The sequence below is a fragment of the Mycobacterium sp. NGS62 genome (assembly GCF_059812285.1).
This window is the reverse complement of record NZ_JCALCK010000005.1, coordinates 221611-277768: the sequence shown is the minus strand read 5'-3', so window position 1 is coordinate 277768 and position 56158 is coordinate 221611. Positions and strand designations below refer to the sequence as shown.

Annotated in this window: 59 protein-coding genes and 3 tRNA genes (2 of these 62 running past the window's edge); 37 read left to right on the top strand and 25 right to left on the bottom strand. The window is 66.2% G+C overall.

Annotated features, from left to right (window positions below; genetic code table 11):
• The 8 genes in view from AC5Y49_RS15755 to AC5Y49_RS15720 are tightly spaced (at most 19 nt apart) and all read right to left on the bottom strand, a layout consistent with a single transcriptional unit that may run on beyond the window.
• Positions 1–518 carry the 5' portion of a DUF1028 domain-containing protein gene (locus AC5Y49_RS15755; RefSeq protein ID WP_499888534.1) on the bottom strand. 412 nt of this gene lie to the left of the window's left edge, so the window shows 518 of its 930 coding nt (coding positions 1–518); its start codon is at positions 516–518; its stop codon lies beyond the left edge, outside the window.
• Positions 519–905, bottom strand: a complete 387-nt coding sequence (locus AC5Y49_RS15750) for an SCP2 sterol-binding domain-containing protein (RefSeq protein ID WP_499888532.1) — start codon at positions 903–905, stop codon at positions 519–521.
• Complete coding sequence (locus AC5Y49_RS15745; protein ID WP_499888530.1) at positions 902–3253, bottom strand: xanthine dehydrogenase family protein molybdopterin-binding subunit; 2352 nt, start codon at positions 3251–3253, stop codon at positions 902–904. Before AC5Y49_RS15745 ends, AC5Y49_RS15750 begins: the two co-directional genes overlap by 4 nt.
• Positions 3250–3735, bottom strand: a complete 486-nt coding sequence (locus AC5Y49_RS15740) for a (2Fe-2S)-binding protein (protein ID WP_499888528.1) — start codon at positions 3733–3735, stop codon at positions 3250–3252. Before AC5Y49_RS15740 ends, AC5Y49_RS15745 begins: the two co-directional genes overlap by 4 nt.
• Positions 3732–4532, bottom strand: coding sequence for an FAD binding domain-containing protein (locus AC5Y49_RS15735; protein ID WP_499888527.1), 801 nt, complete (start codon positions 4530–4532; stop codon positions 3732–3734). The genes AC5Y49_RS15740 and AC5Y49_RS15735 overlap by 4 nt, the downstream gene beginning before the upstream one ends.
• A gap of 8 nt (positions 4533–4540) precedes the next feature.
• Positions 4541–5332, bottom strand: coding sequence for an alpha/beta fold hydrolase (locus AC5Y49_RS15730; RefSeq protein WP_499888526.1), 792 nt, complete (start codon positions 5330–5332; stop codon positions 4541–4543).
• A 5-nt stretch (positions 5333–5337) separates the two neighbouring features.
• A complete protein-coding gene (locus AC5Y49_RS15725; RefSeq protein WP_499888524.1) occupies positions 5338–5766 on the bottom strand; it encodes a YybH family protein in 429 nt (142 codons plus the stop codon).
• Positions 5767–5785: 19 nt separating this feature from the next.
• Entirely contained in the window at positions 5786–6820 is a 1035-nt protein-coding gene (locus AC5Y49_RS15720; RefSeq protein ID WP_499888522.1) for an LLM class flavin-dependent oxidoreductase, read from the bottom strand.
• Between the two features lie 73 nt (positions 6821–6893).
• Between AC5Y49_RS15720 and AC5Y49_RS15715 the strand changes: the two genes are divergently transcribed.
• From AC5Y49_RS15715 to AC5Y49_RS15705, 3 genes are all read left to right on the top strand, one after another.
• The gene (locus tag AC5Y49_RS15715) at positions 6894–7523 is read left to right on the top strand and encodes a TetR/AcrR family transcriptional regulator (protein WP_499888520.1); all 630 of its coding nucleotides are present in this window, start codon (positions 6894–6896) and stop codon (positions 7521–7523) included.
• Entirely contained in the window at positions 7520–8797 is a 1278-nt protein-coding gene (locus tag AC5Y49_RS15710; RefSeq protein ID WP_499888518.1) for a metal-dependent hydrolase family protein, read from the top strand. The genes AC5Y49_RS15715 and AC5Y49_RS15710 overlap by 4 nt, the downstream gene beginning before the upstream one ends.
• A gap of 66 nt (positions 8798–8863) precedes the next feature.
• Positions 8864–9928, top strand: coding sequence for a Glu/Leu/Phe/Val dehydrogenase family protein (locus AC5Y49_RS15705; protein ID WP_499888516.1), 1065 nt, complete (start codon positions 8864–8866; stop codon positions 9926–9928).
• On the opposite strand, the gene AC5Y49_RS15700 is transcribed toward AC5Y49_RS15705, so the two are convergent.
• Positions 9908–10357, bottom strand: coding sequence for an Lrp/AsnC family transcriptional regulator (locus AC5Y49_RS15700; protein WP_499888514.1), 450 nt, complete (start codon positions 10355–10357; stop codon positions 9908–9910). The genes AC5Y49_RS15705 and AC5Y49_RS15700 overlap by 21 nt on opposite strands.
• A 157-nt stretch (positions 10358–10514) precedes the next feature.
• Between AC5Y49_RS15700 and pdhA the strand changes: the two genes are divergently transcribed.
• Genes pdhA through lpdA form a run of 5 tightly spaced genes read left to right on the top strand, consistent with a single transcriptional unit; the run spans position 10515 to position 15308 of the window.
• Positions 10515–11630, top strand: a complete 1116-nt coding sequence (gene pdhA / locus AC5Y49_RS15695) for a pyruvate dehydrogenase (acetyl-transferring) E1 component subunit alpha (RefSeq protein ID WP_499888838.1) — start codon at positions 10515–10517, stop codon at positions 11628–11630.
• A 5-nt stretch (positions 11631–11635) separates the two neighbouring features.
• A complete protein-coding gene (locus tag AC5Y49_RS15690) occupies positions 11636–12628 on the top strand; it encodes an alpha-ketoacid dehydrogenase subunit beta (RefSeq protein WP_499888512.1) in 993 nt (330 codons plus the stop codon).
• A gap of 18 nt (positions 12629–12646) precedes the next feature.
• Positions 12647–12799 carry a hypothetical protein gene (locus AC5Y49_RS15685; protein ID WP_499888509.1) on the top strand — a complete coding sequence of 51 codons (153 nt, stop codon included), beginning with the start codon at positions 12647–12649 and terminating at the stop codon, positions 12797–12799.
• A complete protein-coding gene (locus AC5Y49_RS15680; protein ID WP_499888505.1) occupies positions 12796–13956 on the top strand; it encodes a dihydrolipoamide acetyltransferase family protein in 1161 nt (386 codons plus the stop codon). Before AC5Y49_RS15685 ends, AC5Y49_RS15680 begins: the two co-directional genes overlap by 4 nt.
• Positions 13956–15308: a dihydrolipoyl dehydrogenase gene (gene lpdA, locus AC5Y49_RS15675; protein ID WP_499888503.1), complete on the top strand. Its 1353-nt coding sequence runs from the start codon at positions 13956–13958 to the stop codon at positions 15306–15308. Before AC5Y49_RS15680 ends, lpdA begins: the two co-directional genes overlap by 1 nt.
• A 10-nt stretch (positions 15309–15318) precedes the next feature.
• Here lpdA and AC5Y49_RS15670 read toward each other — a convergent pair whose 3' ends face one another.
• Entirely contained in the window at positions 15319–16470 is a 1152-nt protein-coding gene (locus tag AC5Y49_RS15670; RefSeq protein ID WP_499888500.1) for an FIST signal transduction protein, read from the bottom strand.
• Between the two features lie 58 nt (positions 16471–16528).
• Between AC5Y49_RS15670 and AC5Y49_RS15665 the strand changes: the two genes are divergently transcribed.
• The 3 genes from AC5Y49_RS15665 (at position 16529) to AC5Y49_RS15655 (ending at position 18068) form a co-directional block, all read left to right on the top strand.
• Positions 16529–17224, top strand: coding sequence for a YwaF family protein (locus tag AC5Y49_RS15665; protein WP_499888835.1), 696 nt, complete (start codon positions 16529–16531; stop codon positions 17222–17224).
• Between the two features lie 159 nt (positions 17225–17383).
• Complete coding sequence (locus AC5Y49_RS15660; protein WP_499888498.1) at positions 17384–17716, top strand: type II toxin-antitoxin system RelE/ParE family toxin; 333 nt, start codon at positions 17384–17386, stop codon at positions 17714–17716.
• Positions 17709–18068, top strand: coding sequence for a helix-turn-helix domain-containing protein (locus AC5Y49_RS15655; RefSeq protein ID WP_499888496.1), 360 nt, complete (start codon positions 17709–17711; stop codon positions 18066–18068). Before AC5Y49_RS15660 ends, AC5Y49_RS15655 begins: the two co-directional genes overlap by 8 nt.
• Before the next feature lie 107 nt (positions 18069–18175).
• On the opposite strand, the gene AC5Y49_RS15650 is transcribed toward AC5Y49_RS15655, so the two are convergent.
• On the bottom strand, positions 18176–20179 hold the full coding sequence (locus AC5Y49_RS15650) for a glycoside hydrolase family 172 protein (protein ID WP_499888832.1): 2004 nt from the start codon (positions 20177–20179) through the stop codon (positions 18176–18178).
• A gap of 109 nt (positions 20180–20288) precedes the next feature.
• Between AC5Y49_RS15650 and AC5Y49_RS15645 the strand changes: the two genes are divergently transcribed.
• Complete coding sequence (locus AC5Y49_RS15645) at positions 20289–21968, top strand: patatin-like phospholipase family protein (protein WP_499888830.1); 1680 nt, start codon at positions 20289–20291, stop codon at positions 21966–21968.
• A gap of 15 nt (positions 21969–21983) precedes the next feature.
• On the opposite strand, the gene AC5Y49_RS15640 is transcribed toward AC5Y49_RS15645, so the two are convergent.
• Positions 21984–24545 carry an SEC-C metal-binding domain-containing protein gene (locus AC5Y49_RS15640; RefSeq protein ID WP_499888494.1) on the bottom strand — a complete coding sequence of 854 codons (2562 nt, stop codon included), beginning with the start codon at positions 24543–24545 and terminating at the stop codon, positions 21984–21986.
• A gap of 187 nt (positions 24546–24732) precedes the next feature.
• Here AC5Y49_RS15640 and AC5Y49_RS15635 point away from each other — a divergent pair, with 187 nt between their 5' ends.
• Positions 24733–24960 carry an antitoxin gene (locus tag AC5Y49_RS15635; protein ID WP_499888491.1) on the top strand — a complete coding sequence of 76 codons (228 nt, stop codon included), beginning with the start codon at positions 24733–24735 and terminating at the stop codon, positions 24958–24960.
• Positions 24957–25352, top strand: a complete 396-nt coding sequence (locus AC5Y49_RS15630; protein WP_499888489.1) for a TA system VapC family ribonuclease toxin — start codon at positions 24957–24959, stop codon at positions 25350–25352. The genes AC5Y49_RS15635 and AC5Y49_RS15630 overlap by 4 nt, the downstream gene beginning before the upstream one ends.
• Before the next feature lie 27 nt (positions 25353–25379).
• Here the strand turns inward: AC5Y49_RS15630 and AC5Y49_RS15625 are convergent, their stop codons facing one another.
• Positions 25380–26063: a TVP38/TMEM64 family protein gene (locus tag AC5Y49_RS15625; protein WP_499888487.1), complete on the bottom strand. Its 684-nt coding sequence runs from the start codon at positions 26061–26063 to the stop codon at positions 25380–25382.
• Between AC5Y49_RS15625 and AC5Y49_RS15620 the strand changes: the two genes are divergently transcribed.
• Genes AC5Y49_RS15620 through AC5Y49_RS15610 form a run of 3 tightly spaced genes read left to right on the top strand, consistent with a single transcriptional unit; the run spans position 26062 to position 28919 of the window.
• On the top strand, positions 26062–27381 hold the full coding sequence (locus AC5Y49_RS15620) for a serine hydrolase domain-containing protein (RefSeq protein WP_499888485.1): 1320 nt from the start codon (positions 26062–26064) through the stop codon (positions 27379–27381). The two genes, AC5Y49_RS15625 and AC5Y49_RS15620, sit on opposite strands and share 2 nt — an antisense overlap.
• A 9-nt stretch (positions 27382–27390) precedes the next feature.
• The gene (locus AC5Y49_RS15615; protein ID WP_499888483.1) at positions 27391–28335 is read left to right on the top strand and encodes a class I SAM-dependent methyltransferase; all 945 of its coding nucleotides are present in this window, start codon (positions 27391–27393) and stop codon (positions 28333–28335) included.
• Entirely contained in the window at positions 28332–28919 is a 588-nt protein-coding gene (locus AC5Y49_RS15610; protein WP_499888481.1) for a TIGR03086 family metal-binding protein, read from the top strand. The genes AC5Y49_RS15615 and AC5Y49_RS15610 overlap by 4 nt, the downstream gene beginning before the upstream one ends.
• 210 nt (positions 28920–29129) lie before the next feature.
• On the opposite strand, the gene AC5Y49_RS15605 is transcribed toward AC5Y49_RS15610, so the two are convergent.
• From AC5Y49_RS15605 to recC, 4 genes are all read right to left on the bottom strand, one after another.
• Positions 29130–29711 carry a hypothetical protein gene (locus tag AC5Y49_RS15605; RefSeq protein WP_499888480.1) on the bottom strand — a complete coding sequence of 194 codons (582 nt, stop codon included), beginning with the start codon at positions 29709–29711 and terminating at the stop codon, positions 29130–29132.
• A gap of 307 nt (positions 29712–30018) precedes the next feature.
• The gene (gene recD / locus AC5Y49_RS15600; RefSeq protein WP_499888478.1) at positions 30019–31725 is read right to left on the bottom strand and encodes an exodeoxyribonuclease V subunit alpha; all 1707 of its coding nucleotides are present in this window, start codon (positions 31723–31725) and stop codon (positions 30019–30021) included.
• On the bottom strand, positions 31722–34979 hold the full coding sequence (gene recB, locus AC5Y49_RS15595) for an exodeoxyribonuclease V subunit beta (RefSeq protein ID WP_499888828.1): 3258 nt from the start codon (positions 34977–34979) through the stop codon (positions 31722–31724). Before recB ends, recD begins: the two co-directional genes overlap by 4 nt.
• Positions 34979–38266, bottom strand: a complete 3288-nt coding sequence (gene recC, locus AC5Y49_RS15590) for an exodeoxyribonuclease V subunit gamma (RefSeq protein ID WP_499888476.1) — start codon at positions 38264–38266, stop codon at positions 34979–34981. Before recC ends, recB begins: the two co-directional genes overlap by 1 nt.
• A gap of 86 nt (positions 38267–38352) precedes the next feature.
• Here recC and AC5Y49_RS15585 point away from each other — a divergent pair, with 86 nt between their 5' ends.
• The 5 genes from AC5Y49_RS15585 to AC5Y49_RS15565 all read left to right on the top strand — a co-directional run bounded on the left by AC5Y49_RS15585 (position 38353) and on the right by AC5Y49_RS15565 (position 41595).
• The gene (locus AC5Y49_RS15585; RefSeq protein ID WP_499888474.1) at positions 38353–38868 is read left to right on the top strand and encodes a nitroreductase family protein; all 516 of its coding nucleotides are present in this window, start codon (positions 38353–38355) and stop codon (positions 38866–38868) included.
• 70 nt (positions 38869–38938) lie between these two features.
• Positions 38939–39508 (top strand): hypothetical protein, encoded by a 570-nt coding sequence (locus AC5Y49_RS15580; RefSeq protein WP_499888472.1) that lies wholly within the window; start codon positions 38939–38941, stop codon positions 39506–39508.
• Positions 39509–39530: 22 nt separating this feature from the next.
• On the top strand, positions 39531–40289 hold the full coding sequence (locus tag AC5Y49_RS15575; protein ID WP_499888471.1) for a class I SAM-dependent methyltransferase: 759 nt from the start codon (positions 39531–39533) through the stop codon (positions 40287–40289).
• A gap of 5 nt (positions 40290–40294) precedes the next feature.
• The gene (locus AC5Y49_RS15570; protein WP_499888469.1) at positions 40295–40669 is read left to right on the top strand and encodes a BlaI/MecI/CopY family transcriptional regulator; all 375 of its coding nucleotides are present in this window, start codon (positions 40295–40297) and stop codon (positions 40667–40669) included.
• A complete protein-coding gene (locus AC5Y49_RS15565) occupies positions 40666–41595 on the top strand; it encodes a M56 family metallopeptidase (protein ID WP_499888467.1) in 930 nt (309 codons plus the stop codon). Before AC5Y49_RS15570 ends, AC5Y49_RS15565 begins: the two co-directional genes overlap by 4 nt.
• Here the strand turns inward: AC5Y49_RS15565 and AC5Y49_RS15560 are convergent.
• Positions 41579–42448: a cytochrome c biogenesis CcdA family protein gene (locus AC5Y49_RS15560; protein ID WP_499888465.1), complete on the bottom strand. Its 870-nt coding sequence runs from the start codon at positions 42446–42448 to the stop codon at positions 41579–41581. The two genes, AC5Y49_RS15565 and AC5Y49_RS15560, sit on opposite strands and share 17 nt — an antisense overlap.
• The gene (locus AC5Y49_RS15555) at positions 42445–42942 is read right to left on the bottom strand and encodes a protein disulfide oxidoreductase (protein ID WP_499888463.1); all 498 of its coding nucleotides are present in this window, start codon (positions 42940–42942) and stop codon (positions 42445–42447) included. The genes AC5Y49_RS15560 and AC5Y49_RS15555 overlap by 4 nt, the downstream gene beginning before the upstream one ends.
• Before the next feature lie 104 nt (positions 42943–43046).
• On the opposite strand from AC5Y49_RS15555, the gene cynS reads away from it, so the two are divergent.
• The 3 genes from cynS to AC5Y49_RS15540 are packed head-to-tail and all read left to right on the top strand — an operon-like array spanning position 43047 to position 45529.
• Positions 43047–43505, top strand: a complete 459-nt coding sequence (cynS, locus tag AC5Y49_RS15550) for a cyanase (protein WP_499888462.1) — start codon at positions 43047–43049, stop codon at positions 43503–43505.
• A complete protein-coding gene (locus tag AC5Y49_RS15545; protein ID WP_499888461.1) occupies positions 43502–44506 on the top strand; it encodes a patatin-like phospholipase family protein in 1005 nt (334 codons plus the stop codon). The genes cynS and AC5Y49_RS15545 overlap by 4 nt, the downstream gene beginning before the upstream one ends.
• Before the next feature lie 9 nt (positions 44507–44515).
• Positions 44516–45529 (top strand): patatin-like phospholipase family protein, encoded by a 1014-nt coding sequence (locus AC5Y49_RS15540; protein WP_499888459.1) that lies wholly within the window; start codon positions 44516–44518, stop codon positions 45527–45529.
• Positions 45530–45580: 51 nt separating this feature from the next.
• Here AC5Y49_RS15540 and AC5Y49_RS15535 read toward each other — a convergent pair whose 3' ends face one another.
• The 5 genes from AC5Y49_RS15535 to AC5Y49_RS15515 all read right to left on the bottom strand — a co-directional run bounded on the left by AC5Y49_RS15535 (position 45581) and on the right by AC5Y49_RS15515 (position 50875).
• A complete protein-coding gene (locus AC5Y49_RS15535; RefSeq protein WP_499888457.1) occupies positions 45581–46060 on the bottom strand; it encodes a hypothetical protein in 480 nt (159 codons plus the stop codon).
• Positions 46057–48504: a molybdopterin oxidoreductase family protein gene (locus AC5Y49_RS15530; RefSeq protein WP_499888826.1), complete on the bottom strand. Its 2448-nt coding sequence runs from the start codon at positions 48502–48504 to the stop codon at positions 46057–46059. Before AC5Y49_RS15530 ends, AC5Y49_RS15535 begins: the two co-directional genes overlap by 4 nt.
• 105 nt (positions 48505–48609) lie before the next feature.
• On the bottom strand, positions 48610–49305 hold the full coding sequence (locus tag AC5Y49_RS15525; protein WP_499888454.1) for a crotonase/enoyl-CoA hydratase family protein: 696 nt from the start codon (positions 49303–49305) through the stop codon (positions 48610–48612).
• Positions 49306–49331: 26 nt separating this feature from the next.
• On the bottom strand, positions 49332–50156 hold the full coding sequence (locus tag AC5Y49_RS15520) for a DUF8453 domain-containing protein (protein ID WP_499888452.1): 825 nt from the start codon (positions 50154–50156) through the stop codon (positions 49332–49334).
• 68 nt (positions 50157–50224) lie between these two features.
• Positions 50225–50875 (bottom strand): MBL fold metallo-hydrolase, encoded by a 651-nt coding sequence (locus AC5Y49_RS15515; RefSeq protein WP_499888823.1) that lies wholly within the window; start codon positions 50873–50875, stop codon positions 50225–50227.
• A 168-nt stretch (positions 50876–51043) separates the two neighbouring features.
• Between AC5Y49_RS15515 and AC5Y49_RS15510 the strand changes: the two genes are divergently transcribed.
• The 12 genes from AC5Y49_RS15510 to rplA all read left to right on the top strand — a co-directional run bounded on the left by AC5Y49_RS15510 (position 51044) and on the right by rplA (position 55890).
• Complete coding sequence (locus AC5Y49_RS15510) at positions 51044–51262, top strand: type II toxin-antitoxin system VapB family antitoxin (RefSeq protein WP_499888450.1); 219 nt, start codon at positions 51044–51046, stop codon at positions 51260–51262.
• A gap of 140 nt (positions 51263–51402) precedes the next feature.
• Positions 51403–51475: transfer RNA gene (locus AC5Y49_RS15505), tRNA-Thr, on the top strand.
• A 35-nt stretch (positions 51476–51510) separates the two neighbouring features.
• Positions 51511–51584, top strand: a tRNA-Met gene (locus tag AC5Y49_RS15500).
• Between the two features lie 36 nt (positions 51585–51620).
• Positions 51621–51788, top strand: a complete 168-nt coding sequence (gene rpmG, locus AC5Y49_RS15495) for a 50S ribosomal protein L33 (protein ID WP_003898538.1) — start codon at positions 51621–51623, stop codon at positions 51786–51788.
• Positions 51789–51798: 10 nt separating this feature from the next.
• Positions 51799–52278, top strand: coding sequence for a (3R)-hydroxyacyl-ACP dehydratase subunit HadA (hadA, locus tag AC5Y49_RS15490; protein WP_499888446.1), 480 nt, complete (start codon positions 51799–51801; stop codon positions 52276–52278).
• The gene (gene hadB / locus AC5Y49_RS15485) at positions 52265–52693 is read left to right on the top strand and encodes a (3R)-hydroxyacyl-ACP dehydratase subunit HadB (protein WP_499888444.1); all 429 of its coding nucleotides are present in this window, start codon (positions 52265–52267) and stop codon (positions 52691–52693) included. The genes hadA and hadB overlap by 14 nt, the downstream gene beginning before the upstream one ends.
• 2 nt (positions 52694–52695) lie before the next feature.
• A complete protein-coding gene (hadC, locus tag AC5Y49_RS15480; RefSeq protein ID WP_499888442.1) occupies positions 52696–53196 on the top strand; it encodes a (3R)-hydroxyacyl-ACP dehydratase subunit HadC in 501 nt (166 codons plus the stop codon).
• A gap of 140 nt (positions 53197–53336) precedes the next feature.
• Positions 53337–53409: transfer RNA gene (locus AC5Y49_RS15475), tRNA-Trp, on the top strand.
• 71 nt (positions 53410–53480) lie between these two features.
• On the top strand, positions 53481–53861 hold the full coding sequence (gene secE, locus AC5Y49_RS15470) for a preprotein translocase subunit SecE (protein ID WP_499888440.1): 381 nt from the start codon (positions 53481–53483) through the stop codon (positions 53859–53861).
• 39 nt (positions 53862–53900) lie between these two features.
• Complete coding sequence (nusG, locus tag AC5Y49_RS15465) at positions 53901–54656, top strand: transcription termination/antitermination protein NusG (protein ID WP_499888438.1); 756 nt, start codon at positions 53901–53903, stop codon at positions 54654–54656.
• Between the two features lie 31 nt (positions 54657–54687).
• A complete protein-coding gene (gene rplK / locus AC5Y49_RS15460) occupies positions 54688–55116 on the top strand; it encodes a 50S ribosomal protein L11 (RefSeq protein WP_499888436.1) in 429 nt (142 codons plus the stop codon).
• A 66-nt stretch (positions 55117–55182) separates the two neighbouring features.
• Positions 55183–55890, top strand: coding sequence for a 50S ribosomal protein L1 (rplA, locus tag AC5Y49_RS15455; protein ID WP_499888434.1), 708 nt, complete (start codon positions 55183–55185; stop codon positions 55888–55890).
• Between the two features lie 73 nt (positions 55891–55963).
• Here rplA and AC5Y49_RS15450 read toward each other — a convergent pair whose 3' ends face one another.
• Positions 55964–56158: the 3' portion of an RNA polymerase sigma factor gene (locus tag AC5Y49_RS15450; protein WP_499888432.1), read on the bottom strand. It continues 1017 nt past the right edge of the window; only the last 195 of its 1212 coding nucleotides appear in the window; its start codon lies off the right edge, out of view; it ends in the stop codon at positions 55964–55966.

Here is a 56158-nt window from a genome sequence, read left to right as displayed (position 1 = left end):
GTGTGTCGACCATCGACAACCAGCAGCGCCGCCGACTGCCTGCCCCGGATATCGCCGCCGGCCTCGTCGCCACTGCGCAGACCCGCTACCAGACGATGCGCGAGATCTCCCTCCGCCTGCTCGAAGCCGCGCAGCATCGCGCCGAGCACCTCGTCATTGTCGAGCATGTTGCCCAGCGCGGCGGCATGATCGGAAGTCGCCGCGCCAGCCGACGCGACACACCGCTGTCCGCTGTGGATTGCCAAGCCGCCGCCAGAATCCAGATAGCCGACTTGCCGCAGTTCCCGATCAGGGTCGGCGTCGAGCAGCAGCGACAGTGCCTCGGACGCAGATCGGTCATCCCGCATCAACGCCAACCCCTGAGGCCCGTAGGAACGTTGCGGAAACGCCTGCGTCGCCACCACTCCCACGCCCGCTTCCGCCCACGTCACCACCGCACCGACACCGAGATAGTGCGACTGTGATGCGACGCCCAGCGCTCCGGTGGCCGGGTCGCGAGCCAGCAGCGAGAAGGTCATTCAGAAGTCGGTTTCCTCGACCAGCTGTGCGTAATGATTGCGGTATTCGGTGGTCTGCGTAATCGGCATCAGCGCGGCCAGCTTCGCCACATTGCCGGTCAACTTGACCCGGCCTTGCATGAACGCGGCGTTCGGCGCCAGTTCGCCGCGCAGCATCGCGACGGAATCGGCATACGACGCCGACATGGTGCCGTCCGCAGCCGGGTCGTCACCGAGCTGCTGGTCGACGATGCGGCCATCCTGCACATCGGCGAAATAGCGGATGTCGTCACCGTCGGGCGCCTGGGTGAGCCGGTATTGCACCCGCGCCGACGCGCCGGGCCGGCGGCCGAAGGCTTGCTGCAGCTCGCGCTGCCGGTCCAGCCATTCCTGCGATGCGTACTTCATACCGTCTCCTTGGGTTGAGTTGTGCTGGCCTGTCGATCGATCACGGCCAGCAGGCGTTCGGCCGTGATCGGAATGGTGTCGACGACGGCGCTACTGTTGCCATCCAACGCGTCGCGGATCGCGTTGGCCAGCACCGCCGGCAGCGGGATGGCGCCACTCTCGCCGGTGCCCTTGGCGCCGTTGAGCGAGAACGGCGTTGGGGTTTCCAGGTGCACCAGCTCCACGGCGGGCATGTTGGCCGGCAACGGCGGAAAGTAGTCCCACAGCGACTCGACCACCGGCTGGCCGTCCGCGGTATACGGCAGCTGTTCGTAGAGCGCAGCGCCCAGCCCCTGCGCCGCCCCGCCGATGATCTGCCCGGCGACGTTGGCCGGATTCAGCTGCACACCGCAGTCATGCCCGAACACCAGCCGCTGCACCGACACCGTCCCGGTGTCGCGATCGATCTCCACCACCGCGGCGACCGCGCCATACGAGAAGGCGAACGCCTGCGGATCGTAGGTATACGACGACTCCAGCCCGGGTTCGGAGTCGGGTGGAAGATCCCGGGCCTGGTAGGCCGCTTCGGCGACCGCGGAAACCGTTAGCGTGCGTCCGGATTCGTCAGCAAAACCGCAATCGACATCACGCACCGCCTCGGCCTCCAGCAGGTGGGCCGCGATGTTGCGCATCCGATCCCGCAGCCGGCGCGACGCCATCATCACCGCCGACCCGGCCACCCCGGCGCCGCGGCTGCCGCCGCTGCCGTAGCCGGTGTACGGACAGGACAAGGTGTCGCCGCAGATCACCGACACCGACTCCAGCGGCACCCCGAGCTCGTCGGCGGCGACCTGCGCCAGCACCGTCTCGAGTCCCTGGCCCATCGGCATCTGACCGGTCAACACCGTGACCAAGCCCGACGCGTCCATCCGAACGACCGCGCGGTCATGGCCGGGACTGTTGATTCCCATCATCGCCGCGGTCAACGACGGCCCAAAATTCGTGGCTTCCAGATAGCATGCGACACCGACACCGACCAGCCGGCCGGCGGCGCGGGCCTCGGCAGCCTCCCGTCGCGTCCGGCCCCAGTCGATCTGGGTCGCAACGAGATCCAGCATCTCGCTGTAGCGTCCGCTGTCCAAACACATCATCGCCGCCGTCCAATACGGCAATTCGTCGGGCCGCAGCAGGTTGCGGTGCCGAATCTCGATCGGATCGATACCGAGCCGCCGCGCACCCTCGTCCATCGCACGCTCGATCGCGAACGTGGCCTCGGGCATCCCGAATCCGCGGTAAGCGCCAATCGGCGTCTTGTTCGTCACCACCGCCACCAGCTCGCTGAGCGCATCGGGAATCCGGTACGGGCCGAGCACCGTGGCGGCGGTGACCATCCCGGTCCCACAGCCCACCATGTACGGCGTCGCACCGCAGTCGAGAAACACGGTGGCCCGTAACCCCGATATCGCCCCGTCGGCGGTGAATCCCACTTCCAGGTCGACGACCGTGCCGCGACCGTGAACCGTGGCGACAAACGCCTCCGACCGGCTCTCGATCCAGCGGACCGGCCGGCGCACCACGCGGGCCGCGAAGGCCACCAACGTCTCCTCGATGTAGGCGCACGCCTTGTTGCCGAACGCGCCGCCCATATCCGGGCACAGCACCCGCACGCGGCTCTCCGGAACTCGCAGCGTCGCACTCAGCGAGCCGCGCACCTGATGCGGTGATTGCGTCGACGTCCAGACCGTGACCGACTCGCCGGTGATATCCCAGACGGCGCGCACCCCGCGGGCCTCCAACGACAACCCCGCCACCCGGCTACTGGTATAGCGGCCACTGACCACCACCGCCGCATCGCCGAGCGCCGCGGCGGCGTCGCCCGCCTCGAAACGATTGCGGCCGAACACGTTATCCGGCCACCCGTCGTAGAGCAGCGGCAGGCTGTCCGGGCACGCGTCGACGACGGCGGGCAGCTTCTGATAGCTGACGTCGACGAGCTCGGCGGCGTCCTCCGCTAGATACGCGTCGTCGGCGATGACGGCGGCGATCGGCTCACCGACGTAGCGGACCTTGTCGGTGGCTAGGCACCAGGTGGGCGCCTCGGCTTGGATCTGGGCATTCCACATCATCCCCATCGGCTCGGTGCAGTCGCGAATGTCCGCGCCGACCAGCACCGCGTGCACGCCGGGTGCGGCGCGGGCCTCCCGCGGATCCACCGTGATGCGGGCGTGCGGTTCGCGGGAGCGCACGATCACCACATGCAGCTCGCCGGCGGCGTATTCGTCAGCCAGATAGCGCCCGCCGCCGGCCGCCAGCCGCGCCAGGTGCAGCCCCGGTGGGCCCGCACCGACCTGACGTGCCCCGGCAGTCATCGGCTCTGCTCGACAATCTTGGCGGCGACAAGTTCCTCGGCGGCCGCGACGATCGGCGCGTAACCGGTACAGCGGCACAACGACGCGGCCAACCGATCCCGCAACTCGGCCGGGGTGGGCCGCGCGCCCGCGTCGACCTCGGCGAGCAGCTCTTCGATCAGCACCACGAATCCGGGTGTGCAGAAGCCGCACTGCAGCGCGCGGTGCCGGATCAGGCAGTCCTGCACCGGGGAAGGCTCAGCCGGCCGGCTGAGGCCTTCGATCGTGACGACATCCGATCCGTCGGCTTGCACGGCCAGTGTCAAACATGCTCGCACCGAACGGGAATCGAGTAGCACGTTGCAGCTGCCGCACAATCCTTGGCCGCAGCCGATGTGGGTGCCGGTCAGGCCGAGCCGCTCACGCAGGAAGTCGGCCAGCGACATCCGGGCGGGTACGTCTGCGCGGGTCGGGCGGCCGTTGACCCGTAGTTCGATGGTCACGGCAGGTCCTTCCGTAGCCGACGCAGCAGGCGGGCGACCATGCGCACCGCCAGCCGACGGCGATGCTCTCCGGATCCCTGCGCATCGCCGGTGAAGGTGAGACCCGCCGCAAACGCGTCGGTGAGCACCGGTACTTGTCCAGCACCCCCGACCACGATGCGCACATCGGTGACGTCACCGTCGACCACGTTCCCGGTGACCGCGGCACTGATCAGCGGTGTGTCGCCGGCGCCGCGTAGCGTGACTTCGTCGAAATACCCGATGGATTCGTTTGACGGCCGATGGAACGTGACACTGTGTACGAACTCGCCGGGCCGCAGGGCGGTCTGACACGGTGCCCGGAAAAAGTCGTCGGCTGCAATAGACCGGAACCCGTTCGACGAGACGGCGGTGATCTTTCCGCCGAGCGCGAGCAGGCAGACCCCGAGTTCGGCGGCCGGGTTGGCGTGCGCGATGCTGCCGCAAACGGTGCCGCGATTGCGCGTGGTCACCTTACCCACCCGCGGAAGCGCTTGCGCGAGAACGTGAAAGCCGGCGAGGGCGGGGGAGAACTCGGTGGCGCGCTGGGTGACGGCGGCGCCGACGCGCAATCCATCGGCGGCGGCGCGCAGGTCGTGCAGTTCGGCGATCCGGGTGATGTCGACCAGGCGGCGCGGCCGCTCCAGCCTGCGGACCAATAGTGGCATCAGGCTCTGTCCACCGGCGAGAACCCGTGTGCCGCTGGGATCGTCACTCAGCACAGTGCAGGCCTCGGTGACCGAGTCAGCTGCCAGGTAGTCGAACGGTGCCGGATGCATCGCAAACCTCAGCCGGTCGGCACGCTGCCGATGTGCTGCAGCCGTTCGTCGATCAGCTGCGCCACCAGCGTCGGATCTTCGATGTGGGCCAGGTGCCCGCGCCCGGCCAGCACCCGGCACTCAGCCCCCAGTGCCGCCGCGAGCTCGGCGCCCAGCGCCGGCGGGCACGTTTGATCGTGCTCACCGGTCAGCACCAGCGCTGGCGCTGCGACTCGTGGTGCGGCAGAAGAAATGTCGGCGGAGAATGCCGCACGGATGATCTGCTCGATCGTGTTGCTGTCGTTGCGCGCCGCCCGACGTACCGAGTCGGCAAGCAGCGCGTCGTCGGTATCGGGCGCAAAGCTCGCCACCGCAAATTTCTGGAAGAACTGTGTCGGCCCGAGCCGGTGCAACTCGTCGACCACAGCGGCGGTGTCCACTCCGCTGGCCCGCAGCGCGCTACCGATCACCGTGATCGACTGGACCCGCGCCGGCTGGCTAGCGGCCAGCACGATACTTGCGCTACCACCGAAGGAGGCGCCCACCAGATGGGCCCGTGAAATGCCGAGATTGTCCATGACCGCCGCGATATCGGCGGCGTAGTCCGCGGCACCATAGCTTTCACCGCGATCGGACAAGCCGTGTCCCCGTAGGTCGACGGCAACCGAGCTGCGGTCGGCGAGCTGCTCCATCACCGGCAGCCACTGTTCGGCGGCGCCGTTGATGTGATGGACGAACACGACCGGGGCGTCTGGCCCGTCGCAGATTCGTCGCACTCCCCGGATCACACCGGCCGGTCCCGACACCGCGTATCGCTCCATGGGCGCTACTCCGCCTCGTTGGGCGCATGGGCGGAGAAGTGCGCGTGCACCAGCTCCCACGTGCCCTCGCGGCGCCGCCAGATCTCGGTGCTGCGCATGCCGGCGTTATAGCTACCCAGATCGCCGAAGTCGGCCTGGTAGTGGTTGAGGTAGGTCACCCATGCGACATCACCGACCACGTCGATGCGCTCGTCGCGAAGCTCGGCGCTGATCGCCTCGCCGCTCATGGCCGACGACAACAGGTCCCACAGCTGAGCGATCTGATCCTGCCCGACGTAGACCGCGCCGTTGAGGTTGTACCAGACCAGTTCGTCTGGTATCGCGGTCACTCGTCGCCGCAAATAGCTCGAGTCGAGCGGGCCGTTGGCATCGACGAATTCGCGGTGCAGGCGCATGATCTCGCGCGTGTCGGCGTCGAGCAGGGTGTCGGTCATGGCGTGTTCCGTTCTTCGGTCAGGGTTGGGCGGCCAGCAGGGGACGGCACTCGGCTATCGAGGCGATCAGTTCGGGCAACTGGTCGAGCGGCGCGAACGGCACGATCGCGATCTCGTCGATCCCGGTCTCGGCGTAGGCCGCCAACGAATCACCAATGGCCTCCGGCGGGCCCACCATCGCCACCGCGTCGATGACATCGGGAGTAAGCACCTTGGCGGCCTCGCCCCTGGCGATTGCGTCTACCAGCGCGCCGTCCGGTATCGCCCCGGCGGCAAGGTATTCGGTGGTCGCTGGGTCGAACGCCGACAACAACTCCGCCACCTGGAGACGGGCCGCCTGTAAGTCGTCGGTGATGAACGCGGTGACCACAGCCGAAATCCGGAAGCTGTCGCGCTGGCGACCGGCCTCGGCGAGCGTTGCCTCCACCCGCTGCACGGTGTCGGCCAGGTACGTGCGCGACGCGCCGGCGCTGAGGCAGACCCCGTCGGCGTAGCGGGCGGCGGTTTCCACCATCTTCGGTCGCACGGCCATGATGTCCAGCGCGGGCGGCGCGGACAACGGATTCAACTTGTATTGCTCGAACCGGAAACCGGGGTAGTCGGCGGTCACCTCGTCGCCGGCCAGCGCGGCCGTGAGGGCACGGTGCAGCGCGATCGTCGACCCGATCGGCTTGTCGACCGACCGGCCGAGTTTGGCGATCATGTCCGGCACCCCGGTCCCGATCGCCGCCCGGACCCGCCCCGGTGCGATTTCGGCCAGCGAGGCCAGTTCCATCGCGGCCACGCCGGGGTGACGCCCGGCCGCGCTGATGCCCATCAGCACCACTTCGAGCCGCTCGGTCTCCCGCAGATACACGGTCGCGGGCACCACCGCGTCGTGCGCGCAGATGTGCTCGGCGTACCACAGGCCGTCGAACCCACACTCGTCGGCGGCGCGGACGGCCGGCAGGTCGGCAAGGATCGAGCCGAATCCGCTAAACGACAGGCTGACTCGCACCGTCCGACCCCATCTCTGTTTGCCAGATTCGCCGGCGAAAGCCAGCGGTCCGGCCAACGTAACTCCATCTGTGACACGATGTCAACGTTTATGTTGTACATAGCGTCCGAGACGTGCGAGACTGAGCAATGTGACGACGCGACAAAGCGATCTGCAGGCGCGGCGGCGCGAGCATCGGCGCAATGCCCGACGGCGGCTGCTGGACGCTGCCCATCGCCTGCTGGAGAACCAGCCCTGGGCCGAGATCTCGCTTGACGACATCACTTCCGCGGCCGAGGTCGCCCGGACCGCGTTCTACCGTCATTTCGAGGATCGTCAGCATCTGCTGATGGCGATGCTCGACGACGTCGGTCTGGAGCTGGGTCATGTCGCCGACGAGTGGATGGCCGACAGCGACGATCCGGCCGCCGAGCTTCGGCACAGCCTGGCCGACCTGACCGCGATTTTCGTCGAACATGGTCGGCTCATCCAGGCGATCTCGGATACCGCGCGCTACGACCCGGAGATCAGCGAGCTGTATGCCGCGCTGGCCGAGGGGCTGGTCACGGCCACCGCGCGCCGCATACAGGCCGACATCGCCGGCGGCCGCAGCCAGATCCAGCAGCCACGCGAGGTGGCGCGGGCGCTGACGTGGATGAACGAGCGCTACCTGTTGGCGTCGTTCGGGCAGCGGCCGTTCGCCGATCCGGCCGCCGCCACTGAGGCGCTGACGACCATCTGGATCAACACGCTCTACCGGCCATCGGCGGAGGCGCCGTGAGCCCACGGCTGCTGGTGCACGGCGGCTGTGTCTTTGATCCGGTCTCCGGTACGGCGGCCCCGGCCGATGTGGTCATCGACGGCGAGCATGTCGTCGAGGTGGGGCCGGGCCTGGACGGCGACACTACTCTGGACGCCACCGGGCACCTGGTGGTGCCGGGCTTCATCGACTGCCACGTTCATGTCACGCTCGACGACGTCGACGTGCTGCGGCTGATCCAAACTCCGTTCTCGCTCAGGTTCTTTCACGCGGTCCGCAACTTGCGGCTGACATTGCATGCCGGGGTGACCACGATCCGCGACGCGGCCGGGGCGGACCTCGGCGTCAAACAAGCGGTGGCCACCGGCGTGATCGACGGCCCCGACATGCAGGTCGCGATCGGAATGCTCAGCCAGACCGGCGGTCACGCCGACGAATGGATGCCCTCGGGGGAGTGCGTGCACGCCCTGTGGCCGCCCTATCCCGGCAGCCCGTCGACGATCGTCGATGGCGCCGACGAGATGCGCCGCAAGGTCCGCGAATTGATCCGGGCCGGCGCCGATGTCATCAAAGTGGCCACCACCGGCGGGGTGATCAGTGCGCGCAGCGATCCACGCCGCGCGCACCTGGCCGTCGACGAACTGGCGGTGATGATGGCCGAGGCCCGAGCCGCGAGGGTTCATGTGATGGCGCACGCGCAGGGCACCGACGGCATCAAGAATGCGGTGCGCTGCGGTGTCCGCTCCATTGAGCACGGGGTGTATCTCGACGAGGAAGCCGTTGCGATGATGGTGGAGCGCGGAACCTGGTTGGTGCCAACACTATCGGCGCCGCGTGCGCTGCTGCGGATGGTGCAGACCGGAGCCGGCGTCACCGAAGCCACCCGGGCCAAGGTGGCCGATGTGGTCGAGGCACACGATGCGTCGTTGCGGCTTGCCCACGCGGCCGGGGTGCGCATTGCGATGGGAACCGACGCCGGGATCGCACGCCATGGCGACAATCTCGCCGAGCTTGAATTGATGCAGGATCAGGGCCTCTCGGCGGTGGAGGCGCTGCGTGCGGCGACGACGTCGGCCGCCGAATTACTGGACGCCGGTGATGATATCGGTGAGCTGGCGCCCGGTAAGCGGGCAGACCTGGTGCTCTTGGACGGCACCGACATCGGCGTGCATGGCCTGTCCGAGCGGGTACGGGCGGTAATCCACCGCGGCGCTATCTGTCGCAAAGTGCCCGCGGAGACGCGGTCGTGTCGCAGTCCGGATGGACAGGATGCGTCGTTAGTCGGCGTGGATTAGGCAGTATGTAGCGGCTCTCGCGCTTGCCAGGTGCATAGACAGCTTCAACGCCTAGCATCTGTGGACATGAGTGTGGACGATGTGTTGCGGTGGGACGGCGAATTGACAGTCACCCGGCACGACCCGGATACCGGGGCGTCGTTTGTCATCCGGGTGGACTCCACGCGGTTAGGTCAGGCCGCCGGCGGCACCCGCGCTGCGCAGTATCCGTCGCTGGCCGGCGCTCTCGAGGATGCCGGGAAGCTCGCCGGGGCAATGACGTTGAAGATGGCGGTGAGCGACCTTCCGATGGGCGGCGGCAAATCCGTGATCGCACTTCCGGCGCCGCGCAAAGACATCGCCCCGGAGACCTGGCAGCGGATCCTGCAGCTGCATGCCGAGAACATCGACCGGCTCAACGGCACCTACTGGACGGGGCCCGACGTCAACACCGACTCCGCTGACATGGACATCCTGAACGAGACAACCGAATTCGTCTTCGGCCGCTCGGCAGATCGCGGCGGCGCCGGGTCCAGCGCCGTCAACACCGCGCTCGGGGTGTTTGAAGCCATGACGGCCACCGCCAGTCATGCCGGCCTCGGAGCCCTCGGCGGACTCACCATTCTGATCCAGGGACTCGGGGCAGTCGGCGGACACCTGGCCACGCTGGCCGCGGAAGCCGGTGCCCGGCTGTTGGTCTCCGACACCGAATCCCAGCGGCTGGCCTGGGCGCGTCAACTCGGTTGCGCGGTCATCACGCCCGAAGCGGTGTCGACGACGCCGTGCGATATCTTCGCGCCCTGTGCGATGGGCGGCGTCATCGACAGCGCAACCGCTGCGCGGTTGACCACCTCGGCGATCGTCGGTGCGGCGAATAACATCCTCGCCGATGAACGGGCCGGCGCCATCCTGCGTGAGCGCGGCATTCTGTATGCGCCCGACTTCGTCGCCAATGCCGGCGGCGCTTTCCATCTCGTCGGGCGCGAAGTGCTCGGGTGGGACGACGACACTGTTGCCCAGCACACCAGTCGAATCGGCGACACCCTGATCGAGGTCTACGCGATCAGCGAGGCCGAGGACATCACCACCGATGCCGCGGCCCAGATCCTGGCCCGCCGCCGGGCTGCACGTTCACAGCCAGTCGGACGGTAGGCCGGTCCACTCCTCGAACACCAGCCAGGTGCGGGTAGACCGGATACCGGCCATGCCGTGCAACCGTTCCAGCACGACGGTACGTAGCGTCGCATTATCCGGGGCGCGGACCACGACGAGGACGTCGAAGTCGCCGCCGACCAAGGTGAACCGTTCGACGAACTGCAACGTCTTCAGTTGCTCCGACAGGCCACGCCAGGCGTCCTGCTGAATGGACAATGCGATCAGCGCCGATGTCGCAAAGCCCGTTCGTTCCAGGTTGATTCGTGCGGTGAACCCCTCGATGATCCCGCGCTGCTCGAGCCGCTCGATCCGCGAGTACACGTGGGTGCGAGAGATGTGGGCACGTTTGGCCAACTCCAGCATCGACACCCGACCGTCCTTGACCAATTCCCGGATCAGCCGCCGGTCGACCTCGTCCAGTTCCATGTGTTCGCCGCCTCGTCCGCTTCGGTGGGTTATGTGAACAGTATGCGCACGCAGACCGCTTATACAACCCAATACATCTGCAAAACACGGCCTGATAGTGCATCGATGGCCATAGATACCGATCATTGAAAGCCAAGTAGACAACGTGGAGGCAGCGGTGACGGTGGTCGAGCAGATCGGCGCGACGTACACGAATTTTCTTCCCGCCGACACGCCCGTCCAGTACCTCGACCCGACCGGACAGCTGACCGACAGCCCCGCGAGATACCCCCGACCGTCCGGTCAACGCCTAATCGACATGTACCGAAACATGGTTCTCGGACGACGTTTTGACGAACAAGCCACCGCGCTGACCAAGCAGGGCCGACTGGCGGTCTATCCGTCCGCACGCGGGCAGGAAGCCTGCCAAATCGCCGCGGCGATGTCGCTGCGGACCGAGGATTGGCTGTTCCCGACGTACCGCGATTCGATGGCATTGGTCACGCGCGGGGTAGATCCGCTCGAGATCCTCAGCATGTTGGCCGGTGACTGGCACTGCGGCTACGACCCGGCACACCACCGCAGTGCCCCGCAGTGCACCCCGTTGGCCACCCAACTCCTGCACGCGGCCGGGCTTGCGCATGCCCAGACCCGCAAGGGCGCCGACGCGGTGGTACTGGCGCTGTGCGGCGACGGGGCGACCAGCGAAGGCGACTTCCACGAAGCGCTGAACTTCGCCGCGGTATTCGACGCACCGGTGATCTTCCTGGTGCAAAACAACGGGTTTGCGATCAGCGTGCCCTTGGCCCGGCAGACCGCGGCGCCGTCGCTGGCGCACAAGGGAGTCGGATACGGCATCGGCAGTGAGCAGGTCGACGGCAACGATCCGGTGGCCATGCTGGCCGTGATGGACGAAGCCCGCAACTACGTACTGCGGGGCAATGGGCCCGTCATCGTCGAAGCGCACACCTACCGGGTCGAGGGGCATACCAACGCCGATGACCCCACTCGGTACCGCACCAACGACGAAGTGGCGCACTGGCGCACCAAGGACCCGATCGCCCGGCTGGAAAACTACCTGCGCGCCGAGGGAATGATCGATGACGCGCATGTCAGCACGATCGCAGCCGAGGCCGAAGATCGCGCCGCGGCGCTACGAGCCGGGATGAACGCCGAACGGCGACCCGACGCCGACGACCTGTTCCGGTACGTCTTCGCCGAACCGAACAGTCAACTGCGCGAACAACAACGCCAGTTGCAGGCGGAATTGGCCGTCGAGGCGCGGGAGGCCTGACGGACATGACCATGATGACGATGGCGCAGGCCCTCAACACCGCCTTGCGTGACGCGCTCGACGAGGACGAGTCGGTCTTGGTATTCGGCGAGGACGTCGGCGAGCTCGGCGGAGTGTTTCGGGTCACCGACGGTCTGGCCAAGACGTTTGGCCGAGACCGGTGCTTCGACACCCCGTTGGCCGAATCGGGCATCGTCGGGTTTGCCATCGGCATGGCGATGGCCGGTTTTCGACCGGTAGTGGAGATGCAGTTCGACGCGTTTGCCTATCCGGCGTTCGAGCAGATCGTGTCCCATGTCGCCAAGCTCAGAAACCGCACCAGAGGAAAACTGTCGGCTCCGATGGTGATCCGCATCCCTTTCGCCGGCGGTATCGGCGGGGTCGAGCACCACTGTGACTCCAGCGAGGCGTACTACGCGCACACCCCCGGGCTCAAAGTCGTTGCGCCGGCGTCGGTGGCGGATGCTTACAGTCTGTTGCGGCAGGCCATCGACGATCCCGACCCGGTGGTGTTCCTCGAGCCCAAACGGCTGTACTTTTCCCGCGCCGAGGTCGAGCTGCAGCGCGGTGACCCGATCGGACGAGCGCGAATCCTCCGGCCGGGACGCGACGCCACACTGATCGCGTACGGGCCGGCGGTCGATCGGGCGCTGCAGGCCGCAGAAGCGGCCGCCGACGACGGCCGCGACATCGAAGTAGTCGACTTGCGATCGATCGTTCCGTTCGACGACGAGACCGTCGCGGCATCGGTACGCAAGACCGGGCGATGCATCGTGGTGCACGAGTCCCAAGGATTCGCCGGCGTGGGAGCCGAGATTGTGGCCCGCGTGCAGGAACGCTGCTTCCATCACCTGGAGGCACCGGTGCTGCGTATCTGCGGATTCGACATCCCCTACCCACCACCGAAACTCGAGCGATTCCACCTGCCCGGATGCGATCGGATTCTCGATGCGCTCGACCGGCTGCAGTGGGATGACCGCATCGAGATCGTCGCCTGAAGGAAAGGGAGTGAACCCATGCTCACTGCAATCGGATCGTTAGCGTTGATGCTCGTGCTGGTGCTGTTGCCACTACTCATCCCAACGCTCGTCACCATCGGACACGCCTTCGGCTCCGTGCGGTTCCGCGAACCTCAAGTCCGCCCCGCGGCAGAGCTGGCGCCCGAGTGAGCGACCAGACGTTCCTGCTTCCCGACCTCGGTGAGGGTCTGGCGGACGCCGTCATCGCGGAGTGGCGAGTACAGGTAGGCGACACCGTGACCGTCGACCAGGTGATCGTCGAGGTCGAAACCGCCAAGGCTGCCGTCGAGGTCCCGGTCCCGTTCGCGGGCACAGTGATTGAACTGCACGGCGAGGTCGGTTCGACTCTGGCCGTGGGCACGCCGTTGATCACGGTGCGCGCGGAGGAGCGGGCTGGCTCGGGCAATGTACTGATCGGCTACGGGACCCAGGAACCCGATCGACCTCGTCGACGCCGCACGCCGGTGGGCTCAACGAAGGTGATCTCACCAGTGGTCCGTAAATTGGCTCGCGACAACGGTGTTGACGTCACAAGCTTGTCGGGCACCGGCTTCGGCGGCGTCATCACCCGAGCAGACGTCGAAAGCTCGCTGTCCCAGCCCGAAACCAGCAGCCGAGACGCAGATCGCACCCCAATCACCGGAGTGCGCAAAACAATTGCGGACAAACTCTCGACCAGTCGCCGCGAAATTCCCGATGCCACCACGTGGGTCGACGTCGACGCCACCGGGCTGCTGGACGCCAGACGGTGCATTCAGGACGCGGTAGCGCGCAAAGTCAGCCTGCTGGCGCTGCTGGCCCGGTTCGCGGTCGCGGCGCTGCGGCAGTTTCCTGAGCTGAACTCGTCGGTCGACACCGCGGCCTCGGAAGTTGTTCGCTACCGGCACGTCAACCTCGGAATCGCGGCGCAAACTCCGCGTGGACTGATGGTGCCCGTTATCGAAAGCGCCGATCAGCTTGACCTGCTGAGGCTCTCGGATGCGCTGACGGAAACAACGGCGTTGGCCCGCGACGGCAAACTGCCGCCCGCCCGGCTGACCGGGGGGACCTTCACCCTGAACAATTATGGCGTCTTCGGCGTCGACGGGTCCACCCCGATCATCAACCATCCGGAAGCAGCAATCTTGGGTGTCGGGCGCATCATCGACCGGCCGTGGGTGGTCGAAGGTGCAGTGACCGTTCGCAAGGTGGCGCAAGTGTCGCTGAGTTTCGATCACCGGGTGTGTGACGGCGGCACCGCCGGCGGGTTCCTGCGGCTGTTTGCCGATTTCATCGAGAACCCGATCGCGGGGCTGGCCCGGTTGTGATGGCTGATTCCGATGTGCTGATCCTCGGGGGCGGCTCGGCCGGCTACGCCTGCGCGTTGCGGGCCAGCCAACTGGGGCTTTCCGTGACGCTGATCGAGGCCGCCCAGGTTGGTGGTACCTGTTTGCACCGCGGCTGCATTCCCACCAAAGCCCTGCTGCATGCCGCTGAAATCGCCGACGTGACCCGTGCGGCCGAAAGTTTCGGTGTGCACGCAACTTTGGCCGGCATCGACATGGCGGCGGTGCACGCCTACAAACAATCGGTGGTCGACCGGTTACACACCGGACTGATCGGGTTGATCGATCGCCGCGGTATCACCGTCGTGCGTGGTATCGGCCGCTACGTCGGAAACCACACCGTCGTCGTCGACGGCATTTCCTACACCGGCGGCGCGGTGGTACTTGCCACCGGCTCGGCTCCCCGAGGCATCGCGAACATCCCGATCGGTGATCGGATCATCGACAGCGATCAGGCCCTGCAGTTATCCGAGATCCCACGGACTGCGATCGTGCTCGGCGGCGGTGTAATTGGCGTCGAGTTCGCCAGCATGTGGGCGTCGTTCGGCACCGCAGTGACCGTCCTCGAAACCATGCCGAGGCTGCTGCCGGGGGAGGATGAGTGGACCTCGAAGTCGCTCGGACGGGCCCTGCACCGGCGGGGTATCACCGCCAAGACCAGCGCCGCCGTCACCGGGGCAAAGCAGAACCGTGCCGGGGTGGCAGTGGAATTGGCCGATGGCGAGGTCATCGAGGCCGAAGTGCTGTTGGTCGCTGTCGGCCGTGAGCCCAGATCGGCCGAGTTCGCCGAGGCCGGCATCGAATTGGATCGCGGATGTGTGACGGTCGATCACCGGCTGACGACCAACCATGCCGACGTCTACGCGGTCGGCGACCTGGTGGCCGGTTTCCAGTTGGCCCACCGCGGATTCGCCCACGGCATTTACGTGGCCGAGCAGATCGCCGGCCAAAACCCGGTGCTGACACCGGATCATCTGCTTCCGCGGGTGACCTACTCACACCCGCAGGTCGCGTCGGTGGGGCTCACCGAGGCCGCGACGCGCGAGCAATACGGTGACGTCACCACGCTTGTCTATGATCTCGGCGGCAACGGCAAAAGCCAGATTCTGCGAACGTCGGGCGGAGTCAAGGTAATTCGATGCGGCGGCGGACCCGTGGTCGGGGTGCACATGGTGGGTGACCGGGTCGGCGAGCTGATCGGAGAGGCGCAGCTGATGGTCGGTTGGGAAGCATTGCCGACAGACGTCGCACCGCTTGTGCACGCGCACCCCACGCAGAACGAGGCGCTGGGCGAGGCGATGCTGGCATTGGCCGGCTCGCCGCTGCATGCCTAGCGCGTGCGGCTCATTCGGCGAACAGCGCCATCGACGCGGTGAAGGTGTGCAACGCATTGCGACCCGCGATCGGGCCGATCTCCCCGCCGGCGAAGAACCCGGCCAGCGGAATCCCGCCCAGGAGGTCGGCGATCGTCGACGCGTCGTGATCGGGGACCCCGAACATTCGCCGCCCGCGTCCGGTGCAGGTGAACAGCAATCCGCCCACTGGACGCCCGGGCAGCTGCGCCAGAGCCCGCTCGACGCTCTGGTGCAGGTCTGTGGTGGCGCCGACGGCGTCGCGGACTTGGAACTGCACCGTTGCGCCGACCTCGACCAGCTCGCCGACCTCGATCGCGCCGCTGGCGGGGTCCGCGCCGAGCAGACCGCGGATCAGGAAGTCGCCCTGACCGGGTGCGGCCAGGTGCTCGTCGCCGACGATCCCGATCTGCAGGCCGGTACTGACCAGTTCTTGCTCGTCGCGCGGCATTCCCTCGACGATTTCGCGCAGCCGCTGCATCGGCGTTTGGCCACCCAGCTCGGTGATCACGTCGTCTTGGGCGGCGGTGACAATGTAGGGCTGCCCGATCGGCCGGCAGCCCTGCGACACGACCGGGACCGCCTGCGCCCCGGGTAGCCGCACGCCGACGAGCCCGGAGCTCAACACGTCGTGGTCGCGGAACAGCCGGGTCTCGCCGGGTCCGCGCCCGCCGCTGACCACGCCGCCCACGACGGACGTTCCGGGCAGGTCGGCGTTGAGATGCTCGATGAGCAGATCCGCCGGGAACGTGTAGGGGTCGGGCAGCAGCAGATGCAAATCCGTTGCGGCCCGGGCGAATTGGTAGCCGGCGAGCAGCGCACCCGAGCCGGTGCGCACGAAGTCCAGCTGGAACGTCTCGGCGGGCAGGCCGGACGCCAGCCACACCGCCACCGCGGGCTGGTCCTCCATCTCGCGGCGGCCGGCCACCACCGTCTGGGCGACACACCCGATCAGCGCGGGCGGCGCCAGCGCCTGCTGCACCGCGGCCAGGACATCAGCTGCCTTGTCGGTATGGGATTGCGACGCGAGCAGCACGGCCACCGACGGCGCCTCACCAGCCAGCTCGGCGCGCGCCTGCGCCGCGGCTCGCACCGCGGCCTGCCGCGCGTCGGGCACGCTGGACACCCCGACTCCGATTCGCACCCTCCCATGATGCGCCTCCCGCGGCCAAGCAGTGGTCATGGTCGGTTCGGGGACGACAATGATGAGAGTGTTCTCAGCACAACGGGAGTTCATCGCCTACGGCCCGTCGTATTGGGCCGTCATCGCTGTGTTCGTGATCGGCTCGGGGCTTCTTGTCTGGGTTGGACGCTCGCAGACGGAAGCGCAATCCCGGCGCCTGGGTCGCATCCTTGGGGCGGTGACTGCCGCGATATATGCCACGGTGCTGGTCTATTCACTGGCGCCGCCGACTATCAGCGCGTCGGTACCACTTCGTCTTACCGATCTCGCGACCATCACGGCGGCCTACGCGTTGTGGTCACAGCGACAATGGGCCTTCGCGCTTACCTACTACTGGGGTCTCACGTTGAGCACCCAGGCGTTGATCTCACCGGTTCTGAAGAGTCCGGATTTTCCCAACTACGAGTTCCTCGGCTTTTGGTCGATTCACCTGCTTGTCGTCTGGGCGGCAATCTATCTGACGTGGGGCCGGCGGAGACGGCCCACGTGGCGCAGCTACCGCTTTGTAGTGGTCGTCACGGTTGTTTGGGCAGCAGCTACCTTCACGTTCAACAGCATCGCGAGGACGGATTACGGCTTCTTGAACGGAAAGCCGCACACCGCATCCCTTTTAGACGTATTGGGTCCGTGGCCGGTGTATCTGCTCACTGCGGCGCTGCTCATAGTCGTCGTGTGGGCTCTGATGACCTGGCCATGGGAACGAACAGAACGCTAGGCGGCCCGTCGGCCGACATGACAAAGGACGATCCCGCCCGGCTGCTGCGCCCGATGGTTGCGGCACCTGTCGGATGCAGGCGCTTAGATGTATTCATGTTCGCCCCCGTTGTGAAACACTTGGTATCTCGCCTGGCGTTTATATCTGTACTGATATAACATGGACATTGATCTGAAGCCCATCAGATGGCTCGGTACAACTCGCGATGACCTCCGCCAGCGACGTCCGTCCGTCCGGTACGAGTTCGGACAGCAGTTGTTTCGAGTGCAGATGGGGCTGATGCCCAATAACTACAAACCGATAAGCACCGTCGGCCCCGGTACGTACGAGATACGAGTGCAGGATGCCGACGGCATTGCGCGGCTTATGTACGTCGCCAAGTTTCACAACACGATTTGCATCCTTCACGTCTTCACGAAGAAGACGCAGCGGACAGCGAAGACGGATATCGACCTCGCCAGAAAGCGCTATCGAGAGGCAAGAGATGGCTGAAAGCGTGTTCTACGATCTCGCTGAGACCCCAGGCGAGGCGGCCAACCTCACCGCGCGCGGCATGCTCATGATCGCGATCGAGCAGCGGATCAGAGAAGAAGGCTGGACGCAGACCGAAGCTGCCGCGCGTCTTCATGTGACTCAGCCCCGAATTTCGGATCTCCTCAACGGGAAGATCAGCAAGTTCAGCCTTGACGCGCTAGTCAACATGCTCGCACGAGTTGGCCTGGCACTCGATGTCCGACCGGCCGAAGGTCCATCGGTACGGGCAGCGAAGAAAGCCAAAGGCGTCCGTGCGAAACGGTCAACCCGGGCCGTGTCGAGCAAGCGCAAAGCGCTCAGCAGGCGCTGACCTATGGCGATCACCCCGACGCAGACGGTGATGCTGAAAAGTCGCTCAGAGGCGGGCATTTCGCCCAGTGGTCCGGCAGCGTGACTGGTGTGACGGACGTTACTAAATCAACCCGTAAGTGTGTCTATGCGGTAGCGGCTGACAGTCCAGGGCGGGGTGTCGCGGATGGGCGTGATGGCGACCGTGATGCGGTCTTTGCCAGCCGTGAGCGACTCAGATACAAGGAAGGTGTCCTCGAGCCAACGGTGAAAGGTGTTGCTGCGCGGCTGCAACCAGATCCCGGCAGGCATTCCGTCGACGGCAACGTCTGCTGACTGGAAGCCGGCTGCTTGGTCCGACATGCGGCGCAGCAGCACACCGTGGTTGTCCGCGCGCAGCGCGACGTCGAACGTCATTGCAGCGCTCGTGGCGCGTACCGACCCGGCAACCGGGCGGGCGTCGTCGCTTCCCTCGTACGTGCTGATCAGCAATTGATCAGTGGCGGCGTCGTCGGTGTAGATGTGCAGGATTCGGCTCACCGGATCGCTGGGATAGATCTCGTCGCTGGGCGTGGTGGTGTCGTTCGGATGGGTGTAGAGGAATGCGGTTGAGCTGTAATCGGGTTGAACCATGTTGCGTTTGCCGTGCTCAATGCCGAATCGCAGTGCGGAGTGGTAGCCGATAGCGTCGGCGAACGTGAGCCGATACGCGGCGACACAGTAGCCGGCGCATCCGCCGGTGGCCGTGCGTTGATCGGGTTGGCCAGTGAATGGGGCGCTGAACCGCGTGCCGCCTTTGAAGTACCAGCCGCCCTCGTAGAAGTCTTCGGTGCCGGTGCCATACCACTGCGGCGACGCCGAACCGTCGGTGTACACGCGTTCGGCTCCTTCGAGAAAGTACGGGGCATCGGCGCTAAACGCCGTTTTGATCCCAGCGCCACTCATGGTCTGGCTGACGCCGACGAATTTGCCGTGACCATGCTCTTCGGCGAACAACCAGTCCTGATCGGGCATCGTCGGACCGGCATGCGAGCGCGCGGTGAAGTAGCCGACGCGTCCGCGCTCGAGCGCGGGTGCCCACTGCGGGTCGGGTGTGATCACGACGTCGCTGTCGATCCCCGCCACGGCGTTGTTGGTCGTGTTGATCAGGGTGATGTGGGCTGTGCGGGCGAACGGCATCGGCCACCACTCCGACAACGACAACGACCCCGTGGGTTGTGGGACCGCGGCAAACATCAGCGACTGCACGGTGGTGACGCCCAGTCCGGCGCCGAAGAATTCCCCCACTGGCGAGTCGACCATGGTTTGGCCGTCGAATTCAATCTGGAGCCGCAATCCGGCCAGGAGTTGATCCGTCGGTTCCGGCAGCTGCAGCCGCAGCGCCGAAATCATCCCCGGCCCAGTGGATTCCGCGATCGTCGACGCGGCAATGGCAGGGATCTCGATGAGCCGTTGAGTATGTGTCGCGGTAGCTGGTGCTGGTTTGGGGTCGACGGTGCCCGCGGCCCGGAGGGTCGCAAGCACATCGAGCGCGGGATCGGCAGCCGAGAAAGTGGTGACACCGTCGGCGCTGGAGAACCGGCGATAGTCGACGTGGTAGTACTCCAAATTCGATGCGACGCTGATCCGCATCGACTTTCGGTACGGCATCGGCACCTTGATATACACGCCGCCCGGCGACTGCGCAGCGTTTGCCACCAGAGGCCACACGAACGGCGCACCCAGCGCGCCATCGACCACCGATTGCAGTGGCGCGTCGATTACCGTCTGCCCATCCAGCTCGATGCGCAGCGTTCCGATCGCGTGCACATCGCCGCCGTCGCGGGTGAACCAGATCGAAGCCACCTCTCCGGCACCGCGATCCTCGGCAATGACGCAGCCGGCACCACCGGATGCCAAACATCCACCGGTGCCGTTTCGGTTGCCGGTGGAGATGTCGAAATCACCGCCGCTTCGATCGAAGCTCGACACCTGCAGGGTCTGTGTGTCGTCGCTGAGGTACGGCAACCGATCCAGTCGGCGGTAGGTGTCCCAGCCCACCAGCTTGTCGCTGGGTGTTGTGATCGCCGGCTCGGCAGGCGCTGCGACCGCGGCAGCAGCACCGGTCACCGCGAGCAGCAGTACTGCGATGATCGCAGTCAACGCCTGACCAGCCACCGGCACAGCACCACAGGCTACGGATCCAGGGGCCTATCTGCCCCCAATTTCCGCAGCGGAGGGCGCGGTGACGAGACTGGTCCTCATGCAGATCCCGTTCGCCGACGCGGTGCTCAACCGGCTGGGCCGCCGCGAGGCCGGGCTCGAAGTGATCGAGGAGATCGAGGACGAGGCTGTCGATACCCCCGATGCCGCTGACCTGCTGTCGGCCGAGCCGGCGCTGCTGCTGCAACGGATGGAAAACCGGCTCATCCGCCACCACCTGGCGAAACCGGACGTGTTGAGCACCGAGGAGCTGCGCCGGCTGCGCTACATCCTCAACTTCGCCCGGCTCGCCGATTTCGAACCGGGGGCCGCGGGCCCGGGCGGCAGCCGTGGGCGCGGCGACGTTTCGGTGGGCGCCGAAGTCGGGCCGTGGCTGTCTCGGGTCGCCGACACGCTGTACGGGCCACTGCGCGGGGAGCCGGATCCGATCACGGCGCTGAAGGCGGCGCGCGAGGCGCTGGCGGCGCTGGCCGCCGACCAGGACGATCAGCGCTGCGTGCTGATCGAGCGGCACGGCAGTGACTTCTCCGCCGCGGAATTGGACGCCGAGGTCGGCTACAAGAAGCTGGTCACGGTTCTCGGCGGTGGCGGAGGTGCGGGTTTCGTCTACATCGGCGGCATGGAGCGGCTGCTGGAGGCCGGCCAGGTGCCCGACTACATGATCGGCGCGTCGTTCGGGTCGATCTTGGGCAGCCTGGTGAGCCGCGAGCTACCGGTGCCGATCGAGGAGTACATCGCGTGGGGGAAAACGGTGTCCTACCGGGCCATCCTCGGGCCGGAACGGCTGCGCCGCCGCCACGGGCTGGCCGGCATGTTCGCACTGCGCTTCGACCAGTTCGCGCACGCCATGCTCACCCGCGAAGACGGCGAACGAATGCGCATGTCGGACTTGGCAATTCCATTCGATGTCGTGATCGCCGGTGTGCGCCGCCAGCCCTATTCGGCGCTGCCGGCACGATTTCGCCGTCCCGAATTGGCTGCACTGCAGTTGCGGTCGCTGCCGTTTCGCCCGATCGGGATCGGCGCGCAGGTGGGTGCCCGGATGTGGCAGGTGGCTGCTTTCATCGACCTGCGCGTCGTCAAGCCGATCATCATCGGCGCCGACGAGCCGGAGCGAGACTTCGACGTCCTCGACGCGGCGTCGTTCTCGTCGGCCATTCCCGGTGTGCTGCACCACGAAACCAGCAACCCGCGGATGATCTCGATCCTCGACGCCCTGTGCGAGGAAAAGGACGTCGCGGCTCTGGTCGACGGCGGCACGGCCAGCAATGTTCCGGTCGAACTGGCGTGGAAGCGGGTGCGCGACGGGAAACTGGGCACCCGCAACGCGTGCTACTTGGCCTTCGATTGCTTTCACCCGCAATGGGATCCGCGACACCTGTGGCTGGTGCCGATCACTCAGGCGATCCAGTTGCAGATGGTGCGCACGGTGCCGTACGCCGATCACCTCGTTCGTTTCTCGCCGACCCTGTCGCCGGCGAACCTGGCGCCCTCCGCCGCGGCCATCGACCGGGCATGCCGGTGGGGACGCAAGAGCGTTGAGGCAGCGATCCCGGTGACGACGGCGTTGTTGGAGCCGACGTGGTGGGAGGGCGACGGCCCGCCGGCCGCGGGGACCGCAACGCGCGCGAAGTCGGTGGCGTCGCCGATGAGCGCGGTCATGGCTGCGATTCAGGCTCCGACGAGTCGGTTTGCCCGCTGGCGAGACCGCCTGACGTGAGTCGGGCCCGTGCGGCTAGAGCCCGAGCGCGGCGCGCAGCCGGTCGACGTCCATGCTGCCGCGGGTGGCTGCACCGGCCGGAAAGCTGTCCAGCAGCTTGATCAGGTCGCCGCGCCGGGTGGGGTCGTCGGCGGCCTGCCGCGGGCTGCTGCCATTGAGCGCGGGGATGGGCTGATCGAGCCACTTGGTCTCGTAGTCGCGGATATATCCGTCGAGGGCGGCGGCTACCTGAGGATCGTCAGGGTCAAGTCCGTCCTCATCGGTATCTGGCAACTGCTTGGACAGATCGACAGCCTCCCGGGTGTCGTCGAGCACTTGCATCGCGGGGTCCAGACATGCGAGCGTAGCCAGCACGCGGTCCATCCGCTTTTCGCTGTTGGTCTCTACCCGCAGCGTGTCGCCGTCAAGCACCAGCGTGGCTCGAACCCGTTGCGTGCCATGGGTGATGACGTGTTCGAACCACCGCGCCGATTCGTGGTCGAGCCTGTCGTAGGTGTCATCGAGCGCGGCCCCGATTCCGGCTGGGTCGCCGATGCGCACGGTGGCCTCGCAGATCGCCAGCGGATCGCCCTCCGTGTTGGTCAGCGTCGGTGGCGCGAATCGCCGGCACAACTGCGCCACCAGCTCTACCGGGTCGGGCTCGTTGTCGAGTAGCTCGATCAGCGGGTCGCGCTCATGCAGCGCAACGGGTTCCAGCCCGCCGAAGATTTGCATGCTGTCTCCGGCTGGCACCACCCGCATGCATACCAGCTGCCCTGGTTTCAGCTGGCGGCTGGCCGTCCGCTCCCGCACCTCGTGGGTGTCGCCGGTACGTACGTCGCGCACGGCAAGGCCCTGCCCCGGGTGCACCTGCTCGATCTCGAAGACAGACCGTTCCTCCAGCAGCCATTGCCCGGCCAGCGCCCGCTCGTCGTCGGGCAGCAGTGACCCGCGCAACTCCAGGAACTCCGCGAACGCGCCGCCCTCGAAGAGCACGGCGTCCAGCACCAGCGGATCGCCCAGTATGTCCGGGTCGTCGTCGTATCGGAAGCGTTCATAGCTCACCTCGACCAGCAGGTCGTCCCAGCCGCATAGCAGTGCGTGCTGGATGGCTTTGGCGTATAACCAGCTGGCGCGCTCGGCCAGTGGCAGCTCTTCGTGTCCGAGATGGCATTTCTTATACTTGCGGCCAGAACCGCACCAGCACAGTTCGTTTCGCCCAAGATCGCGGCGAGAGTCAGCGCGGTAGTGCTGTAGCAGCTCCAGCAATGGGTGGTCCGGTTCGACGCCGGCTCGGCGCAGTAGCGCCAACCCGCGCTCGGCGTCGCCGCGATCGGAGGCAATGCGTGCCAAATCGAGCAGCGGCAACGGCCAGTCGACATCCATCGACTCTGCTGCCAGCAGCTCGCGTTCGGCTGCGCCGATATCGCCGATCCGTTCCAGCGCCACCGCACGCAGCCAGCGACACGCCACCCGCGCCGCGGGCGGCACCTTCGGCTCCAGCACCTCTGCGAGCATCCCCAACGCGGCCGCACCGTCACGGCCATTGCCGACCGTCTCGTCCACCAGCGCATCGGCCAGCTCCGGGTCGGCGAGGACGACCCCGAGCCCGCCGGCCAGGTCGATGGCTCGATCGAGCGAGGGCCCCGCCTCGCTGTCGCGAACCTTGGCCAGCGCGTCCTCCAGCGGCACGTCCGCGCCAACAGCGATCAGCAACAACAGCGACACCTCGCTGTACAGCGTGACGAGCGTGTACAACGCGAACGCGTCGTCGGGGTCGAGGTCGTGCCGCTCGGCCAGCCGGGCACTCCCGCGTTCGAAATCCCAACGCCTGAAATCGAATCCACCGGGCGCGAGCCACTCGCCGCGACGTGCCAGGCCGTGGTCGTCGATGATCTCGCTCAGCGGCGGCGACGGCTCGGTGAACAGCGTCGGGTCCGCACCGCACGCCGTCCACACCGCCATGTCGATGAACTCCGGCTTGTCAGCATCCAGCGTCGCTGCCAACGCCGCCCCCGCCGCGGTAGGCGCCACCGCGGTGACCCGCTCGAGCGCAAGACCGTCCGCGATCAGCCGTACCCCGATCAGGTCTCCTTCGGCCACGCCCAACGCTGTCAGCGTGCCCGCCTCCAGAAGCAGCACCGGCGACGTGTCGGCCACCTCGACCGGAATGTCGCGCTCCTCAAGCAGCTCATCGTCGTAGTCGGCCACCACGATTTGTGCTGCCGACCCGTCGGCGAACCGCTGGTAGGGCGCGTAGTCGCACAACTCGGCGATCGGGCCCAGATCGGGGGTGATCGTGAGTATGTCGTGGGCGGCCTCGCCGACACCGAGCCGGTGGGTGAAGATTCGCCCGGCGAGTACCGTCGGCAGCCATACCCAGCGATCGTCGACCAATTGCTTTGTCGGCCACTGCATTTCCATCTGAACCACGCTCGGTATGCCGGGATCGGCCACGCCGGCTTCCCGCAGCCGTTGCGCAATCTCGTCGGCGTGCAAGGGACCCTGCTCGACCAGAATTCGTTCCAGGGCCGGGAGCGCGTCCGTCTCCGTCACGGCGACCACCCTATGCTCTGTCGGCCGGAACGCGCACTCCATCGCCGGGCACGCACAGTGGGTGGCTGGATCGTGTCGGGCCCCTAGGCGCAGCCTCTGCATAGTCGACGCGAAATCTCCCGACCGCGTCGCAAGGGGTTCAGGGGAACGGCTCGCGCTGAGTCGGCCTGAACCGGTGCAACGGGATCAAGCATCTCTGCATCATGATGCAGAGATGCTAGGATTTGGTGTGCGCACCACCATTGACCTTCCGGAGGACCTGCACAAACAGGCGCTCGCGATTGCGCGGGACACCCGCCGTAGCCTGAGTGAAACGGTCGCCGACCTCATCCGACGCGGCCTTAAAGCCGGCAGCACCACCGCGACCGCCACAGACCCCAGGACCGGGTTGCCTCTGGTGAGCGTCGGGACCGTGGTGACTTCCGAGGACGTGCGCTCCTTGGAGGATGAAGAGTGACTGCGCTGCTCGACGCGAATGTGCTCATCGCGCTGGTCGTCAACGAGCACGTGCATCACGACCCGGCCGCGGAATGGTTATCGGCATCCGGCACAGGATTTGCGACGTGCCCGATCACACAAGGAAGCCTTGTCCGATTTCTGTTGCGCAATGGGCAATCCGCGGCAGCCGCGCGAGGTGTCGTCAGCGCAGTCGAGAGTGCGGACCGTCACGAATTTTGGTTTGACAGTGTCTCTTTCGGCGATGTAGAGCTCGGTGGCGTGGTCGGCCACCGGCAGGTCACCGATGCTTACCTGGCTCAGCTCGCACGAAGTTGGGAAGGGCAACTGGCCACTCTCGATAGCGGGCTGGCACACCTGCACAGCGATGTCGCGGTTCTTATTCCCACGTAGTTTTGATGCTCGGTTTGTCGCTGAAAATCAAGGGCGGGCGTGCGCACGCCATTTCCGCCAGCCACGCCGCGCAGCGAACGCGCCGACGACGGCGGTCACGCACCACACCGCTATCGCCGCATAGGCCAACGGCGCCGAGCGATCCGCAATCGAAGCCCCCAGCGCGGTGTAGACGAACGCCCGCGGCACCGAGCCGATAAACGCCCCGACGGCCATCTGCCACAACGGAACTCCGAACGCCCCGAACGCATAGGAGGCGAGCGCATCCGAGATCCCGGGGATGAAGCGCTGGCCGACGACCGCCCACAGTCCGCGTCGTTCGATCAGCGCGTCGACTCGGTCGGCGCGTGTCGTTCCCAGCAGAGCCCGCGCGCTTTCCCGGCCCGCCCGGCGACCAACCAGGCTCGCGACGATCGCGGTACCGACCGTCGCGCCCAGCGTCACGAACACACCAACCACCGGACCGAACAGCACACCGCTGCCTGCGGCCAGCACCGGGCCAGGTACGAACAACGCGCCGAGGACCGCCGATGCCAGGACGTAGGTCAGCGGCGCCGCCGGCCCCGTCGCCGAGACCGCGCGCCGTATCTCTTCGACGTCGATGACTCGCTTGACCGCGACGAGGTAAAACAGCACAAGGAGGAAGACCGCGAACACGGCGAGACGCACGATGTGGGGTCGTCGCGATGTCAGGGCGGAGGTGTCGTCCATGGTGACCGTGATTCTTCCGCATCGACGTTGGCGACTGCTCGTAATTGTCCTGCTTACCCTCGCCACGGCATCCTCCGCCTGTACCGCGCACCCAACGGTAAGCACCACGCACACAACGCAGGCGCCGAACACGGCTCCCACGCGCGACTTCCCGGCAGTCGTCAAGCTGATCAACGATGCGATTGCGGCTGAGCGGCTACCCGGTGCGGTGGTGGTGATCGGGCACGCCGGCAACGTCGTCTTCCATCGGGCTTTTGGCTCACGCAAGCTTGCCGGCGAACCGGGACTGGACGGATTGCCCGGGCCTGCCGAGCCGATGACCGAGGACACGATCTTCGACATCGCCTCGCTGACCAAGCCGCTGGCGACGGCGACCGCGGTCATGCAGCTGCACGAACAAGACAAGGTCCAGTTCGACGATCCCGTGCAGAAGTATCTGCCCGGCTTCAACACGGCGAACGATCCGCAGCGCGCACAGGTGACGCTTCGCATGTTGCTGACCCACACATCAGGCGAACCGATCGACGTCAACCTCACCGATCCCTGGGGACTGGACCGAGCCGATAAACCGGAAGGCATTCATCGTGCGCTCACCACACCGTTGCAATCGGATCCCGGCGAGGCCTTCCGCTACTCGGACATCAACTTCATTCTGCTAGGTGCGCTACTGGAGAAACTCACCGGCGAGGCAGAAGATGTTTACGTCCAGCACAACGTGTTTGGGCCGCTGGGCATGGCAGACACCCGCTATCGTCCGCCCGCTGGCCTGGTGCCGCGCATCGCGCCGACTGCGATGGACGACGGCCATCTGCTTCGGGGCACCGTGCACGATCCGACGGCGCGCCGCATGGGCGGAGTGGCCGGCAATGCCGGACTGTTCTCGACGGCCCACGACGTCAGCATCTACGCGCAGGCCCTGCTGGATCGCCTTGCGAACCGCCCCAGCGCCTTTCCGCTGAAGCAGGCGACTGTGCGGGTGATGACGAGTCCGCAGCAGCCCGGGCACACCGCCCAGCAACTCGAAGCAGCCAACGAGGCGGCCCGAGCCGCTGCGAACTACCCGGCGATCAAGGAGCAGAACCTGTTCGGCTTTGGCTGGGATATCGACACGGCCTACTCCATGCCGCGCGGCACGATCTTTCCCATCGGTAGCTTTGGCAATACCGGCTTTACCGGAACCTCGCTGTGGATCGATCCAGGCTCAGACACCTACGTGGTTCTGCTCTCCAACGCAATCCATCTGCGCGGCAGCACACCGATCTCGGATCTACGCGGTCAAGTGGCGACGGCGGCAGCCCAGGCTCTGGGCCTGACGTAGGGTCGGAGCGTGGCGAGAACCGATAACGACACCTGGGAGATCACGGAGAGCGTGGGCGCGACGGCGCTGGGCGTGGCGGCGGCGCGCGCGGCGGAAACCGAGAGCGACGACCCGCTGATCAGTGATCCGTTTGCGCGGGTTTTCCTCGACACCGTCGGCGACGGGGTATGGAATTGGTATTCCGCGCCTGAGCTGCCCGCCGAGGTCGTGGAAGCCGAACCCGAGCTGCCGCTGCGGCAGCAGGGGTTGGTCAACTATTTCGCTTCGCGGACCAAGTTTTTCGACACGTTCTTCCTCGATGCCACCAACGCGGGCATCCGCCAAGTGGTGATCCTGGCCGCCGGTTTGGATTCGCGGGCCTGGCGGTTGCCGTGGCCCGACGGCACGACCGTCTACGAACTCGACCAGCCGCGGGTGCTGGACTTCAAATTGTCGACGCTGGCCCAGCACGGCGCCCAGCCGACATCCAATCGGGTCGGTGTGCCAGTGGATCTGCGCCACGATTGGCCAACGGCGTTGCAGCAGGCGGGCTTCGACGCATCGGCGCCGAGTGCCTGGTCGGTTGAGGGGCTCTTGATGTACTTGCCGGCCGCGGCGCAAGACCTGCTATTTGCCCGCGTTCAAGAGCTCACCGCCGTCGGCAGCCGGATCGGCGTCGAAGCGCTCGCACCCAACTTCGCCGACCCCGACGCGATTGCGCAACGACGTGAGCGGATGGAGCGCGTCCAGGCGTTGATGGCCAAGGCAGATCCGCAGCGTGAGGTTCCGCGCAGCGACAAGCTGTGGTACTTCGAGGAACGCGAAGACGTTGGCGACTGGTTGCGCGACCACGGCTGGCACGTGACAGTGACGCCGACCGAAGAGTTGCTGGCCGGCTATGGCCGCGAACCTGCCAAGGACCTCGAGCAGGCCGCTCCGTGGAACTTGTTCGTGTCTGCGCAGCGGGCGTCGTGAACGACGGAGCAGCCGCACACCTCGGCACGACGACCGCCGAGGCGATGGCCCTGCTCATCGACGCGGTGGAGCAAATCCCCTCGGAGAGTTGGGATCAGCCATCCAATCTCGACGGCTGGACTATCCGGGACTTGGTGGGTCACGTCACTGGCAGCGCAGCCAAGATCGTAACGCTGGTCGAGGGCGGAGACGTTGGCCAGACGCCCTCCCAGCCGGATGACTGGACCTCTGAGAGCCCAGCAGCGCGGCTTCGCGAGCTGGCTGGCCGGTTGCAGGACACGTTGCCAGACGCGGACCTGGACGCGACGCGGCCTTCGCCGCAGGGCGAGGTGCCTCTTTTCCGGGCGCTGGCTTTCCCCGTAGCCGATCTGGCGATGCACAGCTGGGATATCCACCGCTCACAGGGACGTCTGATCGAGCTGCCGGAGGGACTGCTGGCGTTTTGCCGGCAATTGGTGGAGTCGGTGCCCGAGGAGATGATGCGAGTCCCGGGCAGGTTCGGGCCGGCCCAACCCGCGCCCGAGGATGCGACGCCGACGACCCGGCTGATGGCATTTCTCGGGCGATCGGTCGATATAGGCTGACAAGCCCAAATTCGTGCCACACCAGTCACAATGGCACCGTCAACGCGCCAACCATGACATGCTTCTCAAACTCGATACCGTATGTGATAGCACTCAGTGCAGGCCACGGCCCGTCGGCTGTGTTTGGAAAAGGTACTAGTCCTTTCACGCCGTGACGGGTGAGTCTGCTGAGACTTAGACGGTTCAAAGTCAGGAGCCTAGAGCGTGGCCTTACACGATCAGCACGCGCAGGTCGCGGGGCGCGGTGCCAGAATCTTGTCCGAGAATGTGGAACGCTGTCCGCATGGCGGCGTCGCCCTGACTGATATAGCGCGCCGCTCGCGCCAAGCCTGGGCCATCGTGGGTTTGTGTTGCCGAGATGCAGTAGGGAAGCCCGAGATCGTAGTCAACAGCTGCCCGTTGCAGCGCGTTGGTCAGCACCGGCTCCGGGCTCGGCAGCTGTCGATGCAGATTCGCGACGGCGCCCACGGCGTTTTGGCAGGCTGCGCCGGTCCCGGGGATATCGTGTTCAGCCGCCGCGACGGCGATGTTGTTGCGAGCGGCGACCAGATCGTTGATCGAGCGCTCGGATTGGGCGAGCCATGCGCCCATCGTCACGCGAACCGGTGGAACCGATGTGCTCGACAGCGGGGTCGCCGCGCTTTCCGTTGAAACCGGTTGCCCAGTCGTCCATCTGTACAACATCCACGCCGACACCGCGACGGTGACGATCAACAACACGACGCTTCCCGTCGTCGCGATCTGTTGATCACGTTGATACCTACTCGTGGCGTGAAGACTGGCTGTGGCCATGGCTGGCTTCCCTAGCTTTTTCGGCACGGTTGATCGAGGGGCGAAGACCTGCCCTCCTGCCGGGTTCGACCGGCCAGGATCTACGACCTCGTGCTGTGCGTACCCACTCCTTCGGCCGGTAATCCTCGTATGTTCAATAGCCGGCTATGCCAGTTCGGCTTGTCACATCAATCACAGGCGTACCTAGAAGTTGAGGCGTTCGTTGTGCCCGCCTTCGGGCGACAAAGCGTAGGCGCGACGCCGGTTTGTCGCTACGAGGCGGGCATATCGTCGATACCAACCCATGCGGTGACCAGTGCGACAGATGTTACGTTTGCAACCGTTGTCGCAAACCTGTTGCTCGGATCGCTCGCCGCTCGATTGCGGCGCGCACGGAAGCCTCGGTCCCGACCACGCGCACCTTTCGTTTCGCGCGAGTCATCGCGGTGTAGAACAGCTCCCGAGTCAACAACCGCGACTCCTCCGAGGGCATCAGCACGGTCACCTCGTCGGCCTGACTGCCCTGGGATTTATGGATGGTCATCGCGTGCATGGTCTCGACGTCGGAGAGTCGGCTGGTCGAAAAGTCCAGTGGCCCTGCGGCACTGGCGATGACAGCGCGCATGCCATCAGGGCCCGCGACCACCACACCAATTTCCCCGTTGTAGACCCGCAGCCCGTAGTCGTTGGCGGTCACCATCACCGGACGTCCGGCGTACCACTCCGACCAGGGCGGCAGGCCGGTCTCTTCCGACAGCCACTTCTCCACCTGACGGTTCCAATGCGACACGCCATACGGTCCGTGGCGATGCGCGCACAGCAATCGATGCTCATCGAGCGTGGCCAGCGCCACTTCGGAGGCGCCCAACAGGGCGGCCTCTCGCGTCCGCAGCGCATACGGAACCAGCAGGCCGCGCAACCGCTCGGTCGGGTCCTCGGATTCGATCCATTCGATGTGCTCACCGCCCGCTCGCAGCAGCTCGATCACCCGATCTGCGTGGCCGACACGGGTCGCGGCGGCCAACGCGCCGATCGATTCACCGAATCGGTGTGACGTCTGCAGCGAGGCCACCTGCACGTCGGTGCGCGCCGACAGACCGTCCACCAGGTCGGCCAGCACGGCCCCGGCCTCCACCGACGCCAACTGATCGGCGTCGCCAACCAAGACCAGCCGGGTGCCGGGCCGCACCGCCTCCAGCAGTCGCGCCATCATGGTCAGCGACACCATCGACGTCTCGTCGACCACAATCACGTCGTGCGGCAACCGATTTCCGCGATCATGCTTGAACCTCGACGACGTGTCGGGCCGGTTGCCCAACAGACGATGCAGAGTCATCGCCCGCAGCTCACCCAGCCGCATCCGGTCGGCCTCGTCCAGCTTGGCCACCTCATGGGCGACGGCTTCCTGCAGTCGCGCTGCGGCCTTACCCGTCGGCGCGGCCAGTGCGATCCGCGGCCGCGAGGCCCCGGCGACCTCAGACTGCTCGGCCACCAGCGCAAGCAATCGGGCCACGGTGGTCGTCTTCCCGGTGCCCGGACCGCCGGTCAGCACCGTGATGGCTTGCGTCAGTGCGATCCGCGCGGCCGCACGTTGCTCCTCGAAGCGCTCGGGGAAAAGCCGCTCGAAGGAGGTCACGGTGACCGTCGGCGTGGACTGCAGCAACGCGAGCAGGTCGTCGCATACCTGCTTTTCCTCGAGCCAGTACCGGTCCAAGTAGAGCAGCTCGCCGAGCAGTCGTAGCACCGGCGGCTCACCACAGAGCGGCGACGCGCGCACCGCCGTCATCCACTCATCGGCGTCGGGCCACGGTAGGTCAGCGATACCGACCTGCGCTTCGACATCTCGCAGATCCACGCACACCGAACCACCCCGCACCGCACGCACCACCACTGCGACCGCCAGCGTCACGCGCTCGTCAGTCTCGCCGACGAGCGCGGTGAGGCGTTGTGCCACATGGATGTCCGCAGCTTCGAAGACGCCGGCCTCGCTGAAGATCCGCAGCGATCCGGCCGCCGCCACTGCCTCCACTGTCACGCGGCGGCCCTCCCCGCATCGAGCAGATCCGACAGCGCCACCACCAGCTCGGTGGGCGGCCGCCAGCTGAACACGCCGCCGCCCGGGGTTTTGACCCCGCACATGCCGCGCACGAACAAATACAGCACCCCGCCGAGGTGCACAGCCGGGTCATAGCCCGGTTGCCGCCAACGCAGAAACCGGTGCAGCGCAGCCACATACAACAATGCCTGCAGTGGATAGTCCGAGTGCAGCATGGCATCGGCCAAGCGGGGTTGCGTGTAGTCGGACGCGGCGTCGCCCAGATAATTGGTCTTGTAGTCGACTACCAGGTACCGGTCGGCAACACGTAACACGGCATCAACCGAGCCGGTCAGGTAGCCCCGCAACGACTGGTCACCAAGCGGGGGCCCCATCAACCGGTCGGCGTAGGACGCCAGCGGATCACCGGCCGGCAGGTGCTCGCGCAGCAACGTTCCGATATCCGCCAACCGAATATCGGGCGCAGCCGATCGCACGTCCCCTCCGGCCAGCGGGAACTCGAAGTCCAATTCCCGCAAGCGATCCCGCAGTCCAATCTGTCGCAGCGTCAAACCGTTGGCGAGCGGCACCAACGACGTATCGTGCATCGGCACCATCGCCGTGGCCAGCACGTCCGGAGCCGCATCGACCGGCCACCATACCGAATGACGCCGGATCTGCGACTCCAACTCAGCGGCAAGCTCCGTCGCGAACGGGTCAGCCGTCTCCAACACCGCATGTACCAGCGTGCCGAACTTTGCACCCCTTGGCAGATCCGCCATCGGCGACGGTATGTCTGGCCCGGATGCGGCCTCGCTCAACGGAATATCGCCCGTCTCGTCGTCGAGCTCAGTGACCTCCGGTTCGCTGCTGACTCCGGTGGTTTCGGCCACTCGAATCAGACCCGAGTAGGAGGTACGCCGCCATGCGGTGTCGATACTGCGGTGGAAGTGGCGGTTGTCGAGGTCCGACGGCACTGACTCGGACCGCATCGAGGGCGCCGGGGCCACTACCGACTGCTCGATCACCGGACCGCCGGCGGCCTCCCACTCGCGCAACCGGGCCATCGCATCGTCGTCGGAGATCTTCGCGGGCTCACACCGGTCGGGTACGTGCGACTCCCCGGGGCGGCGACCGCGCAGCAGCCGCGACAGGCCGCCGTTGGGCTCGTGCCAGGCCGGTGACCACCATGCCACCACCTGCGACTGCGCACGGGTCATCGCAACGTAGGTCAGTCGGCTGTCGTCGCTGGCATCCTCCCGGCGGCCGAGTTTCTCGACGGTGTCGAAGTCCGGGCTGTCCTTGCCGCCGATATGCAGGCAACGCACGCCGTCGTCGTGGAACAACACCACATCGCGGTCCTGAGTGCTGCGGTTGAAGGCGAACGGCAGATACACGATCGGGTACTGCAGGCCCTTGGCCGCGAACACTGTCATGATCTGCACGGCGGCGGCGTCGCTGTCGAGTCGCCGGTTGCGTTCGGTTGCGCCGCTGCGTTCTTCGCGTTGGGTACGCAGCCAGTCGCGCAGGCCCGGTAAGCCCAACCGCTCGCGGTGCGCGACGTCCTGCAGTAGCTGCGTCATGTGGGCCAGGTCGGTCATGTGGCGCTCGCCGCCCTGCCAGGACAGGATGCGATCACCCATGCCCTGCAACTGCGCGGCTTCGAAGATGGCCGCGACCCCGCGTTCCCGGGCATGCCCGGCCCATTCCCGCAGCGAATCGGCGACCCGATCGGTCAGCGCATCGCCCCCGGCGGTCAACGATTCCGCGGTTTCGCCGAAGAACATCGTCGCGGCGGCCGCTCGCACCATTCCGGGGCGATGTGGTTGGTCGAATGCCTCCAGTAGGCAGAGCCAATCCTCGGCGGCATCGGACTTGAACACGTCGGAGTCGCCGGTGTAGACCGCGGGGACGCCCGCATCGCACAGTGCCGCGAAACATGCACCCGCGTCCTTGTGCGTCTCGACGATCACGGCGATGTCGCCGGCACGCAGCGGCCTACCGTCGAACGTCGCTCCGCGCGACAGCAGCGCGCCGATATCGGCGGCCAGGTCGGCACCGATATGCTGACGCAGGTCGTCGATCGCCAGATTCTGGATGCCGCTGCGGCCCAACGCCGCTCGTTGCACGACCCGTAACCGGAACGGGTCGCCCACGGGCGCACCCGCTAACCGGTGACCCTGGTGGTGGGCCTCGACATCCTCCACCACGATCGACTCGTGACCCAGTTGGGCACCGCGCAGCACCACCTGCAGCCGCTCGACGAGCGCCGCGTCGCTGCGCCAGTTGGTGCCCAGCGTCTTCTGCTCGCCCGCCGTCTCGGCCGCCCGAAGATACGTCACGATGTCGCCGCCGCGGAACGCATAGATGGCCTGCTTGGGATCACCGATGAGAATCACGGTGGAGCGCCCGCTGAACGCGCGGTCGATTACCTGCCATTGCACCAGATCGGTGTCCTGAAACTCGTCGACCATAACGATCGGCCAGCGGCGGTGCATGCGCAGCCGGGCGGGGGAGTCGTCGGTGGCCAGTGCCGAGGCCAACCGGATCAGCAGGTCGTCGTAGCCCAGGACCGCCCGACGCCGCTTGCGTGTTTCCAGCTCGGCCAGAACATCGTTCGCGAAGCCGATGCAGACGGCGGCCCGCGAGCCGGGCTGCGGATCGCGTGGACGCAACTCCGTCGACGGGTTGTTGACCACCTCGCGCGCCAGCCGCAGCGCATCGCGATGCAGCAGCACCGGATTGTCGCGCTGTTGCCCGAAGTGAGCCAGGTACAGATCGTCGACGATCTCGGTGACCAGCTCGTCGAGGCTCTCCAACAGCGTGGCATTTGCAGCGGTGTCACCGGCCACGCCGAGCGACTTCAGCACCAGCTGGCAGAACTGGTGCGTGGTGGCGATCGTCGCCGCGTCGAAGCCGGCCAGCGCATCGCGAAGCCGCTGCTGGCGGACCGCGCGCTGATCGTCGTTGCCGTCCAGCAGGTACGCCACCAACTGGTTGTCGCCGACGGTCGACGGATCGCCGAAAGCGGTAACGGCATCGGCGATTTGGCCGCGAACGCGCTCACGCAGCTCTTGGCTGGCCGCCCGGCTGAACGTGATGAGCAACATCTGGTCCAGCGTCGCCAGACCCTCGGCGAGATAACGGGTCACCAGACCGGCCAGCGCGAACGTCTTGCCGGTTCCCGCGCTGGCCTGCAGCACCGTGGTGGACCGTTCAGCGGGCAGTGGGCCGCGCAGGTCGAAGCGCTCCATCACGATGGCTTCCGCTCGGCGCGCAGCATCGGCAGCCACAGCCGGGCGGCATACGCGCCGAGCCGGTTGTCTTCACCGTCGTACTCCTCGCCCGGCCGCAGCGGTTGCATCAGATCGGCCAGCCGCGCGTTTTTGCCCCACGCCCGCACGTGGGCGGGTGCTTGGTCTTCGGCGGGGTATCGGTTGGATTTCCACCGGAATTGCGCCTGGTCTACCGGATCGTCGCCACAGTGCCGGGCGACCGCCCACGCATAGGACGTCTTGATCGGCAACGGAATCGGCTCCTGCCGTCCCGCGTCATAGATCGCCACAAGTTCACGCAGAACCTCGGTGGCGTCATCGGCCGGCCGGCCCAGGCCTTCCACCCGCGGAGTGGTTCCCCGCTTGGGGCGCCCGATGCACACTGCCGACCAGTCGCGGCTTGGGTCATGAGCGATCAACGCCAGCAATGGAATCCACGACTCGAGCAGATGTTTGCCGTCCAGCTTGGAGTAGGTCACCGACACCAGGCGCTCGTCGTACACCGGTGACACCGTGCCGGTGAGCCGTCGCCCCGCGACAAGTTCGATGTCGACGTCGTAGACCTGCGGGTTGATCTGACGGTGTTCCTGCGCCGCGGTCGCCAGCAGGTTGGCCTGATCGCGAATCTCTTTGGCCTTGCGCCAACCCAACTGACCCGGCGGCAGCGTGCCGCGGCGCCACTCAGCCGCCCGTGCCTCATCCGGAGTCATCCCGCGCAGGATGTCGCCCAGCATCCGGTCGCCGACCGTCCACTCCTCGAGGCTGTCGATATCGACCGGCATGGCGTCCTGCACGCCGTCGACGTCTCGCGGCAGGGTGAACTCCAGCGCTCGGAAAAAGCCCTTCACCGGGTCTTTGAAGAAGCTGACGAGATCGGCGAGGATGACGTCAGCGACAGGCGGTGGCGGTAGCGGTCCGGAAACGAACTTCGGCTGTTCGCTGCGCTCGCCGGTAGCCACGCGCGCCGCCCGCAGCACGGTCGGGTCGAAGGTGAATGGGACGCTGGGCACCAGCTCTCCGGGCATCACGTTGCGAACATCGAAGGGCTGCAACGGATGTTCGACGACGATGCGGTCACGGATATTAGCCGTCGTGGTCCTGTCGAGGGTGTCCAGCAGTTCAGCCAGCGGCACCGCCGGCGGGCGCGGCTGACCCGAGTACTCGTTGGCCCCGGTGTAGGTGATCACAAGCTTCTCGGTGGCCGCACCGATCGCGTCGAGCAGCAATTGGCGGTCCTCGGAACGGATGTCGCGTTCACCGGTCATCGGGTTGCGCGCCAATGCGTCGTCACCGTCGACGATGCCGAGACGTGGGAACGCCCCGTCGTCGAGGCCGACCAGGCACACCACCCGATGCGGCACCGAGCGCATCGGCACCATGGTGCAGACGGTCAGGGTGCCGGTGCGGAAGTTTGCCCGCGTCGGCCGGCCGGCCAGGTGCCGATCGAGCAGCGCCCGGATATCGGGCAGTCGCAAGGCAGTGTCAGCACGAGAACCGGCCTGCTCCAACACCTCCGCGAACTCACGCTGCATCTGGCTGGTCTGCCAGACGTCCGCATCGTCGACATGTGTCAGCAGCGTGATGTCGTGGGTCAGGGCGGCCAGCCACTCGCGTAACGGCCGCGCGCCGGTCAGCGAGTCGACGGTGGACTGCAGTCGGGCGACGAATTCGGCGAACTGGCCGGCCAATTGGACGCGGTTGCTGCTGACGTCGTCGAGCGGCAGCGTGTTCTCGATCCAGGCACGTGAGTCCTCGGACATCGCCACCCCGGCCAATACCCGGTCGATGCCGAATTGCCATGTGTTGTGCACGAAATCGACGTGGTAGGGCTGCCGATGCTCCTGGTCGAAGCCCCACCGAATGTTGGCCTGGCGAACCCAGCGGGTGATGTTCTCCAGATCGTCATCGGTGAACCCGAAGCGGGCCCTGATCGGCGAGGCTTGGGCGAGGTTAAGCACCTCACTGGCGGTGGCCCGGCCGCCGGCCAACGTCAGCAACTGCGCAGCAACGCCGAGCAACGGGTTGGTCTGGAACAGCGAGCGGTCGGCGAGTGTGACCCGCAGCCGATGCGCAGGATGCGCGCCGTGTACCACGTCGCCGAGCCCGAAGCCGGCAACGATCAGCGGCGCGTACGTCTCGATGTCCGGACACATCACCAGGATGTCGCGCGGTTCGAGCGTGCGGTCGTCTTGCAGGAGGCCAAGCAGCACCTCCCGCAGCACGTCGACCTGACGGGCCGGGCCGTGGCAGTTGTGCACCTGCACCGAGCGGTCCTCGGGTTCGAATGCGCGGCCTTCAGGGCGGACCGCGTTGGCGGCGATATCGGACTGTAGCCAACCGAGCAGGGTATCGGGTTTGGTTGCGCCGGTGAGGTATTCGTCGGACTGCAGATCCGCCGGCAGGCCGCGCTGAAGTTCGCGCAGATCTCGTCCGAGCGTCGCGAGCAGCGGATGATGGGCGTGACGGTGACTGGTGTCCTCGAGACGCGGCACCGCGCCGTGCACACCGTTGAGCGCCTGCCACAACGCATCGCTGGGGTGCGGCAGCCACAGGTGCAGATCGTGGTGGGTGGCCAGCGCTTGCAGCAACTCGATGTCGGTGCGTGCCAGCCTGGTGTGCCCGAACAGCGACAGCCGTGGTGGCAGCTCGCTCGGCCCGTCCTGCAGCCGGGCCACCGTCTTCTGATGCCGGAGATGCGGGGGATCGGCTTCGATCGTGGCCACCAGCGCCCGCCACAACTCCGGCTGCCACGCCAGATCGGCGTCGAGACCTGCCGTGTTGCCGTCCAGCCAATCGATCAGCAGCTGTGGACGCTGCCGGGCATAGGACGCGAACAAGCCGGCGAGCCGGCGCGCCACCGCATAGCGTCGACCGCGGCGCAACTCGGCCTCGGCGTCGTCGACATCGAAGTGACCCAAATGCGTTGCCAACGTGCGACACCACGGCTCGTCCAACGAGCAGTCGATGACCTCCAGCAGCGGCCACGTCATCGCCTCCGACAACCACGGGTCGTCGTCGACGGTGCCGGTGATCTCGGCGATCAGCGAGCCCGGGCTGCGAAACTGCACCCCCGAGCACACCCCGTCGCCGCCGCGGCCCGCGCCGAGTACGTGCGAGAGCCGCTGACTGAGCCAGCGCTCCACGCCGCGCGCCGGAACCAGCACCAGTTCCTCGGCGAAGGGGTCGGGCAGCGGGTCTGCCAACAGCGCACCGAGCCCGTCGGCAAGCAGGTCGGTGCGTTCGGCACGATGGAGATGTAGCGCCATTGCGGTGCCACCATAGACGGGTGTACCGACAGTAACGGCCAGATCAGCGATTTGTCGTACGCCTGTGCCAATAGTGAGGGGTCAAGATGGAAGCCTGGGACGCGATCTGCGCTCGGCGCAATGTGCGGCAGTACACGCAGCAGCCGGTGTCCGATGACGACCTGAACCGCATCGCCGAGGCTGGCTGGCGGGCGCCGTCGGCGAAGAACCGCCAGCCGTGGGACTTCGTCGTCGTCACCGATCGGGCTCAGCTGCAGGACCTTTCCACGGTGTGGCAGGGCGCCGGACATATCGCCTCGGCTGCGGCAGCCATTGCGTTGGTGATACCGGTCCCACCCGATGACCGCCGCAAGGTGACCGATCAATACGACGTCGGTCAGGCGACGATGGCGATGATGATCGCGGCCACCGATCTGGGCATCGGCACCGGCCATTCGTCGGTCGGGGACCAGGACAGGGCGCGCGCCATCCTCGGGGTGCCCGACGATCACCTGGTGGCCTACCTGCTGGGCGTCGGCTATCCCGCCGATCGCGCGCTCCGGCCGATCCGCAAACCGAATCGGCGGCCGTTTTCTGAGGTTGTCCACCACGGACGCTGGTGAATCTTGAACGGTGTATGAGGGACCTCTAAATCCTGGCTAACTGCCCGCACCGAGCCGTTACCCTCGCACGATGACTTTCGGGGGACCGCAACCCGGCTACGGAATGCCGGCCATCGGCCGGCAATCGCCGGCACCACGCCCATGGCGATGGCTGGTCGTGGCGGGTCTCGGGGTGCTCATCGGCGTCGCCGTCGGGGCGATGATCCCGATCGTCAGCAGCCATCAGGCGCACGGCTACCGCGTCGGTGACTGCGTGGTGGTGGAGCCGACGTCCGGCGGCGAGCTGCACACCACCCGCACGGGCTGCGATACCGACCCCAGTTTCACCGTGGCCAAGTTGGCCGACCGGGCAGGTGACTGCGCTGCCAACGGGTACGACCGGTTCCGGCCACCCATCGCCGACGCAGCGACCGCCAAATTGTGCCTGGTTCCTAACCTCGTCGCGGGCCACTGCTACCGCCTCGGCACCGCGATCGGCGTCTGGGACTTGAGCAATTGCGCTGACCGCGGACCGACGACGATCAAGGTGAGCAGTCGACTGGAAACCGACAACGCTCAAGCATGTTCGTCGGACGGTTACCTGCCTGCGCGGACCTATCCTTCGCCACCACGGACCTACTGCCTGGCCGGCATCACCTAACTCGGCCTATAGGCTGAGTGCGATGCACCAGCACAAGGGCGACTACGGCATCGACGGATCATTCAAGACGGTCTCGGCGCGCGGACAGGCGATTGGCGTCGGCGTCCAGGCCGCGGCGCTGCTGGGATGGGCCGCGATCAACTGGCGGCGCGGTAAGCGGTTGGCGGCAGCGTTGGCCGCGACGGGCGGTGCCGGAACTATCACCAGCGCAGCGCTTTACCTCTACGCCACCCGGGCCGGCAAGTTCGAAGCCTGGGACCGGATCCTGGACGGCTTGCGGCTGCGCGGCGACGAGACGGTGCTGGACATGGGCTGCGGCCGCGGTGCGGTGTTACTGGCCACCGCCAAGCGACTGCCCCGCGGCCGGGCGATCGGCATCGACCTGTGGCGCGCCGACCAGACCGACAACTCGCCGTCGGCCACGCTGAAAAACGCCGACCTGGAGAACGTCGGCGACCGCATCGAAGTGCGCACCGCCGACATGACCGCATTGCCGTTCGACGACAACAGTTTCGACGTGATCGTGAGCAGCCTGGCGATTCACAACATCCCCACCCGCGATGGCCGGCGACAGGCGCTGCGTGAGGCGACACGGGTGCTGCGGCCCGGCGGCCGCCTTGCGATCGCAGACCTTTGGGAAACCCGCCGCCACGCCGTGCAGCTTCGCGACCTGGGCTGGCAGGATGTGCAACGCCGCAACGTGGGATGGCGGATGTGGTTCGGCGGACCCTGGACGTCCACGCGCGTGGTGACGGCGACCAAGCCCGCCTCGATACCATAGGCACCGTGCGCGTTCGGCGATTCGGTGAGCTTGAGGCCGCGGTCATGGACCGGGTGTGGAATCGCGGCCAGCAGAGCACGGTCCGCGAGATCTTCGACGACATGGCGCGCGACCGCGAGATCGCCTACACGACCGTGATGTCCACTATGGACAACCTGCACCGCAAGGGGTGGTTGCAGCGTGAGCGTGCCGGCAAGGCTTTCCGCTACTGGCCGACGATGACCCGCGAGGAACACTCGGCGGCACTGATGCGCGACGCGTTCGACACCGGCGGCGACTCCGACCTGGTGCTGGCCGCGTTCATCAACCAGATGGATGAGAAGGAGTCGACGCGGGTGCGCGCCGCGCTGCGTCGCCTCATCGACGAAGGCCGGCAATGAATGCGACCGCGGTGATCCTGCTGTATGCGGCCGCGTTGACCTGGCTGGGGCCGCCGCTGCTGCGACGGGTGACTGCCGGCGGTATTCATCCTCGGCTCGGTGTGGCGGCGTGGCTGACGGCGGTGATCGGCGCGGTTGCGGCGTGGTTCGCCGCATTTGGCGTCCTGCTCGTCGATGCGGTCGGCAGTATGTGGCACAACTCGGCATTGATGTTGTGTCTCAAAGTACTTGGCTTCGCCGGTCATATCGGGGTGCCGCAGCCGATCGGCTCGGCGTTGGCGTTGGGTCTGCTTGTTGCGGGCCTGGTCGTCACGCCAGTCGTTGCCCGCAACGTGGTGCACCGGCTGCGATGGATGCGCTCGCGCAGCCGCCGACACGCGCTGACTGCGCGGATGATCGGCCGGAGAACCGAGTTGCCGGGCGTGGTTGTTGTCCCGGGCGAGGAAGCCGCGGCCTACTGCGTGGCCGGCCGCCCGCCTGCCGTCGTCGTCACCACCGCTGCCCGCGACCGGCTCGACGAGCCGCAACTGGCGGCGGTCCTTGCCCACGAAGCCGCCCACCTCACTGGCCGGCACCACGACGTGCTGATGGTGTTGCGAGCGTTGGCCGCCGCCCTGCCGCGGCTACCGCTGTTTCCCGCCGCTGCCGACGGTGTGGCGGGGCTGCTGGAAATGTGCGCCGACGACATCGCGGTTCGCCGGCACGGCGCACTGCCGCTGCTGGGCGGACTGCTGGCTCTGGTGGGGCAGCCGCCGGTGGCGTCGGCTGCGCTCGGCGCCGCCGATTCGGCGGTGGTGGCCCGCGCGGAACGACTGGCGCTCCCGGCGCCTGGCCGCATCCGTTGGCGTGACCGGCTGGTCCTGACGTCGGTCATTGGTCTGTGGGCCGCTGCGCCGATGACGGTGCTGCTCACCTGCCATCTGTGACCGGTTCACGCCGCCGTGTGCGCCACACCGTCGCCGCGATCCCGGCGGCCACCAGCGCGGCACCCACACCCAACAACGGCCACACGCCCAGCGCTTCGACCTGGTGGGCCAGCCAGCCCTGCACACCGGCGGCGGTATGGATGATCGGGTCGTCCGGGCCGGCGTTGGTGAAGTACAACCGGATTTCGTAATAGCCGTAGTAGGCGACATAGAGTCCGGTCAGCAACACGATCACGCCGACGATGCGATTCACGTATGGCAGCACGCGGCGAAACGCCGCGGTGGCCGACGAGCCGGCCAGCGCCACCGTCAGCGCGGCAACGCCGACCGTGATGGTCATCCCGGCCGCGTATGCAACGAAGGCCAGCATCCCGGAGAGTATCGAGCCCTGTTTGAAGGTGGTGCTGATGACCGCGAGAAATGGTGCGACAGTGCAGGATAGCGAGGCGACGGCGTAGCCGAGGCCGTAGCCGTACATCGATCCCAGCCGGGCCGTCGGCGCGCCGCCCGCCAGCTTGGGCAACACCACGCTGATGTCTTTGCCGGCCAGCAACCAGACTGCGATGCCGATCAGCAACACGCCGATCACCACGGTGCCAAACGGCAGATACTTTTCCGCCGAGGCGATCACCGGTGAGATCGCCAGGCCGAACACCCCGAACACGGTCAGGAATCCGGCGGACATCGCCACGGTGGCCAGCCCGGCCCGGCCCAGCGCCGCCGACCGAGAGGTCTCCTGGCTGCCGGCGATCACCAAGCCCAAATAGCCGGGCAGAAAGGCGAATCCGCATGGGTTGAGAGCCGCCACCAGTCCGGCGGCCAACGCGAAGCCTAGCGCCGCGGTGTCGATCATCGCTTGCTCAGCGTGCTGACTCGCTCGGACAGCTGAGATTCGGTCATCGTGCCCTTGACGACGTCGATGCTGCCGTCCGGCCGGACGAACGCGTATGCCGGTTGTTGCGTTACACCGAATTTGGTCCACACCGCCGAATTGGTATCGGCCAGTTGGGTGAACCCGTCGACGTGGTACTTGTCGACGAATTCCCGCATGGCGGATTCGTCGGCGCGCGCGGCCACTCCGACGAACGTCACGGTCGGATTCGCCGCGGCGACTTTGGCCACTGTCGGCGCCTCGCGCTGGCAGTTGGGACACCAGGGCGCCCAGAACCACAGCACCGCGGGCTTACCCAGCAGGGTTTCGCCCGAGAACTGCCGACCGTCGAGGGTGGTCGCGCTGAACTGCAGCTGATCCGGCATGCCATGGGTTTCGCCGGACGTCGGCTTGGAACCGCACGCGCCCACGACGAGCATGGCAGCGATCAGCATGGCGATCAGGCGACGTGACATCGCGGTTCCCTCCGGTCGAGTGCTACCCGTACTACCTACGTACGTAGATAGTAGATGATGGCTCGGGTGACCGGCGACTGCGGCATAAGGGCATGCTGGGGGACATGACCAGAAACGAGATCACCGAGCAGATCGTCGTTGCCCGGCTGGAGAAGGGCTTGACCTGGCAGGAGTTGGCTGACGCCATTGACCGGCCGGTGGCATGGACCACCTCGGCATTACTGGGCCAGCAGCCGATTCCCGCCGAGTTGGGCAAGGTTCTCGTTGAGATGCTGGGTCTGGACGAATCGGCGGTCGCGGTGCTGGCTGCGCCGCCGATGCGCGGCGGGTTGCCGACGGCGGTGCCCACCGACCCGACCATCTACCGGTTCTACGAAGCCCTGCTGGTCTACGGGCCGGCGATCAAGGAACTGATTCACGAGCAGTTCGGCGACGGGATCATGAGCGCGATCAACTTCAGCGTCGACGTGCACAAGAAAACGCATCCGTCCGGCGATCGCGTGGTGGTGACTTTTGATGGGAAATTCCTACCCTACGAATGGGTTTCGGGCGAGGAGCGATGACCGACACTCCGCTGAGGGCCGACCTGGTCCTGTCCGGTGGCGGTGTCAAGGGTATCGGGCTGGCCGGTGCCATCGTCGCGCTGATGGATGCCGGCTACCAGGTGCCGCGGGTGTCGGGGACGTCGGCCGGCTCGGTTGTCGGTGCGATCCTGGCCGCCGGTGCCGATCAACTGACTCCCGCCGACGTCAAGAACCTGGCGATGACGTTGCCCTACCGCAAGTTCCTGGATCCAGGACCCATCGAAAAGATCCCTGTGCTCGGCCCAGCCTGGGGTCTGATCAGCGAAGAAGGAATCTACAAGGGCGATTTCGCCCACGACTGGATCCGCGGTCAGCTAAAGAGCCTGGGTGTCAACACGTTTGGCGATCTTGCCCTCGACGACGACACCTTGCCGCCTGAGCGGCGCTACCGGTTGGTGGTCACCGTCGCCGACGTCACCACCGGCCAGTTGGTGCGGCTGCCCTGGGACTATCGCCGGCTCTACGGGCTGGATCCCGACGAACAACTGGTCGCCGATGCGGTCCGCGCCTCGATGTCGATCCCGTTCTTCTTCCACACCGTCAAACTCACCAGCGCGGAGGGTGTGACATCGACGCTCGTCGACGGGGGAGTGCTGTCGAACTTCCCGATCGACTCGTTCGACCGGCCGGACGGCAAGCCGCCACGTTGGCCCACCTTCGGGATCACCCTGCTGCCCAACCTGCCCCAGGACAACGCCAAGGTGATTCCCGCATTGGCGCCGCTGCATTGGCTCGGCGGCGGCCCGACCCTGCTGGAAAGCCTGATCACCACGATGATCGTCGGCCGCGATCAGGCCTACCTCAACCAACCGTGGGTCAGCGCACGCGCCATTCGCGTGGACTCGACCGACGTCGGCTTCCTCGATTTCGACATTTCCGACACGCAGAAAGAAGAGCTTTACCAACGCGGTTACGACGCGGCAGCGGCATTTCTGTCCACCTGGAACTGGGCCGAATACCGCGAACGCTTCCGGCGATAAAGGAATCTCATGGCTGACGACGCGAAAAATGCGGATCTCATCCTCTCCGGCGGGGGGGTGAAATTCATCGGTCTGGTGGGCGCGATCGTCGCGCTGATGGACGCCGGATATTCGTTCCCCCGCGCGTCCGGCGTATCCGGCGGCTCGGTGGTCGCCGCGATCATTGCGGCTGCGTCCAAAGGCGAACAGCTGACCAGCGCGGAAGTCAAAGAGCTCGGACTGTCTGTGCCGCTGTCGAAATGGCGTGACGCGGCGCCGATCCCGTTCCTCGGGCCAGCCTGGGGCCTGGTACGTGACACCGGGCTGTACCGCGGCGACTTCGCTCACGACTGGATCCGCGGCGAGCTGAAGAACTTGGGCGTCAGCACGTTTGGCGATCTCGCCATCGACGACGACAATCTACTCGAGGAGCGGCGCTATCGGGCCGTGGTCACGGTCGCCGATCTGACCACCGGCCAGCTGGTGCGATTGCCCTGGGACTACAAGCGGGTCTACGGCCTGGATCCGGACGAACAGCCAGTCGCCGACGCGGTGCGCGCCTCGATGGCAATCCCGTTCTTCTACCGTCCGGTCGCCTTGACCAGCGCCACCGGGCTGACGTCCACTCTGGTCGACGGCGGCCTGCTGTCGACCTTCCCGATCGATTCGCTGGACCGGCCCGACGCCAAACGGCCGCGCTGGCCGACCTTCGGAATCACGGTGATTCCCAAGCTGTTCGAGGGCATCGAGAGTGCGATCCCCGCGCTCAGGCCGCTGCGGCGCCTGCTTGGACCGCCGTCGCTGCTGGAACATCTGATCACCACCATGCTGATCGGCCATGACCAAACCCACCTGAGCGAGCCGTGGGTCAGTGCCCGCACCATCCGGGTGGTCTCAACCGAGGTGAGCGCCCTGGACTTCGGCATCTCGCGAGGCCGCCTCGAGCAGCAATACGATCGGGGCTACGCGGCAGTCCACGAGTTCTTGTCGACCTGGGACTTTTCGGCGTACCTCGAGCGCTTCCGCCGATACCAAGGCGTTTAGCGCGGCGATCGCAAGCGCGGCGAAGCCGGGTGCAGCGGGTCGCCGCCAAACTTAACTCGTCAGTACCTGCGGCGAGAGCTCCTTGAGCATCGCGTTGGCCCAACGCATCTGACGCAACGTTTCCGGGTGGCAGCGCGACGTCAAGTCGAGCAGCTCCTGGTCCTTGGTGGCCTGCGCAGCCTGGCCGAGCAGCTCCCAGTCCACCGATGCTCCTGCGGCCATCCGATGAATGCGCCGCAGATCGGCCAGCAGCAGCAGACCCGGCTCGGGACGCTTGCGTAACAGTCCGCTGAGACGCGACTGTAAAAACCCGCTGAGCGCCCGGGTTCGCGGCTCAGCCGACAGCCGCAGGCCGTAGTGGCGGCCATGGGTGGCCAAGTCACGCAGATGGTGTTGCGACCAGCCGGCCAGGTCGCGGGCGATGTGGTAGATGTCCTGGTCACTGCGATGCCGCGATGCCATCACGTTGAGCTCGTGAGCCAATTTGCGTTCAGCGCGGTGCAATTCGCGGATCGCCAGCTTGATCTTCACGACTGACCTACCGGGACCTCGGATACGGTGGCCGCCGCACCGCCCACTGTCGCGGGCACCTGGCCGTTGACCGGGGCCGAGGCCGCCGTCGTCGGCGCAGTAGCGACGTCACCGTTGCCGTCGCGCTTTCGGCGCAGCGCGGCGGCGGCCGTCTTGTAGATCGGCTGTTTGGACACCGGATCCCAATCGGTGAGCGTGAGCTCATTGCCGGCGCGGTGGTGGCCCGCCATTTTGGGCCCGTCGGCGTCGAAGTAGCCGTAGTGGAACGGGACGAATAACACTCCATCCCGGATAGCGCTGATCCGGGCGGCACAGCTGATGCGGCCGCGCGGGGTGCTCACCTCGACCATGTCGCCCTCTGCGATGCCCAGACGACGGGCATCACCGGCTGAGACTTCCACCCACACCTCGGGTGCGGCGGCGTTGAGTTGCGGTGCCCGAGCAGTCTTGGTGCGAGTGTGGAAGTGGTACAGGGTGCGGCCGGTGATCAACGCGAACGGATAGCCGGAGCCGGGCTTTTCGTGCGGCGGAACATACTCCGCGGCCTTGATGATCGCCTTGCCGAACGGGTTCATCGCCCGGTACTCGGTGGGTTCCAGTGGCGCGCCGGTGATCAGATCTTTCCCGTAAGCTTCGCAGTAATCCGGTGCAGCCCAGAACTTTCCGTCGGCGTAAAGCCGTTCGGTGCCGTCGGGATTATCCGCGGTGCAGGGCCATTGAACGCCGCTGCCGCCGCGAAGCTTCGCATAACTCAGCCCGGTGTAGTCGCACGGCCGCCCGGCGCTGCATTTCTTCCACGCCTCGAACGCCGACTCGGGGTCCGTCCACGGCGGAAACGGCTGCCCATCCTTGTCGCGGAAGTCCATCCGTCGCGCGTAGTCGAGGAAGATGTCCAGATCGGAGCGCGCTGACCCCGGTGGCTCCACGGCCTTTTCGGAGATGTGCACGGTGCGGTCGGCGTTGGTGAAGGTGCCGGTCTTCTCACCCCACGCCGCGGCTGGCAACACCACATCGGCAAGCTCGGCGGTCTCGGTCATGAAAATATCCTCGACCACCAAAAACAGTCGCTCTTGGGACAAGATGTCGCGGATCCGGGCCAGCTCGGGCAGCGACACGGCCGGGTTGGTCGCGGTCACCCACAGCATCTGCAGGCTGCCCTCTTCGGCGTAGCGAAACATCTGCATGGCGTGAGTCGGCGGTGCATAGTGCGGAATCTGTTGCGGCTCAAGGTTCCACAGCCGGGCGAGGTCGACAATATGATCGTCGTTGGCCCAGTTGCGGAACCCGGCGAGGTCACCGTCGGCGCCGCATTCGCGGGTGTTCTCCGCGGTGGGCTGCCCGTTCATCTGCAGCACCCCGCAGCCGGGCTTGCCCAGCATCCCCCGCACCAGGTGAATGTTGTTGACCTGCACCGATGCTGCGGTGGCCTGGTGCGACTGGTAGAAACCCTGTAGCACCGTGGACAGCAGTCGTTCGGCGGTGCCGATCAGGCGCGCCGCCGCCCGGATGTCGTCGATGTCGACCCCGCAGATCTTGGCAGCGCGTTGCGGTGGAAATTCTGCGACACGCTTACGCAGCTCGTCGAAACCGATGGTGTGCGAGTCGATGTAGTCGTGGTCAACCCAGTCGTTGGCGATGATCTCGTGCAGCAGACCGTTCATCAACGCCACGTTGCTGCCCGGCAGCGGCGCCAGATGCACGGTGGCATGCAAGGCCACCGGCGTCGTCCGCGGGTCGACGCAGATGATCGCCGGCGGCGACTCGCCCACCAACCGGTCCAGCATCCGGGCCCACAACACGGTCTGCGTCTCGGCGACGTTGTGTCCGAACAGAGCAATCACGTCGGCATGGTCGACGTCGGTGTAGGACCCGGGCTGGCCGTCGCAGCCGAACGATTCCTTCAGCGCCTCAGCGGCCGTCGCCGTGCACAGCCGGGTATTGCCGTCGACATGGTTGGTACCGATCGCGCCGTGCGCGATCACGCCCTGCGTGTAGTACTCCTCAAGGAACAACTGCCCGGAGGTGTAGAAGCCAATTGCGCTGGGGCCGTGGCTGTCCAACAATCCCCGGCTGCGGGCCACGATCGCCTCCATCGCGGTGTCCCAGTCACAGGGCTGCAGTCGGCCGTCGCGGCGGATCAGCGGGGTGGTGAGCCGATCTGCCGAGGCGTTGGCCTGCCAGCCGAACATGTCCTTGGGGTCGAGTCGCCCGTGGTTGACCCGATCGACCGCGCGGCCGCGGACGCCCACGATACGTCCGTCCTTGACGGCGATATCCAGGCCGTCGCCGTTGGAGTGCAACACCGCGGCCGACTGCACCCACCGGTCCACCGACTCCGGGGCGATGCCCTCGTCCAGGTAGTTGTCGACGCGTTGCGGCCACGGCTGGCCGGGTTCATAGGGTGTTCGCAGGCCCCACGGTTCCGCGATCGGGTCGATGGCCACCATGGCCGAGGCGTACCCGACCTGGGGATTCCGAAACCCCGCCGCGGCGATCGCAAGCGCGGCGGAGCCGGGCGTAGCGGGTCGTCGCCAATGGCCAGCGTGCGACTACAGCCCGAACTCGGCTGCCATACCGTCGATTCCGCCGCGGATGCGGTCCAAAGCCTCGGCACGGGTCCGCAACTTCGTCGCGGTGTGTGCTTTCTGGTGCAACGTGGCGAACTCCCGGGCGGCCTCGACCGCGCGTTCCCGCACTACCTCGGGCAGCACGATCTCGTCGACAAAGCCCGCCGCGACAGCGGTTTCGCCGAAGAACGTCTTGGCCAGTCCGGCGGCCTGCTGGTAGGCCGATGGCGTCAGGCGCAGCTTCATGATCTCCAACGCCGCATACGGAATCGTCATCCCGATCGCGACTTCGTTGGCCTGAATGTTGTACGCGGGGGCGGCCACTCGATGATCACCACTGGACAACAGGAACGCGCCCATCGCGATGGCGTGGCCGGTGCAAGCCATCACCACCGGCTTGGGATAGGACAACAGCCGATGCGACAACTCGAAGCCGCCCTTGAGCATGTCGATCGCTGGCTGCGCCTCGCCCGACGTCAAAACTTTCAGATCGAAGCCGCCGCTGAACACCCGGTCGTTGCCGGCGATCACCATCGCGCCGACGTTGTCGCGGTCGGCGTTGTCGAGCGCCTCCTGCAGGGCTTGCTGCATGGCAGGCCCCAGCGCATTGACCTTGCCGTCGTCCATCGTGATGATCGCGATGGACTCGTCGTGGCGATAGGTGACTGGGTCGCTCATGGGAGTCGATTCAATCACGTCGCCCGTTAGCTCCGGTGCTTACCGGCCTCCGCTTTGGCCCGGTCCCACCGCAGATGCACATCGGTCGGATCGTCGAGTTGGCGGGCCCGCCACCGGTCTCGGGTTTCCTCCGCCGCGCGATTGATGCGTTCGATCTCGCTGCGGAACACGTCGGGCCGAGGTTCGGTGCTGGCGTAGTGGAAGTACGTCAACAGCCCGCGCAGCAGTTCCAGCTTCTCCTTTTCCCGGCTGGCCAGGTCGTGCGTCGTCATCAGCTCGACCCGCCGCACCGGCGGCAGGGCATCCCAGTCGAGTACCACCTTGGTCTCGAACGGACGCTGCTTGCGCTGCCAGAACTTCCAAGCCGGCCTCTCCTCGGGGCGGTCGTAGTAGGTCACCGTGCCCGCGAACCGCGGCTCGATGTCGTCGCCGAGTTTGGCCCGGTTGAGCACCGAGTCCCACACCACCCGCCATTCCTGATTCGGCGCCAGCGTCGCCAACTCCTCGGGCAGCTTCATCTCGACGACGTCGGTGTAGCCATCCGCGGTGTTCTCGTAGGCGGCGACAGTGGGCGGGCGCGGAAACGCGAAGCGGATGTTGTAGGCCGCGGTCTTGCCGAAGTTACGGACGACAAGTTCGATCACATGCCAGTCGGCGCCGTGCGGCTCCATCGACATGCCGATGTGCGGCCGGGTCTGCTCGATCGACACCTCATGATTGCGCCGCACCTGCCGGTTGGCCCACAGCAGCGCGAACACTCCGACCGCCAGCACCGCCCAGCTGCCCAATGCCACCCAGGTGTTGGAGCCTGACCCGGTCACCTCATGCCAGCGGTCATGGAACCAGCCCATCGAAGACCTCCGCGTATGCCGCCGTTGATCGGGGACCGAAAATTCGCTGATGCGATCTTAGAGTGCGCTCAGCCGCCCATCATCATTCGCCACTGGTCGAGATTGGCCGGGCGGTAGACGTAGTTGGAACGCTTGACTTCCGACAGCGATGCACTCGGCTCAGCCGAATACCAGTGGCCGGGAAACACCGTCGGGTCACCGGCCAGCCCGGCGAGCTGCCGCAGGCTGCGATACATCTCATCGGAGTCGCCGCCGGGGAAGTCGGTGCGCCCGCAGCCCTCCAGAAACAGCGTGTCGCCGGCGACCAGCCGGCCGTCGAGCAGAAAGCACTGGCTGCCCGGCGTGTGGCCGGGCGTGTGCAGCAACTCGATATCGATATCGCCGACGCTGACCACGTCGCCATGCTCATGCGCGGTCAGATCCGCCATGCTGATTCCGGTGACTCGCGAAACCCACTGCGCCTCATGGGTATTCACGTGTACGGGCACGCTGGTGCGCTCCAGCAACTCGGCGAGGCCCTTGAGTTCGAAACCCATCATCGAGCCGCCGACATGGTCGGGGTGGTGGTGGGTGACCAGCACCCCCGAGAGCCGCATGCCGTCGGCTTCGAGCGCGTCGAGCAGATCCCCGGCGGCGTAGGCCGGGTCGACGACTACCGCGTCGCCGCTTTGCCGATCGCCGATCAGATAGGCGAAGTTGCGCATCTGCGTCGCGAACATGTCGCCGGCGGCGAAGTCGCGCCCGGAGAGTAGTTGGCGGAAATACAGCCGGTCCGTGTCAGGCACCCGTCCAGCCTACGGCGCGGCCCGCCGCGCCTCGGCGGGCCTGTCTGAATGTTTGCCAGGATTTTGATGGTTCACGTTTCGCCAAGCGGGTATCGTTGGTTAATGACGTTCCGCACGGTCGAGATCGAGGTCGATAAAGCCCTCGTCGACGAGGTCATACGCAGATTTCATATGCACAGCACGCGGGAGGCGGTCAACCTCGCGCTGCGGACTCTGGTCGCCGGTGCCGACGCCTCCGAATCTTCGCTAGACGACGACGAGGTCGACGAATTCGGCAACCTGGACGCGCTGCGGCTGCACCGCTCCAGCGAGTCTGTGTGATTTGACCGGGATTGTTGACCGAGGTCCTTCCGGGGTACCTGCGCGCCCCGTATCGCCGCAGGGCGGGTTTGGTCGGCCTGCGGCCCAGGCTGTACCCTCTTTTAGGCCGGAGGCCGACCCGAATGGTCGCTTCGGGCCAGGCCCCCTTAGCTCAGTCGGCAGAGCGTTTCCATGGTAAGGAAAAGGTCAACGGTTCGATTCCGTTAGGGGGCTCGGCGGACGCCGAGCAGGCAGGCGGCGCGTACCGAGGCGATGTAGCTCAGTCGGTTAGAGCGAACGACTCATAATCGTTAGGTCGCCGGTTCGAGTCCGGCCATCGCTACAGGACAACAACAAGACATGAGAAAGAGAAGCGGACGTGGCCTCCAGTACCGATGTACGGCCGAAGATCACTTTGGCGTGCGAGGTGTGCAAGCACCGCAACTACATCACCAAGAAGAATCGTCGCAACGACCCCGATCGGCTCGAACTGAAGAAGTTCTGCCCCAATTGCGGCAAGCATCAGGCACACCGCGAGACGCGCTAGGTAGACAGCCGTGTCGTTGGGCAAAGATGTCGTTGGTAGGCACTATCGGTACCCCGACCATTACATGGTCGAGCGGGAAAAGATTCGGGAGTACGCCGTCGCCGTCAAGAACGACGACCCGGCCTACTTCGAGGAGATGGCCGCCGCCGAGTTGGGCTACGACGGCCTGCTGTCACCGCTGACATTTATGTCGGTGTTCGGCTATAAGGCCCAAACGGCGTTTTTCGCTGACGCCAACATCTCGATCAACGACGAGCAGATCGTCCAGGTCGACCAGGTGCTGAAGTATCTGAAGCCGATCCAAGCGGGCGACAAGCTCTATTGCGACGTCTACGTGGACTCAGTGCGGCAGGCGCACGGCACCGACATCATCGTCACGAAAAACATCGTGACCAACGAAGCGGGCGAGGTAGTACAGGAGACCTACACGACCTTGGCGGGTCGTGCCGGCGAAGAGGGAGAAGAGGGTTTCAGCGATGGCACGGCGTGAGTTCAGCTCGGTGGCGGTGGGCGACCAGCTACCGGAGAAGGTTTACCCCCTGACCCGGCAGGATCTGGTGAACTATGCGGGTGTCTCGGGCGACTTGAACCCGATCCACTGGGACGACGAGACCGCCAAGATGGTCGGTCTGGACACCGCGATTGCGCACGGCATGCTGACCATGGGCCTCGGCGGCGGCTATGTCAGCTCCTGGGTCGGCGACCCGGGGGCGGTGACCGAGTACAACGTGCGGTTCACCGCGGTTGTGCCGGTGCCCAACGACGGCAAAGGCGCCGAGATCGTATTCACCGGCCGGGTCAAGTCCGTTGACGAGGACAGCAAGTCGGTGACGGTCGCGATTACTGCTACGACCGGCGGCAAGAAGATTTTCGGCCGGGCCGTCGCGTCGGCGACGTTGGCGTAAGCATGGCAATCAAAACCGACATCCGCGGGATGGTCTGGCGCTATCCCGACACATACGAAGTAAGCAGAGAAAAGATCCGGGAGTTCACCAAGGCGATCAAGGCCGACGACCCGGCCTGCCTGGACGAGAAAGCCGCCGCTGAACTCGGGTATGACGCCCTCGTCGCCCCCCTGACGTTCGTCACGATCTTCGCGCAGCTGGTCCAGGCCGATTTCATGCGGAGCGTCGATACCGGCTACGAGACGATGAACATGCTGCACGTCGACCAGAAGTTCATCTTCCACAAGCCGATCCTGGCCGGCGACGTGCTGCACGCTGAGATGGAGGTGCAGTCGGTCAACGAGCGGTTCGGCGCCGACATCGTCGTCACCAGGAACATCTGCACCAACGCCGTCGGCGAGGTCGTGCTGGAGGCCTATACCACGATGATGGGTAACGAGGGCAACGACTCGGTCCAGCTCAAGTGGGACATGGAGTCCGGCCAGATTGTCCGAACCGCGTGATTAGTACCTGAGACCGGCGTCGATGTACACTCGGACCTCGGGGTTTTCCCGTCACAAGCGCGCTTTCCGGTAGTCGACCAAGCGGAGGGCGCGCGTTCATGTGAAGCCCCGTGCGCACAGGTTGGCCTGCCAACCGGCATAGGGGCGTAGCTCAACTGGCAGAGCAGCGGTCTCCAAAACCGCAGGTTGCAGGTTCAAGTCCTGTCGCCCCTGCTGACCATCGGATTCAGCGATGGTGGACACTGGAAGGTGACCACCCGAAGAGGCAAACAGAGGAGCATGCGGTGAGCGACGAGCGCGACGGTGCCGACGCAGCCGACGGCCGCACGGCGGTAGCGACCCGACCGCAGCGCCCCAGCGGCAAGCGGTCCCGCCAGCGGGCGGGGGATGTCGAGTCGTCAGCGGTCGAGCTCGGCAAGGACAGCGCCGAGGTCAAGAAGAAGAAGGCCAAGAAGACCAAGAAGTCGCAAAGCCCCAACCCATTCGCGTACGTCTACAACTACCTGAAGCAGGTTGTCGCCGAACTGCGCAAGGTGATCTGGCCCAACCGCAAGCAGATGATCACCTACACCTCGGTGGTGCTGGCCTTCCTGGTGTTCATGGTGGCGCTGATCGGCCTGGCCGATCTGGGTCTGGCCAAGCTCGTGCTGCTGGTGTTCGGCTGACGGACGCCCAGCGGGTTATAGAGAGGAACTGAGAGAACCGTGACTACCTCCGACGGCGACCAGCCCGTGGGTGAGACGGTCGACATCGAGGAGGCCTTGCAGGAGGCCACCGCCGAGTCCGGTCCGGACGCGGCGGCCGAGGCCGTCGCCCCCGAAGAGCCGGCCGAAGAGGTCGACCCGGCCGTCGCGCTGAAGGCCGAGCTGCGCACCAAACCCGGCGACTGGTATGTCATCCACTCCTACGCCGGCTACGAGAACAAGGTCAAAGCCAACCTCGAGACCCGCGTGCAGAACCTCGACGTCGGCGACTACATCTTCCAGGTGGAAGTGCCCACCGAAGAGGTCACCGAAATCAAGAACGGGCAGCGCAAGCAGGTCAATCGCAAGGTGCTGCCGGGCTACATCCTGGTCCGCATGGACTTGACCGACGACTCGTGGTCCGCGGTGCGCAACACCCCGGGTGTCACCGGGTTCGTCGGCGCGACGTCACGTCCGTCCGCGCTTTCGCTGGACGACGTGGTGAAGTTCCTGCTGCCGCAGGGGCCGGCGAAGAAGCCGGCCAAGGGTGCGGCCGCCACCGCCGCCGCGGCCAGCGAGGGCGGGCTGGAACGACCGGTGATCGAGGTCGACTACGAGGTCGGCGAATCGGTCACGGTGATGGACGGGCCGTTCGCCACGCTGCCCGCCTCCATCAGCGAGGTCAACGCCGAACAACAGAAGCTCAAGGTGCTGGTGTCCATCTTCGGTCGCGAAACACCTGTGGAACTCGGCTTCGGCCAGGTTTCGAAGATCTAGCGTTAGCGCACGAAAGGAAGACCAACACCTCATGGCCCCGAAGAAGAAAGTCGCCGGGCTGATCAAGCTTCAGATCGAAGCCGGCCAGGCCAACCCCGCGCCGCCGGTCGGCCCCGCGCTCGGCCAGCACGGCGTCAACATCATGGAGTTCTGCAAGGCGTACAACGCCGCGACAGAAAGCCAGCGCGGCAACGTCATTCCGGTGGAGATCACCGTCTACGAAGACCGCAGCTTCACCTTTGCGCTCAAGACACCGCCCGCCGCCAAGCTGCTGCTCAAGGCAGCCAGCGTGGGCAAGGGCTCGGCCGAGCCACACAAGACCAAGGTCGCCAAGGTGACCTGGGACCAGGTCCGCGAGATCGCCGAAACCAAGAAGGCCGACCTCAACGCCAACGACATCGAGGCCGGCGCCAAGATCATCGCCGGCACAGCCCGATCGATGGGCATCACGGTCGAATAAGGTTTTCGACCGGTGGGAGGGCCCGCTCCGGCCCGCTTTTCAACCACAACCAGGAATGGATAACCAATGAGCAAGAACAGCAAGGCATATCGCGCCGCCGCCGAGAAGGTGGACCGCTCGCGGCTGCATACACCGCTGGAGGCGGCCAAGCTGGCCAAGGAAACCTCGTCGACCAAGCAGGACGCGACCGTCGAGGTGGCCATCCGGCTCGGCGTCGACCCGCGCAAGGCCGACCAGATGGTCCGCGGCACCGTCAACCTGCCGCACGGCACCGGCAAGACCGCCCGGGTCGCGGTGTTCGCGGTCGGCGATAAGGCTGACGAGGCCACCGCCGCAGGCGCCGACGTGGTCGGCAGCGACGACCTGATCGAGAAGATCCAAGGTGGGTTCTTGGATTTCGACGCCGCGATCGCCACGCCAGACCAGATGGCCAAGGTCGGTCGGATTGCGCGGATCCTCGGGCCGCGCGGTCTGATGCCCAACCCCAAAACCGGCACCGTCACCCCCGACATCACCAAAGCCGTGAACGACATCAAGGGCGGCAAGATCAACTTCCGGGTGGACAAGCAGGCCAACCTGCACTTCGTGATCGGCAAGGCCTCGTTCGACGAGAAGAACCTGGCGGAGAACTACGGCGCCGCGCTCGACGAGGTGCTGCGGCACAAGCCGTCGTCGTCGAAGGGCCGTTACCTGAAGAAGATCACGGTCTCGACGACCACCGGCCCCGGCATTCCGGTCGACCCGGCGATCACCCGCAACTTCGCCGCGGAATAGCTCCTCTCGCGAGCAGACGCAAAAGTCCGCTTTTCCCCGGCGTGTCGGGGGCTTTTGCGTCTGCTCGCGGTGCTCAGGTGGAGCATTCGGCGATCCGGCGGCGCAGAAACGTCCGTGCCGGCTCGGAGCCGGTGAACTCCAGCGCCTGACGGTAAAACCGCAGCGCCTCGGCGGCCTGCCCGTCGCGGCGAAGCAAATCGGCGCGGATCGGGGCCACCAGGCGGGTCAGTCTCGGATCGTCCTGGACGGCATCCAGCGCGGCTAAGCC

Coding starts and splice junctions, on each gene's coding strand:
- recC (WP_499888476.1), bottom strand. CDS start 38,266: ATGGCGCTACATCTCCATCGTGCCGAACGCACCGACCTGCTTGCCGAC.
- recB (WP_499888828.1), bottom strand. CDS start 34,979: ATGGAGCGCTTCGACCTGCGCGGCCCACTGCCCGCTGAACGGTCCACC.
- rplA (WP_499888434.1), top strand. CDS start 55,183: ATGAGCAAGAACAGCAAGGCATATCGCGCCGCCGCCGAGAAGGTGGAC.
- AC5Y49_RS15620 (WP_499888485.1), top strand. CDS start 26,062: ATGGTGACCGTGATTCTTCCGCATCGACGTTGGCGACTGCTCGTAATT.
- AC5Y49_RS15555 (WP_499888463.1), bottom strand. CDS start 42,942: ATGTCACGTCGCCTGATCGCCATGCTGATCGCTGCCATGCTCGTCGTG.
- AC5Y49_RS15545 (WP_499888461.1), top strand. CDS start 43,502: ATGACCGACACTCCGCTGAGGGCCGACCTGGTCCTGTCCGGTGGCGGT.
- AC5Y49_RS15520 (WP_499888452.1), bottom strand. CDS start 50,156: ATGGGCTGGTTCCATGACCGCTGGCATGAGGTGACCGGGTCAGGCTCC.
- AC5Y49_RS15580 (WP_499888472.1), top strand. CDS start 38,939: ATGACTTTCGGGGGACCGCAACCCGGCTACGGAATGCCGGCCATCGGC.
- AC5Y49_RS15655 (WP_499888496.1), top strand. CDS start 17,709: ATGGCTGAAAGCGTGTTCTACGATCTCGCTGAGACCCCAGGCGAGGCG.
- AC5Y49_RS15575 (WP_499888471.1), top strand. CDS start 39,531: ATGCACCAGCACAAGGGCGACTACGGCATCGACGGATCATTCAAGACG.
- AC5Y49_RS15685 (WP_499888509.1), top strand. CDS start 12,647: ATGCTCACTGCAATCGGATCGTTAGCGTTGATGCTCGTGCTGGTGCTG.
- AC5Y49_RS15585 (WP_499888474.1), top strand. CDS start 38,353: ATGGAAGCCTGGGACGCGATCTGCGCTCGGCGCAATGTGCGGCAGTAC.
- AC5Y49_RS15735 (WP_499888527.1), bottom strand. CDS start 4,532: ATGCATCCGGCACCGTTCGACTACCTGGCAGCTGACTCGGTCACCGAG.
- AC5Y49_RS15690 (WP_499888512.1), top strand. CDS start 11,636: ATGACCATGATGACGATGGCGCAGGCCCTCAACACCGCCTTGCGTGAC.
- AC5Y49_RS15705 (WP_499888516.1), top strand. CDS start 8,864: ATGAGTGTGGACGATGTGTTGCGGTGGGACGGCGAATTGACAGTCACC.
- cynS (WP_499888462.1), top strand. CDS start 43,047: ATGACCAGAAACGAGATCACCGAGCAGATCGTCGTTGCCCGGCTGGAG.
- AC5Y49_RS15625 (WP_499888487.1), bottom strand. CDS start 26,063: ATGGACGACACCTCCGCCCTGACATCGCGACGACCCCACATCGTGCGT.
- AC5Y49_RS15745 (WP_499888530.1), bottom strand. CDS start 3,253: ATGACTGCCGGGGCACGTCAGGTCGGTGCGGGCCCACCGGGGCTGCAC.
- lpdA (WP_499888503.1), top strand. CDS start 13,956: ATGGCTGATTCCGATGTGCTGATCCTCGGGGGCGGCTCGGCCGGCTAC.
- AC5Y49_RS15510 (WP_499888450.1), top strand. CDS start 51,044: ATGACGTTCCGCACGGTCGAGATCGAGGTCGATAAAGCCCTCGTCGAC.
- AC5Y49_RS15730 (WP_499888526.1), bottom strand. CDS start 5,332: ATGGAGCGATACGCGGTGTCGGGACCGGCCGGTGTGATCCGGGGAGTG.
- AC5Y49_RS15725 (WP_499888524.1), bottom strand. CDS start 5,766: ATGACCGACACCCTGCTCGACGCCGACACGCGCGAGATCATGCGCCTG.
- AC5Y49_RS15640 (WP_499888494.1), bottom strand. CDS start 24,545: ATGGAGTGCGCGTTCCGGCCGACAGAGCATAGGGTGGTCGCCGTGACG.
- AC5Y49_RS15700 (WP_499888514.1), bottom strand. CDS start 10,357: ATGGAACTGGACGAGGTCGACCGGCGGCTGATCCGGGAATTGGTCAAG.
- AC5Y49_RS15660 (WP_499888498.1), top strand. CDS start 17,384: ATGGACATTGATCTGAAGCCCATCAGATGGCTCGGTACAACTCGCGAT.
- hadC (WP_499888442.1), top strand. CDS start 52,696: ATGGCAATCAAAACCGACATCCGCGGGATGGTCTGGCGCTATCCCGAC.
- AC5Y49_RS15525 (WP_499888454.1), bottom strand. CDS start 49,305: ATGAGCGACCCAGTCACCTATCGCCACGACGAGTCCATCGCGATCATC.
- AC5Y49_RS15540 (WP_499888459.1), top strand. CDS start 44,516: ATGGCTGACGACGCGAAAAATGCGGATCTCATCCTCTCCGGCGGGGGG.
- AC5Y49_RS15750 (WP_499888532.1), bottom strand. CDS start 905: ATGAAGTACGCATCGCAGGAATGGCTGGACCGGCAGCGCGAGCTGCAG.
- AC5Y49_RS15665 (WP_499888835.1), top strand. CDS start 16,529: ATGATGAGAGTGTTCTCAGCACAACGGGAGTTCATCGCCTACGGCCCG.
- AC5Y49_RS15645 (WP_499888830.1), top strand. CDS start 20,289: ATGCAGATCCCGTTCGCCGACGCGGTGCTCAACCGGCTGGGCCGCCGC.
- AC5Y49_RS15560 (WP_499888465.1), bottom strand. CDS start 42,448: ATGATCGACACCGCGGCGCTAGGCTTCGCGTTGGCCGCCGGACTGGTG.
- AC5Y49_RS15515 (WP_499888823.1), bottom strand. CDS start 50,875: ATGTTCGCGACGCAGATGCGCAACTTCGCCTATCTGATCGGCGATCGG.
- AC5Y49_RS15605 (WP_499888480.1), bottom strand. CDS start 29,711: ATGGCCACAGCCAGTCTTCACGCCACGAGTAGGTATCAACGTGATCAA.
- hadB (WP_499888444.1), top strand. CDS start 52,265: ATGGCACGGCGTGAGTTCAGCTCGGTGGCGGTGGGCGACCAGCTACCG.
- AC5Y49_RS15565 (WP_499888467.1), top strand. CDS start 40,666: ATGAATGCGACCGCGGTGATCCTGCTGTATGCGGCCGCGTTGACCTGG.
- rplK (WP_499888436.1), top strand. CDS start 54,688: ATGGCCCCGAAGAAGAAAGTCGCCGGGCTGATCAAGCTTCAGATCGAA.